Origin of the sequence: Acinetobacter sp. GD03645 (genome assembly GCF_029845285.1) — a bacterium.
GTDB lineage: Bacteria > Pseudomonadota > Gammaproteobacteria > Pseudomonadales > Moraxellaceae > Acinetobacter > Acinetobacter corruptisaponis.
On record NZ_JAOCLL010000010.1, the window covers coordinates 57,672 to 115,342 of the forward strand.

Genomic DNA, 57,671 nt, shown 5'->3' on the forward strand with positions numbered 1-57,671 from the left:
TACTGAAGTTCCTCTTATTGAGCGCTTCGCCTTGGCACATGCTCACGGTTTTGAACACGTTGAAATTCAGTTTCCTTATGAACTCGACATTTTCGATATTCGAACCCAACTGGAACAGCACAACCTCTCCCTATGTCTGATCAATGTTCCTGCTGGCGACCTGATGCAGGGTGGTAATGGGCTAGCGGGTATCCCAGGACGAGAGGTGGAGTTCCATCATGCACTTGAGCTGGCAATTCGCTATGCCACAGCATTGGATGTTCCACGTGTGAATATTTTAGCGGGCAAACAGCCTTTAGACGCTGACCTGCTCCCTTGTTTAAACACCCTATCAAGCAATCTCAAACTGGCCTGTCACATGCTGACAGAGCAAGGGATTGAACCCCTTTTCGAAATGATCAATGGCACCGACATGCCTCGCTTTTTGGTGCAGAATATTGCCCAGGCACAGGAAATGCTGGAGGCCATCAACCATCCCGCACTGAAAATGCAATATGACTGCTACCATATGGCCATGATGGGTGAGGATATTTTGACAGGCCTACAGGAAAACCTGCACCAGATTGGACATATCCAGTTCGCCGACTGCCCTAGCCGTCACGAACCCGACACGGGCAATATTGCATATAAGGCAATTTTTGACTGGCTATTACAAAGTGGCTATCAGGGCTTTATTGGGGCGGAATATAAACCAAAAACCCATTCAGATCAGTCCTTTGCATGGAAACAGAAATACTTTGCCAATGACGTTAACACCTAGAGTCAGACATAAACTGTTACCGCTAAATTTGAACTTTTTAGAAAGAAACGGTATATTTGACAATGAGTAATTGTCAGGAAAATATACCCTCTATGAATTTAGAACCATCGCCCAGCGCTTCTAATTCTCACGACCTAAAAATCAAAACATCGAATCAAGATGTACAGGCTTGCTTAAAAGTTGTACATGAAGCCCTCACAGATGTAAAAGCCAAAGATATTCTAGAACTTGATGTCAGTTCGATCAGCAATGTTGCCGATGCGATTGTCATTGCAAGTGGCACCTCAACCCGTCATGTTAAAGCCCTTGCGGATAATGTTGCTGATGAAGCACGTAAAGCAGGTTTTCGCCCAATTGGTGTCGAAGGTGAACGCGATGCTGAATGGATCCTCATTGACCTTGGTTTCGTTGTGGTACACGTGATGTTGCCAACAGCCCGTAAATTCTATGATCTTGAAAGTTTATGGCGCGCACCTGAATCCGTTGCCTAAAGCTTAAGAAAAGCGACCGATAAGGTCGCTTTTTTCATTGCTACAACAACTGGCTTAAGTCGACTGCTGGGTGATGCTGTTTTATTTCATGCTTAATCTGTGCATACAGTTGGTCCGCCTTGCCTGGACCATAAAAACTACAGTAGATCGCATATAGCGTTGTAATCATAACCGCATAAGCCTCTTTCGGCATTTGCATCAAGCACTGCTTCTCTGAACCTGCAATATACCAATATCCAGCAAGTAAACGATGTTTCTTCATTTTGCCCTGAATCTCTGCCACAAAATCCAGATAATCAGGTTGACTGACGCCTTTTAACACACCCATCACAAAGTCATGGAACGCCTGAAACAGGTCCAGTGTTTCGGGACTTGTCTCAGTGGGCATAACTTCTTTATCCGTTTTTACCTTGAGGCGTTCCTGTTTCTCAACCACCGAAATTTCATGCAATACCTGCCTCAACATCTCCTTGCGTTGCAAGCGCAGGTCATCACTGGTACAAATTTCACTGAGAAAACGATTTAATACAAAGGATGGCTGGTGACCATATTCACTTTCCCAGTACTGCAAAACCCGCTGTAATACCGAGTCTGGCAAGAACTGTGCAAGCCCCTTTTCCACTGCCAGCCTTTTTTGTTCAATGCTTAATTCAGCCATAACAATCACCTCCCTTAATGGCGATGAGTGATATTTTCGGTTTCAAAGGTGACATCCCTCTGGAACTCTGGGTATGACAATTCAGCATGTTCGGTATAATCCAGTCCCCGCTGTTCATGTTGCTGGGAAACCCTTAAACCACCGAGAACCTTGTCGAGCACCTTAAACATGATAAACGCAGCACCAAAGCCCCAGACAAATGCAGCCCCCACACCCAAAGCTTGAACTGAGATCACATCAAGGTTAAACGGTTTTTCCAGAAAGAAGACACCTGCGGCAATGGTTCCCCATGCTCCACACACCCCATGTACTGCAACAGCATCCACCACATCATCCAGCCGCATCTTTTCAATCAACAAAGGTACAAAAGTCATCAGCAAACCTGCTATAGCGCCTGTGATGACCGCAAATATGGGTGACATGGTGGCGCAACCCGCCGTGATTGAAACCAGACCACCCAGTGATGCATTTATGGTATTACGCATAAGTACCGCCTTGGATTGAAGCAAGGCCAGAACCATGTACGTTGCAGCCGCAGCACAGGCAGCCAAATGCGTGTTGAGGGCAATACGTCCAATGCTCACACTTGCAGCAACCGTGGATGCCGCATTAAACCCAAACCACGCAAACCATAGAACAAAGCCACCCAATGCCACCAAAGGCAGATTATGTCCTGCTAGAAAATGGCTTTGTCCCTTGCGACCAAACCGTCCCAAACGAGGGCCAAGCACCATAATGCCTGCAAGCGCAACCCATCCACCAATTGAATGCACCACAGTTGAACCAGCAAAATCAATAAATCCCAAAGCTTTCAGCCAGCCATCACCACCGAACAGTCCGCCCCATGCCCAGCTACCAAATACAGGGTAAATGATACCACTTACAAAAACCGCACTTACCACATAAGCCACAAAATGGATGCGTTCAGCCATGGCACCACTGGCAATCGTGGTGGCTGTCGCCGCAAACATCATTTGAAAGAACAACAGGTTCCAGTGCCAGTCATCCAGTTGATCTGGCATGAAATGACTGAGTCCGATCCACCCTGTTTGATTCAGGCCAAACATCAGGCCAAAGCCAAACAGCCAGAAAATAAGTCCTCCAATACAGGTATCCATATAGTTCTTCATAAGTACATTCACGGTATTTTTACTGCGCACCGAGCCGCTCTCGATGAGTGCAAAACCTGCCTGCATAAAGAAAACCAGAATACCGCCCACCACCACCCATACACTATCCAGAGAAATACGGATTTCCTGAATATTTGTGTTGGTTTCAGCAGATGCATGGGATGTGAGAGATAGTAAAAACAACAACATTAAAATTATACTTTTCATAAAATTCCCCTAGAAACACCAAGTAATCCGATGCAAAGACAATGCCAAAATGAATTCTTTTTTTCTTTTAATAATTCATTGGTTTATATTTATTCATCATAAAAAAATGATCTAAACTAAATACTTAATATCCAAACCTTTATACACCTTTTATCAACAACAATCTCCTCTTCCCTTTCAAATTTGACATGACAAGTTGTCAAAATTAACGCACTATAGGACCTGCTTTAAAATTCATCAAATAAAGAGCATTATTGGAGTACATGAAGTGAAAATTCTGATTACAGGTGCAAATACAGGTATTGGTTTTGCCACAGCGGAAGAGTTGGTAAAGCAGGGACAGCACGTCATTCTTGCCTGCCGTAATCCGCAAAAAGCGCAAGTTGCACAGGATAAATTGCGTGCATTGGGTCACGGGCAGGTTGATTTGGTTTCCCTCGATTTGAACAGTCTTGAATCAACCCGCAACACAGCCGATGAGATTGCAGACCGCTACGGTAGTCTTGATGTCCTGATTAACAACGCAGGACTATTTGCCAAAACCAAGCAGCTGACGCAGGATGGTTTTGAACAACAGTTTGGTGTGAATTATCTGGGCCACTTTCTACTGACACATAAGCTGATTCCTGTTTTGGAACAGGCACCTAAAGCTCGAATTGTACATCTCGCCTCAATTGCACATTGGGCTGGTTCAATCAAACCGAATAAGTTCCGTGCAGAGGGTTTTTATAATCCCCTGTTCTATTATGGTCAGTCCAAGCTCGCAAACCTACTGTTCAGCAATGCACTTGCTGAACGCATGGCTGGCAGCAGCATCACCAACAACTCACTGCATCCAGGAGGCGTTGCCTCTGACATTTATCGCGAACTGCCAAAACCTGTTTATGAAGTGATGAAAATTGGTTTAGTACCGACCTCGGTTCCTGCAAAGTTGATTACACAAATGGCGACTGGAGATGATTGGGCGAAGCGTAATGGAGAATATGTCAGTGCACACATGCCAGACTGGAAATCACCAGATGCTAAAAACCAGCAGCTCGCACGTGATCTTTATGCACAATCCATGAATCTGGTAGAAAAATACCTTTAACAAAAACATACTCTAACAAAAAAGCCACCTAACGGTGGCTTCTTCAATCCTGATAGGGTCAGATTAGTGACCACCACCATTGATTGCTTTTGTCATATCTTCAACAACTTTCTTCGCATCACCAAAGATCATCATGGTTTTTTCATTGTAGAACAAGTCATTGTCCAGACCAGCATAACCTGTTGCCATAGAACGCTTGATCACCATAATGGTACGTGCTTTATGCGCTTCAAGAATCGGCATACCATAGATTGGTGAGCTTGGATCATCTTTCGCCGCTGGGTTAACAACGTCATTCGCACCAATTACCAGTACCACGTCAGTTGCTGGGAAGTCAGAGTTGATCTCATCCATTTCAAGGATGTCTTCATAGGCAACATCCGCTTCAGCTAACAATACGTTCATGTGACCAGGCATACGACCCGCAACTGGGTGAATCGCAAAGCGAACTTTTACGCCCTGTTCTTTCAAGATTTCACACAATTCTTTAACCGCATTCTGTGCACGACCTTGCGCCATACCATAACCAGGTACAATCACAACGCTGTCTGCATTTGACATCAGGAAGCCTGCATCATCTGCTGAACCAGAACGGTAGTTACGCTGAACTTGCTCACCTTTGTCTGCTGAGGCAACTGCTGCACCACCCATTGCACCACCAAACAATACGTTGATGATTGAACGGTTCATCGCTTTACACATGATGTAAGACAGAATCGCACCAGAAGAACCAACCAGTGAACCAGCAACGATCAACATATTGTTTTCAAGTGTGAAACCAATACCGGCTGCTGCCCAACCAGAGAATGAGTTAAGAAGCGATACCACAACTGGCATATCACCGCCACCCACTGGTGCAATCCACACCCAGCCGAATACAAGTGCAAGTGCTGTCATCGCCCAGAATGCAGTCATGTTGCCTGTAGTGAAGAAGTAGAAACCACATGCAAGCATTGCAATAAAGATGATCGCCTGAACAGGTTTAACCCATGCACCAGAAATTGTTTTGGCCCATTTTTTCGCAGCCAATTTACCATAGGCAAATACAGATGCAGTAAAGGTAATCGCACCAACGAAACAGCCCACGAACAATTCAAACAGGTGAACTGCGCTCATGTGTGCATGCTGTACGCCAGCAGCTTCCAATGCATCTTTATTTTGCTCAAACAATGCAATTAGCTGGTTATTGTGCAGAATCGCAGCAATTGCAATCAATACCGCAGCCAAACCCACCAATGAGTGCATCAATGCAACCGTCTCAGGCATTTGTGTCATAGGTACTGTTTTCGCACGCGCGATACCTACAACCGCACCCAGCACCATCGCTCCGCCAATCATCCAAACCACTGGGTGTTCAGCAACGAAGAATGTGGTGATGACTGCAATAGTCATTGCGACCATGCCATAACGGTTACCCGCGATTGCAGTCTTAGGACCAGACAAGCCACGCAAGGTTAGGATAAAGAGAACTGCACCAATCAGGTAGAACCAGTTCGCAAATTCACGAATAAATTCCATCAATTAGCCCTCTTTTTTCTTTTGCTTTGGCTTGAACATCTCAAGCATACGAGCAGTTACTGCAAAGCCACCGAAAATGTTGATACTTGCCAGGAACACAGCAACTGCGCCAAGGATACTCACAACATTTACACTCTGGAATGCAACATTGGCATCAACACCAATCGCAGGCATACCAACAGTCTGAATCATTGCCCCTACGACAATGATTGAAGACAATGCGTTCGTTACCGCCATAAGTGGTGTATGTAACGCAGGTGTTACTCCCCAAACTACGTAGTAACCTACGAAGATGGCAAGGACGAAAATTGTAATCGTTTCAACCATGAGAACTCTCCTTAACCGCGCTTGAGCAGTACTTGACCGCCGTGAGTCACGAGTAACGCTTTTTGGATTTCATCTTCTTGATTGATCGCAAAGTTTTTGTCTTTGTCGAATAATGTTTCAAGGAAGTTGAAAACGTTACGTGCATACAATGCAGATGCTTCTGTTGCAACTGTGCCTGGAATATTTGGAATACCCAAAATTTTCACGCCATTTTCAGTTGTAACTGTTTCGCCCTCTTTAGAACCCTCAACGTTACCGCCAGTTTCAACCGCCATATCCAAGATGACAGAACCTGGTTTCATTTTGGCAACAGTCTCAGCCTTGATCAGACGTGGAGCATTACGACCTGGAATCAATGCGGTGGTGATTACGATGTCAGCATTTGATACAGCTTTATCTACAATCGCAGCTTGATCCTTGATGTATTGCTCACCAGGCTGCCAACCATATCCGCTTTTCGCAGCTTCAGCAGCACGTTGTTTTTCTTCATCGGACATTGGTACGTCTAACCATTTGCCGCCTAAAGACTCAACCTGCTCTTTTGCTGTTGGACGTAAGTCAGTTGCCTCAACAACCGCACCCAAACGTTTTGCAGTTGCAATTGCCTGTAGACCTGCAACACCAACACCCATGATCACGACACGTGCAGGTTTTACTGTACCCGCAGCGGTCATTAACATTGGGAACATACGCTGGTATTCAGCCGCAGCCAACAATACAGATTTATAACCTGCCAAGTTTGCCTGAGAAGAAAGTACGTCCATATTTTGTGCACGGGAAAGTGTACGTGGCAGTAATTCCAAGGCAAAAGCGTTGACCTGCTGAGCAGCAAACTGGTCCAGTTCTGGATTGCGGTAAGGGTCAAACATTGCAACCACAGTCGTATTCGCCGCAAGCTTTTGAATTTCGTCACCCTTAGGGGCACGTACCTTCAAAATAATTTGGCTGCCTGTATATGCATCGTCCGTAATAGTTGCGCCAACTTGTTCATAAGCACTGTCAATATACGCGGCTTTAACACCAGCACCACGTTGAATGACAACGCTATGACCTGCGTTAATCAACTTCTTTACTGTCTCAGGTGTAGCAGCTACACGACTTTCACTGGCGACAGTTTCGGTTGGGATTCCGATCTGCATGAGCGTTCCTCAAGCTAGTTTTTCTTAAGTAAACATCGCGGATAGCAATGTTTCCCCCAGGAGTATTCTTTGTAGAATTTTGGATTCTAATGGAACTTTTTTAAAATTCCACCCACTATTTATTTAATAAATACCCATATTTTGAACTGATGATTCATATTGATATTGAAACCTTGTATGCTCAGCATGTTTGGCTTTTGATAAATCATACTTGCTTAGCCATACACATCGAAGATAAAAATTTCATTCTCTTCTGTATCTATCTGTTCATTTATATGCCTTGTGCCTTATTTTCATTCAATGCCAAAGCGGTATAGATTAAATAACCCCATGTTTTATCTATCATCATAAATAGAACACATACCAGCTCTTTAAACATTGTTCATATTCAGGCTTGGCTAAAACGGGTCTATGGACTGAAACCGCATCATAATCGTGCAGCTATGTAGAAAAATTGGCTTACATGAACTTTTATTGGTTTTTTCGGCGACTATTTATCTCGCAAACTGCAAGGCCTATTTCAAGACAACAGAATAGGGGTTATCAATAAATCTGAATTGTATGGATGCCATCCCTCAGAAAAACTAAAAAGAAATGTAAAAACTTGAATCGGCATTTTTTCAAGTGATATTTATGTAATTTTGTCTGATCAAAATAGATTTAACGCACAATATTGGTGCAAAAATCACTCTATCTCATTCATCATTTTATTTTTCTGATTCAGCAACAATAAAATTTCCTGAAAATGCGCACCCATTGATCGTTCTGCCAGACAATCATCAGGATTTCTCAGTGGACATTGTTCCAGTGATAGGCAACCACAGCCAATACATTGATCAAGCTGTTGGCGCAACTGCAAGAGCATCATAATTTGCTGGTCAAGCTGTGACTGCCACTGCTGAGACATGGTTTGCCAATCTTTTCTGCTTGCAACCTGCTGCTTGGGCAAGCTTTCAAAGGTCTCTTTAATTTGTTGCAGGCTAATCCCGACTTGTTGGGCTGTTTTAATAATGGCAATTCGCCTGAGCATTGCCCTTTGGTAACGGCGTTGATTTCCTGTGGTTCGTGTGCCCCAGATCAATTCTTTTTCTTCATAGAAACGAATCGCAGCAACACTTACACCACCACGTTTTGCAAGCTCCCCGATGCTGAGCCAAGTCTGCAATGGTACTTTTTTCAAAATAAGCTTGACCTCTAGTTAACTTGAGCTTTGATACTAACACAACCCAAGTTTTAGGAAGTGGTCTGTCTTATGAATCAGGTCAACACACCCGCATTTAAAACCATTAACCCAGATCAACTGTATGATCCACGAAGCAATGGTTATAGCCATGTTGTCATTGTGGAACCCAATATGCGTATCATCCATATTGCAGGTCAGGGAGGAGAAAACAAAAATGGTGAACTTTCCAATTTTTTTGACCAACAGGTACAACAAGTCTTTTATAATATTCAGCATGCTTTAATCGCCGCTCAGGCACAACTTTCAGATATCGCCGTTTTGCGTGTGCTGATTGTTGACCATGATTCTGAAAAACTTCAGGTATTGGCAGGCATCATGCGAAGTTTATGGAAAGATCATGCTTTTCCTGTATGCACATTGATTCCTGTTTCCAGATTGGCATTAGCAGGAATGCTCGTTGAAATTGAAGCAACCGCATATACTGCATAAACCCGTGATAGAGAAAATTATGTCAGCCCCTCAAGATATTAGTCAAAACAAGGCCTTGCTCTGGTTTATGGCTGCGGCGTGCGGTCTATGTGCAGGTGCCAACTATTATAGCCAGCCACTGATTCATTCCATTCAGCAGTATTTTGCCGTAACAGAAAGCCAGGCTGCCCTGACCGTCACTTTTGCACAGGTTTCCTATGCCTTGGGTTTGCTATTTATTGTGCCAATGGGTGATGTGGTCAATAAGACCAAGTTTATTCCCCTACTCATGACTTTATGCGCTCTAGGTTTATTTCTGAGCGCTTTCTCAGTGAACCTGCCAATGTTATGGGTTGGAACAGTACTGGTTGGGTTATTTTCCGTTGCGGCCCAAGTGCTGATTCCCCTCGCCACCATGACGGTACAGCCTGAAAAAACAGGCGAAGTTGTTGGCTTTCTCATGAGCGGTTTATTGGTGGGTATCTTGCTTTCGACCAGTCTGGCAGGATTGTTCTCCAACCTGTTTCACTGGAAAGTCATTTATGTGGTCAGTGGGGTCTTGATGCTGATATTGGCTTATGCGCTTAAAAGCCGCTTGCCCTACGTCATGCGCATGAAAATGAATTATGGGCAAATCTTTGTTTCAATGGCCCAACTCTTGAAGCAGGAAAAGCGTCTATTGTTACGCGCACTTGCAGGTGGGTTTGCCTTTGCGGCGGTCAGTATCCTGTATTCCACCATCGCGCTTCTGCTAAGCTCGGCCCATCATTTACCTGACCTAGTGATTGGAATGGTGAGTCTGGTGGGTATTTTTGGTGCCTTATCCACCCAGTATATTGGCCGATATGCTGATCAGGGCTATACCAGGCAACTAACATGGATGGGCTGTGCCTTATTCATTATCAGCTGGGTCTGCTTCTATTACGGGCAAACAGTCCTCATCAGCTATATTGTTGGCTTTGCCCTGATCCAGTTGGCTTTGGCATTGGTACACACCAGCAACCAGAGCATTATTTTCCGCTTACGACCTGATGCAAAGTCACGTATCAATGCGATTTATATGACCGCTTATTTTACTGGAGGTGCCTGTGGTTCCGCACTGGGTATTTTTGCATGGAATCATGGCGGCTGGACCATGACCTGTTTGGTAGGCGTATGTCTGGTTCTTGCCTGTATGCTGTTTAGTTTACTGGATAACCTTTTAATGCAGAAAAGCTCAGCTACCATCGATTAAACCAGTTTACTCTGTATAAACTGACCAATTTCATCCAGTGCATCATCTGCCTTTTGGATCAATAGATTAAACATTTGAAAGTTATGCCACATATTTTCATAGACATTCAAGGTCGTTTCTACACCAGAAGCCTCAGCACGACTGGCTAAATTTCTTGCATCGCCTAGCAATATTTCCTCACTACCCGCCTGAATCAATAAGGGTGGCAAGCCTTTGAGGTCAGCAAAAAGTGGCGAAATGCGTGGATCATCTGCGTTTAGTTTTCCTCGATAACCATCGCCACCCCGTTTCAATGCCAAACTTTTCAGCATCGGGTCACGTTTGACATTGGCACGCACAGAAACTGAACTCAGCGTCATATCAACGTAGGGTGAGATCATCACCATTCCCGCAGGCAGGGGTTGCCGTGTGTCTCTCAATTGAACAGCCAAAGCAAGTGCCAGTGCACATCCTCCAGAATCACCGCCTAAAAAAATTTGATCAGGTCGCCAGCCATCACTTAATAAATGTTGATAAACCGTTTTGACATCATCCAAAGCGGCAGGATAAGGATGTTCAGGCACACGACGATAATCCAGCATATACACAATGACCTGCCCCCTCACTGCCATCTCAGTCGAAAGTGCCCGATGCGTTCTGGATGAACCTGCAAAGAAAGCACCGCCATGACAATGCAATAACACACCTTGTGGTCGGGTTGGCGGAGTAGCCACCTCAGCCTTTACAATATTCTGGGTAGCAGCGTCTTTTAATTTGATCTTTTTGATCAAGACATCAGTTCTGGGTCTGAAAATTGTTGCGCCAATTTCCATTGCACCACGCAATACAGGAAAAGGTAAAGGCAAGCCACTGGCTGTTTTAAAGCTGAATCTCAAGCCTTGTTTCAGTAAACTTTCTTTTATTTTTTCCATATTTATGTTCAGACCCATATTTTTTTCACCTCAGTTCACCTACCAAATAACACCATTAACTGGCTTTTTTTGCTGTTTTAATCGCAGCCTGATTCTGAAAGCTCAATTGATAATCATTTAGGTTGCAGCTTGCCAAACGTGAACGCATTTCAAACGTTGTCCACGGCCATAACGTGCTGTTACGGCCATTGGCATCAATAAAATAACTGCTACAACCGCCTGTATTCCAGACCGTATCTTTTAAGGCAGTTTGAACTTCGTCATTATAATTTGCCAAAATGTCAGAACGGATTTCAATGGTTGAAATATCTTGTGCTTTGGCTTTCTGCAAGGCATCCAAAATATAAGCCAACTGGGCTTCAATAATGATGAGGGCAGATGAACTGACCGCAATATTTGGTCCAAACATCACAAAGGCATTTGGACAGCCCTCAACCACAGTACCTAGATAGCCTTTGGCACTACCCTGCCAAACCTCATCCATGGTTTTGCCATCTTTATTACGAATCTGCTTGGCAACAGGTGGATTACTGATCTCAAAACCTGTTCCAAAAATAATCGCATCCACCTCATGTTGCGAACCATCACTGGCAATCAGGGTATTGCCACGAGCTTCCTGAACGCCACAACGTAATACATCAACATTGGATTGTGCCAAAGCTGGATACCAGTTGTTGGATTGCAGCACCCGTTTACAACCAATGGTAAAGTTGGGAATTAACTTTTCACGCAATGCCGCATCTTTCACACCCAAACGGATATTGAGTTTAGCCACACGTTCAATCTGCTTAATCAGTTTGGGATGGTGCATACTGGAATTTAGCGATTCAAAAATGCCATACACGCTATAACGAGTCAAACGCTGGGTAATTGGCAAGGCTTTAAATAACAGTTGTGCCGCTTTTGGCAAACTCTGATCCATCTTCGGCAATACCCATTGCGGGGTACGCTGAATCAGGGTGAGTTTTTGCACTTTCGGCTGAATGGCTGGGACAAACTGAATCGCTGATGCACCTGCCCCAATCACTGCCACTTTTTTATCGGTCAAATCAACATTATGCTGCCATTCGGCTGAGTGGAAACATGCACCTTTAAATGTATCCAGCCCCTTGATTTTAGGAATCACAGGTTCATGCATCGGACCGCCAGCCATAATCACAAAACGAGCATGCAAATCACCCTGACTGGTTTTAACCACCCAATGCTTTGCCTGATCATCCCATGCACTTTCAATCATTTCATAGCCAAAACGGACGTACTTCTCCACATCAAATTTTTTGGCAACATCCTGAATATAATCTTTAATTTCTGCCTGTGGAGCAAATACCCGACTCCAGTTTGGATTGGGTGCAAATGAAAATGAATACAATGCTGATGGTACATCACAGGCACAGCCAGGATAGGTATTGGCACGCCAAACGCCACCAATTTCATTGGCTTTTTCCAAAACGACAATATCGCTAAAGCCTGCTTGCTGTAACTTAATCGCTGCGCCAATCCCTGCAAAACCAGCCCCAATCACAACGACATGAAATTTCTCAATCTGAGACATAAATTTTTCCCTTATTGTGTTTTGGTCAAACGGTCTAAACGCTGGGTATAGGCTTGACGATCATTTTGATCCAAACCTTTTAAAATACGGTCATCGCCGAAAAAACGACGTGCTTTGGTATTGAGCCAGTGTGGGACAAAGCCATAAGCTTTCGGGGTATGGGTTAAATAGTTCGGTACAGCGATTTCAGTCAGGTTATGTTTTACAGCCGTGATAATCGCCTGAGCCACATCTTCAGGTTCAACGGTTGGAATCGGTAGATTATCGCCTGTACCCGATGACAGTTCAGTACGCACTTTGGACGGCAATACCGCAGACAAACCAATCGGCGTATCCCGTAACTCCTGTTGCATAGAAGCGGTTAAACCCACCACCGCAAACTTGGTTGCACAATAAATACTTGCACCAGGAATCGGATATTTACCTGCCAAAGAAGCGACGTTGACAATATGTCCTGACTGACGTTGCTGCATTTTTGGCAATATGGCTTTCATACCATGAATCACACCACGCAGATTGATATCAATCTGGGCATCAGTAATGGCCTGGCTTTCATCGACCATCGCGCCCATTGGCATGATGCCTGCGTTATTGACCAAGATATCAATTGCCCCCAACGCCTGTTCAGCCTGAGCAATAAAATCATGGAAAGATTGCTGGGAACGTACATCCAGATATCCGCCAAAACCCTGTACCTTGCTTGCAGCTTGCTGGGCAAGTTCAGCATCAATATCGCCAATGGCAATTTTCGCACCTAGTTTTTTAAATGCCAGTGCTGTGGCAAAGCCAATCCCTCGCCCACCACCAGTAATCAACACCATCTTGTCGGTAAATACATAACCCTTTGCCATCACCCTATTTCCTCTTAAATTAATTATCCACAATTTCGGAATACAATGTCATATTAGGAATTTAATGTCAATTACTCAGCTATACTATCGTAATCCTGACTGGGTTCTGCTAGACTTTTGCCATGAATGAACACACTCCATTGACTCGGGCTGAACGCCAACGTCTGCAATTACAAGCTGAAATTATTGAAGCGGCTTTTCTTGAATTTTCTGAACGTGGTTATCATCAGACTGCGATTTCTGACATTGCCAAGCGTTTAGGGATTGGGCATGGTACTTTTTATCGCCATTTTCAAAATAAGCGGGACATTTTAGATAAGGTGATTCTGGATACCCTATATAAAATTACGGCACTGTTAGCGGAAGAAAATGCACCTGATGCGGTGTCAACTCTTGAAGACTACATCATTCAATGTGAAAGGATTGCGGATAGATTTCAACAATTTGCCAAAGATAATCCTAAAACTGTTCGCCTGATTCTGCTGGAAGCCACCTCTATTGATAAAGAAATGACAGCGCATATCAATAACTTATTGCATATGGGTGGGTTGTTTGTGGCAAATTATCTAAGCAACGGTATCCAGAAAGGTTTTCTAAAGGCAAATCTGGATACCGAAATGACGGGACATGCAGTGGTTGGAATCATCATTGCTGGAGCATTACGCTTCCTTTCAGATGTCGAAAATCCCAAGATGCTTGAACAATATGCGCATGCTGCTGTTCAATTGTTGATTTCAGGTGTGGCAGCCTGATCTCCCTATTATAAAAGGCAAAAGGCTATATATAGAGTTTGGAAGTGATGATTGGTGAATTGATCACAAAACTCGTATAATGCTGCCCTTTCCTTGCCTGTCCAGATCCGAGAGCCTTTTTATGCAATCACTAGAGTCATTAAAGCCACGTATTTCCGTTGCCCCGATGATGGATTGGACAAGTGAAATTTTCTTTATAAAATAAATCAAAAACTTATCAAAAAAATTTAAATTTTTAGGCGTAAAATAGGCGCAAATAACGTCCATATTTTGTCCAATTTTAAGTACCTATTATTTTTATTTCAATTGATTATTTTTCACCCAACCCAGTGACTTACGTGGAATTTGAGTCACCCAGCCTTATAAACTCAATCTATATCTTTGCTTTGGACTTTTTGGTTTGTCTGAAATTGTACGTTCAACCAGTCCTGCCCCTATTGCTGGATTAAGGTAATCCTGTTGGATAGTGGGATAAGCCCAGTAAAGACATTAATTCTATCAAACTATACTCTTCTTGCCCCATAACTGAAACAAAGCATTGAACATGATCGCCATCTTGTACGGTAGCTTGATCGGTATCATGTACGGTGACTTGATCGGTTGCTGATGAATTCTAAAATGACATCAAAAATCATTTTTCAATCCAAGCCCTTAATAAGGAGCAGAACAACCTACTCCTTAACCTTATATCAACTTGTCCAAGCATTCGATAACATTTCAGCCTGCTTCATAACTAACTCAATCGCCTCTGCCGCTTTGTCAGGTGGATACTTCCAACGCTGTAAAGTACGACGCACCAAGATTTTAAGCTGAGCACGTACACTATCTCGAACTTGCCAATCCACAGTTGTCGATTTACGCAATTTCTCAGTGATTTCACGAGCAATCTGCTTCAGTGTATCGTCTCCAAGCTCACGTACCGCACTTTCATTATTTGCCAAGGCATCATAAAAAGCGATTTCGTCAGGATTCAGACCCAGTGAGGCTTCACGTTCCATATCTGCCTGAAACTCTTTCGCCATCTGGATTAACTCCTCAATCACTTGAGAGGTCTCAATCGCACGGTTGTTATATTTCCTTAAAGTTTCCTGCAAACGATCAGAGAAACGCTTTTCTTGTACAAGGTTATTACGAGTTTTTGCCTTTATACCATCATTCAATAATTTTTCTAATAATTCGACCGCCAAGTTACGATATGGCATTTGTCGAACATCTTCTAAAAATTCATCTGACAGTAAACCAATATTTGGTTTATCTAAACCACATAGCGCAAATACATCTGCCACACCATCAGCAACAACAGCATTATCCAGAATTTGTTTAAGCGTACTATCCTTTTCTGCTTGTGATAATTTACGATCCACAGAAGTATGCTTACTAATGACTGCTTTAATGGCTGAATAAAACGCAATTTCCTTATGCAATGTCTTGGCTTCATCCAACGTACCACACAATGAAAAGGCTTTATTGACTGCAAGTACTAAATCCAAGAAGCGTTTTTTGCCATCTTTTAGACTCAGCACATAGTTGGCTGCTGGAATTATCAAGCGATGTGCTTGCGTTTCATAACCACTTAAGTCTAATCCAGTTTGGTCATTGGTCTTGGCAAACATCCCACGAATGGCATCCATTTTTTCAGCAAGCACAGCATAAGCTTCTTCCGCACGTAAAGTTGGCTCGCCTTTTCCTTTGGCATCTGTATAGGTTTTTAATGCCTGCTTTAACTCATTGGCAATCCCAATATAATCAACAACCAAACCACCTTGCTTGTCTTTAAAGACACGGTTCACACGAGCAATCGCCTGCATCAGGTTATGCCCTTTCATTGGTTTGTCGATATACATGGTATGGGTACACGGTGCATCAAAACCTGTCAGCCACATATCACGCACAATCACTAACTGCAAAGGGTCATTCACATCTTTAAAACGTTTCTCTAAGCTTTTCTTCACTTGCTTATTGTAAATATGAGGCTGTAGCAATGGCTTATCCGATGCTGAACCCGTCATCACAATTTTGATTTTTCCTTTTTTCGGGTCATCATCATGCCAATCTGGGCGCAGAGCAATAATTTCATTATACAAATGCACGCAGATTTCACGGCTCATGGTCACAATCATACCTTTGCCTGCCGTGGCTTCAGTACGGTCTTCAAAGTGCGTCACCAAATCCGCAGCAATCTGTTTCAGGCGTGGGGTCGCACCCACTAATTTTTCTAAGCGACTCCATTCCCCTTTGGTCTTTTCACGACTACCGACATCTTCCTCATCTTCTACCACTTCATCAACTTGATCAGATAGTTCTTCGATTTCAGCCTTATTGATGTCCAATTTTGCCAAACGGGATTCATAATAGATCGGCACGGTTGCGCCGTCCTCTACTGCATCTTGAATATCGTAAATTGAAACATAATCGCCAAAAACAGCTCGGGTATCTTTGTCTTCACTGGAAATAGGCGTACCTGTAAAGCCAATGAATGCTGCATTCTTTAAGGCATCACGCATGTGCTTGGCATAGCCAAATTTATAAGTACCATCATTAGACAGTTTGGCTTTGAGCCCATATTGGCTACGGTGTGCTTCATCGGACATGACCACAATATTGTGCCGACCATTCAATAATGGATGCTCAGCTTCTCCATCGAGTAAAGCAAACTTTTGTACTGTGGTAAAAATAATACCGCCCGACTCACGTTCTGCAAGGAGTTGTCTCAGCTCATCACGATTATTGGCTTGTACTGGCGTTTGTTTTAATAATTCTTGTGCCTGACTAAAGGTTTCAAATAGTTGTCCATCTAAGTCATTACGGTCAGTTACTATCAATAATGTAGGATTCTGCATTGCAGGTTGTTGTAAAAGTTTACCTGCATAGCAACACATCGAAATACTTTTACCTGAACCTTGAGTATGCCAAACCACGCCTGCTTTTTTATTACCAGTCGGATTAGCTGCGGCAATGGTTGCTTGCACCGCTTCACGCACAGCATGAAACTGATGATAGCCTGCTATTTTCTTAATGGTCTTTTCGCCATCGGTTTCAAACAACACAAAGAAACGGATGTAATCTAAAAATAATTCACGGTCAAAAAAGCCTCGAATAAGTGTTTCAAGCTCCCATTCTAACAGAGGCTTATCATTTTCATTTTTAATGGTACGCCACGGCAAGAAACGTTCTTGGCTTGCTGTTAATGAACCAACCCGAGCTGTAATGCCATCACTCACTACCAAAGCTTCATTAAAAACAAACAGATCAGAAACTTCTTCTTTGTAGGTTTGTAGTTGATTAAAGGCATCCCAAATATCAGCATTTTCATCAGTTGGGCTTTTTAGCTCAAGTACAGCAAAAGGAATACCATTAATAAAGCAGATAATGTCAGGTCGTCTTGGTTGCTTTGTACCTTGGATGGTAAATTGATTAATTGCGACAAAACGATTTTGATACACATGATTAAAATCGACCAAAAACGCATGGTCATTCACCCAGTCATCTTCTTTTTTATAGTTGACGGGTACACCTTCCAGTAACATTTGATGAAAAGCACGGTTATTGGTAATTAAGTCCAGACTTTCGGGTTTGCTGAGTTTCTGTAAAACCTGCTCAAAACAGCTCACTGGCAAATGTGGATTTAAGCGTTCAAAGGCGGTTTGTAAGTCTGCTTCAATCAGAACCTGCTTATAATCTTTACGTAAAGGATTGCTACTGTCAGGTGCAATATCCACCCCATGAACGACTTCCCAGCCATTTTCAGCGAACCAGTCTAAGCAGAGGTTTTCGAGTTGGGTTTCGTTCATGCCCATATCTACCTATTTAAAATTATAAATGGATTTGCAATGAAATAAAAAATACATATTAATCAAAGTTTTAAAATTAAAATTTAAACCACTTCGATTTGCGATGAAATAAAAATAAATTATAGAGCAGTTGATATCGCATAGTTCGCCCTTAATCTTAGACAGAGATTTTTTAAATTAGGGCTCGTTTATGATTTATCCTAATGCTCTAATTTTATCCATCCAAGATTTAAAATGGGCACACTCTTGTTCCATTCGCTCTAGCCCAACATGCTGAGCAATCCTTGGTCCATGAGTAGTTTTCTTATACTTAGGATGCAGATTATCTTCTAATCTTTTGGATGGTTTAGTTTCATAACCATTATTAATATGTTCTGGTGAATCTACTTCATCTCTCATTCTTTGCAATGTTGCGTGAGATCTTTGCCAAGTAGGTTCAATTGAACAAAGTTGATCAACATCTGAAAATAGTAAACCTTCAAATTCATAAGGTTGTATATGAGTAATAATTCTTTCAGGTCTACACTCAACAAATGCAATAAGCTCTCTATGTAGAGCCTGTTCTAAATGTTCTACACGTAAATAAACATCTTGTATTGACTGTGCTTGATTAAAATCAGGAAAACTCGTATCCAATCCATATAAGTCTAAAAATGTTGTCAGTTTTATATTTTGATTTCGTCTAATTTCATTTCTAATATTTAGTTTTAAACGGTCAAAAGTAACTGCCCCACCTTTAGCTGTAGCAGAAGTCTTCATCAACACTGGCTTTAAAAAAATCTGTTGCGAATGGAATATGGGAGCAACCACTCGTTTAATAAATACCTCTTCCGTTTGACCCTCAGCAATTACAATTACTTCTTGCATATCAGGGTCTCCCACCTAAAACATTACGCTTCCATAGCTCACCCAAGCTATAATCATTTAACCACTCCGATAACTCCTCTTGCCCAAACCGCTTAAACGTTGATTTTCCTTGTTCTTGATCCACGACAATAATATTTTCTGCTTCCATTTCATTAATGAGTTCAACAGATTGAGTTGATATAATTAATTGTTTATCTTCTGCCACTTGTTTAAAAATATCCGCAAGTACGCTGATCGCATACGGATGCAAACCTAGTTCTGGCTCATCGATGATAATGGTATCGGGCAATAATTCTTTAGGTTGCAACAATAACGTGGTTAAACAAATAAAGCGCAAACTACCATCAGATAATAGATGTGCTCTTAAGGGCGTATCTGGACGATCAACCTGAAACCATTCTAGTTCAATAAAAATATCGTTATCTTCACGCTGCACAAAGTCCTTAAAGAATGGCAAAACAATTTGTATTGTTTCTACAATTCTTCGATATTCATCAGGATATTTTATTGAAAGCATTCTTAAATATGCTGCTAAATTTTCTGCATCAGGTTTTAGTCTTAAATTATCATTCACAGCTTGGCGACGCTTTACCTTAGCTGTATCACTGGTATCGTGGAAATGGTAGACTCGCCACCCCTTAATTGCAGATCGGACATAAGGAGCATAACTATCATTAGAATATTGCAATTCTGACTCATCTTTACCATAACCTATCAAGTGACTACTTGCTGGATGATACACTCCTTCAAACCATAGATATTCACTCTCAAAAATTAATCTGTTGTCCACTGTTGGAACTAAATCAAATTTATAGCCATTCATATAAAAATAAAATTCTGCATGAATTTTATCGGTTATATCTCTACCAAAATGCAATAGGCTATCTGGTCCACCTTGTTTTTGTACAAAACTTTGCAGACGTTGCTCATACATTTCATTTAATAGCTTAAAAATACTGATAAAATTACTTTTACCTGCGCCATTTGCACCAATCAATACATTGAGACTATCTAATTCAAACTTCTCTAATCTTTCGATTGATTTATAGCCATGAATAGTGATTCGACGTAATGACATGATTATGCTCCTTCCTGCCGTAACAGTAACACATCCACCTCACCCGACAGCAACTTTGGTAATAAAGAATCTCTAATATTCTCCAATACTTTTATCTCTCTCAAATTTTTTATTTGCTGTATAACCATAGATTTTATTATCTTATCAAAACTAACAATAAGTTCTATAGTTGGCAAAATCACAGGCATAGACGCTAATAGTTTTGTAGTTAAGCTACCTCTACTACTATGTGAATCTGATAAAGAACGCATTTCATCATAACGAGGCTCTAAACAATAATATAACCAATAGCCTGAAATCCTATCATTTGCTCTTAATGCCACAATAGACTGATTAATATAACAACTCATTCCATTAAAAGATGTCTGCCCACGCGTATGCCCTTGTCCAGCACTAGCAATTAAAATATCACCATAAATAGCTTGCTTTGTTGATGACTTATTAACAGCTAGTTCTGTTATAGATTTTTCAGTAGATACGATAATTTTATTTCTAGTTTCCCCTGAAGATAGCCAAGGGATTTCGCCATTCCAATATGCTGTTTCTTTTGTTGAGGGTGTACCACCGCTAAATATTGACTTTGTTACAGCATTAATATTGGTAACCTCCCACCCCCTCGGCACCTCTCCCAACTCACTCTCTATCAACTCATCTGGAAATAATGCGGCAGTGGCTTGTAACTCAGCAAAATCTTCCTTTGCCATTTGCTCAAGCTCAGCTTCACTTTTACCACTAATCGCACACATCGCAGCACGTTCAGGGTCTTGTCCTGTTTGTTTTGCAGTAATTTTGGCACGCACAGGTTCAAAGTCGATAAACCAACTTTTAAATATGGCTTGAGCAATAGATTCTAGGGTTTGATTGATTTGGTTATTAAGATTAATTTTTTCATCGAGAGTTCGTAACACTTTAGAAATTTTCTTACTAGTAGAATAATCTATTCGAGGAAACGGAAGTGCTTCAATAATCGCACCATTGATATTAGCTTGATTAGCGCTGCCACTAGAATTAGCAACTAAATAATTTTGAGATTCTTTAGTACCTAAAAAATAAAAAATAAAATCTTTATGTACAGTTTTGTCTTTTTTTAGAACAACTCTTCCGACTCGTTGGTTTATCCAAGCTCTTTTTCCCTTATCCCAAAATCGGGCAACCCTACCAACAAGTGATTGTGGTGCATTTGGTCCAGAACCAGTCAATGATATTAATACATCTCCCTCACTGACTATATAACGTTCTGTCTCATCAGCTGAATTTTTATCAATGTAAGCACAATCATTAATATCTACATAACCTGTCCGAATATTTTTTATTTTTAATACAGGATAAGTGGAGTTTTCAATAAACTGCTGGCTTTTATAAGCATAACCACCTTGTATTGAAATATATTCACCTAGAGTTGTTAATTCAAAACTCACACCTCACCTCCAAATTCTTTTTTAATCGCCCAATACCCACGTGTTCCACCTATACGCTCAAGCCAACCTGCATCTTTTAAATGATTCAGATGCTTTTGTAAGGCAGACTGATTAATGCCAAGTTGTTCAGCCAAAGAACGATAAGAAACTTTCGGATTAGCCCGAATTAAAACTAAAATTTCTTGTTGGCGTTCGGTTAATTGATTTGCTTCGATTGCACCACCTAAGTCTTCGATTACACCACTTGAATGATCAATTGCACCACTTATTGCACCACCCTCATACTCAATCACAGGACGGTATAACTTAACATCAAAAAAATCATTTATTTCTAAAAATTCAGGGGTTGCCAGTTTTTCCGCTTCACACATCTGCTTGATCCGTTGCAGACCACTGCCCCAATGCTCAATATAACCTAGCTCTCGAAACACACGAGCCAATACTCGATTCCGAATTTCCGAACGCCCCTGCAACAAATCCGCTTCGGTTAAACCATTCGGTAATCCACCTGGGGAGACGATATTGACCAAATCATCATACACAGCCACTTTAATATTGCGTCCAAAGTTGCTGTAATCCCGATGAACATAAGCATTGACTAAAGCTTCACGGATGGCATTTTCTGGAATTTCTAAATAGTCATAACGCTTTAAGCCACGAATTTCGGCACGTAGTGACAAATGATTTTTAATAAAAATTTCGGTTTGTTCAATTTGTGAAAACAAGTCACCTGTGTATTCTTTACGGTCTAAAAACACGCTCATATTCGTGCCTTTAAATCGGGCGCATTGGGTCATCACATGCTCATATTGACCGAGCAAGATCAATAAACCATGACTGGCATAACGCTGTCCCTGCTCTTCAATCACCAGTTTCAGATTCAACATCTTTTCTAAAGTCAGTGTTTTATTAGCAGCTTTGAACGCTTCTTCCAAGACCGTTAAATCGAGCTTTTCTAAAGGATATTGATAATTGGCTAAGGTATCAAAACTCATATTCAGCCTTTGCAATTCCAGTTGTTGAATATGCTCAGGCGATGCCACACGGTTACTTGCACCTAGACGGATATATGTGCCTTGCTCACGTCCTACAGATTTAAGGTAATACGGAAATAAACTACCTCGTGCGACTTCCACAACCAATAGCTCAACACCATCTATGTTCTCAATATAGATTTGTGCTGCAAGTTGTGGGGCACATAACTCATAAATCATGGACGTGATTTTATCTTGCAACTCGAAAATATCATCTTGAATCCCAACCAACTGCCGATCATCAGTGACACCAACAATCAGCTTACCGCCACTACCGTTCGCAAAAGCAATTAATGTTTTAGCGATCTGCTGTCCTTTCGGTAACTGCTGTTTAAACTCTAGCGTTTTGCTTTCACCTTTTTGAATCTCAAGCAGCAACGGTTGATCAGAACTCATAACCTAAGCCTTTTAAATTCTTTTTGATTTCACTTTCCAGTACAGCACTTTCAGCAAATTGCTGTTTCAGTTGCCCTGTTAAGCGTCTCATCTTCTCAGCAAAAGGTTCTCCATCCTCTTCCTGCTCGACTGCACCCACATAACGCCCAGGGGTCAATACATAATCATGCTTCTGAATGTCTTTCAATTCAGCCGAGAAACAAAAGCCTTTTTCATCCTGATAAGCTTCACCCTCAAAATTTCCACCTTGCTGCCAAGCATGTAAAGTATGGGTAATTTTGGCAATGTCTGTATCAGTAAAGTCACGCAGTACTCGATCTTTCATATAGCCCAAGTTGCGAGCATCAATAAATAAAGTCTTGCCCTCACGGTTGGCTTTCTTTTTATCTAAGGACAAACCATTCTTTTTGTCTTTAGTCAAAAACCAAATACAGGCAGGAATTTGCGTATTGGTAAACAGTTGCCCTGGCAATGCCACGATACATTCAACCAAATCTGCTTCAATCAGGTTTTTACGGATTTCACCCTCATTGTTGGTATTGGAACTCATCGAACCATTGGCAAGTAAAAGTGCCATACTGCCTGTTGGCGATAGATGGTGCAGCATGTGCTGCATCCAAGCAAAGTTAGCATTGCCTTGAGGAGGCGTACCATACTTCCAGCGTACATCATTTTCCAGTGAAGCGTGCCACCAATCCTTAATATTAAATGGTGGATTTGCCATGACAAAATCGGCACGTAAGTCTGGATGTTGGTCATCTAAAAATGTATCAGCATTCTTTTTACCAAAGTTAAAATCAATGCCACGAATTGCCATATTCATCGCAGCAAGTTTCCAAGTGGTTGGATTGCTTTCTTGTCCGTAAATCGAAATATGCTTTTTCTGTTCAGATGCTTTGTAGTGCTTTTCCTGTGCATGTTGTTCAATGAACTTTTCACTGGAAACAAAGAAACCACCTGAACCCATCGCAGGGTCATAGACTCGACCTTTATATGGTTGCAGCATTTCTACAATCAAAGTTACGATACTTTTAGGTGTGTAATATTGCCCACCTTGCTTGCCTTCCGCTAACGCAAACTGCCCTAAAAAATATTCATAAACATGACCGAGAATGTCTTTACTGTGCAAACTCAGTTTTTCACCGTTGTATTCTGGATTACTAAAACTGGTATCTGATAATAAGTTAATAAGCTCTAACAACTTATCACTTTGAACATCATACCGCGTAATCCTATCTAGAATTCCTTTGAGTTTAAGATTGGCTTGTTCAATTTCATCAAACGCATTGTCAATCAACCATGACACAGAACGTAATTTGACATCATTGCCATTGTCATCTTGCCAAATAATCGAACCCATTGCTAAAGCTGCTGTATTTTGTAATGTCGTCCAACGAGCTGCTTTAGGCACCCAAAACACATTTTTTTCTTGATAATAATCAATAATTTCCAATTCATCAGCGATTGCTTGTTGGTATTCCTCTTCTGTGTCATATTGATCACGAGGCATGTAATAGATGTTGTGATCATCCGCTTGAGCAAATAAGTCCTTGAGTTCAGACTGACGTTCATCAAAGGCATCAGATACATATTTTAAGAAAATCAGTCCAAGTACAATATGTTTGTAGTTGGCAGCATCCAAGCTGCTTCTAAGTTTATCTGCGGCTTTCCAGAGCTTATCATCTAAGTCATTTAGAAACTTTTGTTCCAATGAATTCATTCTTTATCCTCGATCAATGATCAACCGCTGTGGTTTTATACTTAATGTTCAATAGTTTATTACGTTAGCACATCTAAGACGAATGAAAAGTCATGTACTACACAAAAAATAAAGATATATACTATTTTATATTTTAATCGCCTACCAAAGCACAAGGTTAGACACCCCTAGATAAAGCCTGTGGTTCTAAAGATGAATGTGCCGAACTCATCCAATTCATCCAGATTGACATACAGCCGTCCGTAGGATTTGCAGAGTCCACCTTGTGCCAGTGGACAAAGATTAGGTGATGGGTAGGGATGTTGTTCAATGTCATTTTGCCCCAGTCGCTGACAGGTTTCCCCATTGCCTGAGCAGATCAACCGTCCAGTCTGGCGGTCAAATAGACTGTACTCCGCCCGCAGGTTCAGTTCAGGATCATTGAAGAGCATCCGTATAGGGATTGTTCTAAGTTTCTGGTTTTGTGTCCTAGCACGTAGCATTCATCGAGTGGATGTTTCACCCATCCGTCCTTTCCCTTGGATTTGACTGGTAATGGTAAACTGGTCATCCTTTTCGGGGATGCGTTTGCCGTTCTTTCCCCTCTCTCTTACCTCATGGCAGAAACCAATGTCTGAGAATACAATTAATCAGGCTTTATGTCGCTTAGGTTATACATCAGAGGAAGCATGTGGGCATGAGGTTTCCGAGCATCTGCTAGGACTATTTTAGAAGAGGTACTTGAATACCCTGTTGAACGGATTGAGTAACAATTAGCTCATCAAGTCCGATGATATACATGGAACGACTTACAATCATACCTAGCACTTAGACAAGCCTACTGAAATGATGCAGTCTTGGTCTGACTATTGCTATAAAAAATTAATATTAATCAATATGGTACATAAGTTATTTTTTTTAAACATTACATCTTTCTTAAAAATAGTTTATGTAATTATGTATAATACAAAGCTATATATGACTAAAGTTTATCAAATATGCAAATATTAAATGATGCTGAGATAAGAACTTGTTTAGTAAACTGGCTAAATCAAAAGAAAGTCTCTCCACAACATATCTTAAATGAACTTTCAATCTCAGATGGCTTAGCTAGACCAGATTTGATTGCTATCTATTCCTATTCACATTGTTATGAAATTAAAGGAGATAATGATCAAATAGAACGTATCGCGAAACAATATGACCACTATCAATCTTCGTTTAAGAAAAATACACTTGTAACGACTGCTAAAAATCTTGAAAAAGCCTTAAACATACTTCCATCTACATGGGGTATAGTAATTGCCTCAATAAAAAATAATACCGTAAAATTCAAATATGTTAGAAAAGCGACTTATAATCCCAACTATAAGAAAGAGATTGCAAGTAAAATCCTTTGGAAAAATGAAATGCAAGCATTGCTCAAGCAAAAAAATATTTCATATTACTCTAAAGCTACACGATTTGATCTTATTGATTTGATAACTGAAAGTTATACCTCCTTAGATTTAGATAAAAACATATGTAATATTTTATTAAATAGAGAAGTCTCTCAACATATAGGTCATATGTAAGTTTATATTTGGCTTAAGAATAGAAGTGACATTTACTTTTTCTCCAGTTGGTTGTTTTTCTAGGATGTATTTATCTCCTTTTGAATAGTGTCCCATTCGAAAAAAAGTTTTACTTACTATAATATCTAACAATGGTTTAAATGGTGTTCTCTTTCCTCGTAAACGACCACTCCTTGTGATAAATAAATTATTCTTATATGGATAAAATATCTTACCAGTCATATAGCTTTGTATTTCCTCAATATAAATATCTAAGAAGCTAGTATCTGGGCTAACACAAGTATAATCGCCAAAATCAAACTTAATTTTTTTATCCTTTAATGCTTTAAAAACAAGAACCTCAAGTCGACATAAGTCTAAGCTAGTATTAGTGCTTAGTAGCTCACTAATGACCTTTGGTATAGAAGAACCAGTTACAATTATTTTATAGAAATCCCTTAACTCTAAATTATTTAAAAAATTTAAAATATTAGCTGTTATTTTATTATGGTCTGCAATACATCTCAAATCAAACAATAAAATTATCTTTTTGAAATAATTCGACAATGACTTAATCAACGTATCAAAATCATCTTGTATGTATTCGTAATCTTCAAAAGTAGTATCTGTCAATCTAATAACGATCTTATCCGTTTTGAATTTTTTATCTTTTGCACTCTCAATAATACAATTTAAGTGTTCCTCAACTCTATCATCAACTCCACATACAGGTATCATATTGTAACTAGAAAATTCATCAATAATTGTTTGATAGTTGTATGTTTTCCCGTCAACAGAAACTAAAGGATCAATATCATAATTATCAATAAATAACTCATCAATCCAATTAAGTTTTTTAGAAAGATATACTTTTTGTTCACTGATTTTCTTTCTAAAAAATTCATTCTTAAAGTCAAGTAATTCTTTATGTGAAAATGAATTAGCCCCATTATGGGATTTAGATGGTAATTCATTTGGCATATCAAAAAAAACACTTAAGCTTTCTTTTAGACCAGTATCTAAATCATCAAGTGCATAAACTTCATTTCTCTTAAATTTCAAGAATGGAATATATTTAGAATTGATATTCAACTTTATATTTACCTCTTATAGATGCATATTTTGCCCACTCACCTTTTTCAAAGGCTATTCTTCCCGCAATAATACTAGGATGAATTTTAAACAGCTTAGAATAGTTTCTTAAATCCTCTTCATTCCTTGTTGTCTCAATTGTTCTCCATATAGCTCTTGGTATCATTATATCTTTAGCCAACCTATTCGCCTGACTTTCTATTTTGTCCACATTAATCGTAAGTGAATCATTTTCAATATCAAAAAAATCAACAATTGGATCATCTAATAAGTCATAGTGTAATACGATATGAGATAACTCATGAAGTAATGTAAACCAAAAACCATCTAGACTTTTCAATCTTAAAGACATACCAATTACAGGTTTACCATTCAACTTTAGAGTAACCCCATCTACTCTAGTACCTGAAATAGCATCCTCATATAACAAATATATTCCTCTTTCTAATAAAGAATCTTGAATAGAATTTAAGTTAGTTTCTTTTATATGTTTTTCATAAATTTCTGTAAGAAATAATTTATTAATTCTATGATAAGCCTTATCTAAAAACCCATCTAAAAATTTTGCTTTCCCACTGACGGATGAAACCCAATAATCTACCAAATATTGATCTGCTGACTCTGTTTTTTTAAATAAACTTTTATTAGGATTGTTAATATATATATTAAAAAAATCTTGATAATTTTCATCATCTATACCTATTTTTTTCTTAATACTATTAGGCATATTTTGAATATATAAATAAAACTGGCTAAACTCATCATATAAATTAAAGTGTGGTTCACTTAGATTTCCCGAGGTAATTTCAAGATCCAAACTCATGCTACTTCTCCAAGGATACTTGCAATTGCATGTTCAGGTAATTCAAAATATTTCAATTGAGGTTTATCATTTAAACCTATATGTTCCATTTTCAATCTATTAACATAAAACAATTCAGCCTGTGCTAAAGAATGTAATGAAAATCTACCTGAATGCTTATACTTTTTAGCCAAATATCCTATTGATTTTAATAAAATTAAACTACCCAAACCTACATAGCGCTTTACTTCTAAAGGAGTATATCTATTCCAAGGAGCAATAGAAATAAACTCTATATAAAAGATATGTTCAGAGGGGTTCAAAAAACTGTTTTTAGGAAAGTAAATCAAACAAGCTGCTTCTATAGATCCATCTATATCCAAGAAGAACCACTCATAATTATTATCAGTTTTTGTGATATATGTCTTAGACATCCAATCCCAATGCCAATCTTGATGATCAATTTTCGAATATATTGATTGTGCCTCAACATCAGGTAAAGTCTTCAGATAAGCTAGAATTTTTAAATGATATGCTTTCCAATTTTGGTCACATTCAATCGCTTTAGTAAAATCATAGCCGTGAGTGATTGTAAGCTTTTTACCTAGATAATCATCTGAATAAATTATTTTAGCCGATGAAGATGTTAGTGTAATCCCAAACTTACTTAAACTCTGCAACATCATTTATATCCAAGAACAATTCAAGCCCATTAATCAATTTTATTACTATAAAGAAAGCACGATTTAAATTCAAACAAATAAATCATTATGAACATTTTATTTTTATAAAATTTTTATTACTTTTACTAGCTAGCTATCACTTATTCATAATACTAGCATTCCTTATATAAAACCCAATCGAAACCTATTAAGTTTTTTTACAAAAAAATAAGGAGGCTTATGCCTCCTATCTATTTCCGACTAGCTAGCTTAGACTCAATCGATTGATTGATTTCCCCAACTTATCAAGCTACATAATTAATAGATAGCTTTATTGGTTTTACCGTTATCCAATCAGTTCAAAGCTTGAACCGACTGCTGCAACCCTTTCTGAATATCCTGAACATGGGTCAAATCATGAGGTTCATATTGCTGTGGCTTAGACTCATCATTGTAAAACTCCTCAACAATATCCAGCCCCTCTTCACCACCTACCTCAAAGCTGGCATTGCCATAGCCTTGCCGTGCCACATGATCGAGAGCCTCTTGATAAAATCCTGCTGCCTTGCTCTGTTCATCGATCTGCTTGGCTGAGCTAATTGCCTCCTGCAAATTGATCCCATCACGTAAAGTTAAATCCACGTAATAGATCGGCGTGCGGTAACTTTGCGTGGTGCTTTTGCCTCTTAGCGTTAGTTGCAATGGCAGACATGAAAGTAAATCACCTGATGCTGCATGGTAGTAACTGAGTCGTGCCGCCAAGGTGCGGATGCTGTTAAAGCCTGTGGTTCTAAAGATGAATGTACCAAACTCATCCGATTCATCCAGATTGACATACAGTCTACCGTAAGGTTTACAGAGTCCGCCTTGTGCCAGTGGGCATAAATCAGGTGATGGACATGGATGCTGTTCAATGCCATTTTGCCCCAGTCGCTGACAGCTTTCCCCATTGCCCGAGCAGATCAAGCGTCCAGTCTGACGGTCAAACAGGCTGTACTCTGCCCTCAGGTTCAGTTCAGGATCGTTAAAGATCATCCGTACTGGTATAGTTCTGAGTTTTTGATTTTGCGATTTGGCACGTAACTGTTCATCTAATGGGTGTTTGACCCAGCCATCCTTGTTTTGGATTTGGCTGGTAATGGTGAACTGGTCATCCTTTTCAGGGAGCCGTTTACCATTCTTTTCCACGATCTTACCAATGCTGATACGACCTAAAACGGGTGGTGTGATTGCTAAACCTTTAATCATGTTAAATTCCTCTTCGGTAATTTTTGACTGATGCCCCTTTGATATGAGTAACAAGCAGTCATTTTTTGAAATGCATATAAATCTCGCAAGGCAGTCCATTTGCTCTCTATAGGTACGTTTCCTCAACGTGCTTATGGGGAGCGGGGGCTGTTTTGCGCTTTTTTGATGAATTGGGGTTTGAGTGGGTTAGGTAAATAAAGTCGAATGGGTTGAAAATGTTTGGGCAGTTTAGTTTGTCTGCTTAGGCTAATTTATTTGGACTGGTCATCATCCGTATAAATCTGAAAACGCCGTGTACCCTGCTTGCTTTGTGGAAATTGTTGTAAAAACTCAGGATGCTGTTGCAACAAGGCTTTACTGTCCAGACCGACTGAATCCTTGGATTTCTTCCAAGTGACCGACCCTGTTTTAAAAGTCGCTCGTTCACTGTCCTGCATTTTGGCTTGGATTTGATGTTTAAGCTGATCAAAGCTGGCCTGATGCTGTTCGATCAAATGACGTTGCTTTAGCAATTGCTCAAAATCTTGATTGGCTGCCACATCTTCAGATAAATCCATCGTGCTAAGCGGTACATGCGCTGGATATAAAAGTTGCAGGGCTTTGGCTGCCGATTCAGAGGCATCCACATCAGGCGGTATATCCTTTTCTACACATTCCCAGAAATAGCGTTCGGCATTGATGAGATATTTGATTACCGTTTCATTTCTGGTTACCTTAAAGATTCTAGTTTCATGTCCACAGATCAGGGCACAGATATGTGCTGCCTGTTTGCCTGTCACCGCCAATTGATGCTGTACCTGACACAGCACATATAAAGGCACACCATCCCGCCACAGCTTTGATCCATATTCCCCTACAGTTTTACACTCGAGAATCTGCACTTCGTCATTGCCGACCACGGCATAATCCAGATTGGCGAGCATAAAATGTTTGTCTTCATCGGGATGCTGTAGCACCGCATTGACTCGACGTACCTTATTATTGGTGTGCATGCTGTAGTATTCAGCGACCAAGGGTTCAAGTTGCTTGCCCCAATATAACGGTGCATAGCCAGCACTTTCATCCTCGATATTTTGTTGCATCCGTCCTGTTTTGATCATCCATAGTTCCAACATCGACATATACGGATTCAGTCCACAGGCAGTAGCGGCATCACTGCTGCCAATGCCCTGTTTCCGAACTTCCAGCCATTGCTGGTAATTCATCTGCTTGGTGTTGGCGAGGCGTTTGGCTATGGGTGCTTTGGTTTTTCGGGGTATACGTTTGCTTCGAGTTCCTACCTCAACCTGTTGACTCGACTGGTTCAGGTTCGGTGAATAGGGTTGTAACGGTGGATTGTTTAGGGTGTTTTGAATCTGGGTATTGATATTCATTGGACTGTCCTCGGTTTTTATAAAATCATAAAGGCTGAATTTTGGGCATAAAAAAAGCCACATCGGGGGAGACGTGGCGAAAGGGTTCTACGGTTCAGGTTTTACCTGATGGTTAAAATAAGATAGTTTTCTTAAATAAAACTGAATAATGAATGGATTTATTAAGTCACCATTCTTAATGCCTGTTCCAGACCACGCTGTTTAATGGCGGCCCCTGCACCAAACCAAGCTGAATCAAGTCGATGGTCGGTACTCATAGCTCGACGTTCATGGTCACAGAACTCTGTGATGCTGCACAGCAAACCATAGGCGGTATCTTTAGCGGAACTCAGTTCTGCCCCACGTCCATGTCCGTTGAACATGGTCATGACTTTTGACATGGCTCGTCCATTCGGTTCAGTTTTATTGTCTGGTCTAGCTGGGTTTGATTGATTTGGCATGGCTGCATTGCGGTAGTATTGGATAATGCTTTCATCCTGTTCGACCATACTCAGGCTGGTATTATTAAACACTGCATCGAAGTAGGCTGCCGCTTCCTGCTGAGTGACTTTACGCTGACTAAGCTGCTTCATTTCATACATGTGTTCATCCCATGCACGGACTGAAATCCCCAGTTGCCGTTTGACCCGTTCCGCATCAAATCGGGTACTGTGTGGAACTTTGACCACACCCGTATTGGCCTGCTGTCCACGTAAAGCGATTGCCAAGGTGTTGTTACACACCACCCGAATACTGGTAAATTGTGCAGTGGTTGCCAGTGTGCCATCACAGGCGGTTGCCAATAAAATGTAGCCGTTGCTGACATCGTTGCCTTTCAAGGCTGCGCTTTGCCCTGTGCGTGCCAATGCCCAGAATTTCTTACCGCCTTTGAGTACGCCTGCGGTCTCCAGTTCAAAGCCTGATTGTTCAGTCAGGTCACGGTAGAAATGTAATATTTCCATCGGCTGGACTTCCTGAAAGCGCTGGCTGACCACCGACAACGGTGCATGGGTATCAGAGCGGTAAAGTACCCGTTGTTCCTCAAAGGGCATAATAATACTCTGCCCCCGATGGTTCTGTGCCATGTAGCTGACATCGGAGGATTCAATCCGCCAGTCCATGCCTGCCTGCTCTGCCCAGACCTCCAACGGCTGGTTTGGCGTGAGTTGGTTGCCGAGTCCATGCCAAGGGGTTTGTCCAGTAAATGCCATTGTTTCAACTAAATGTGCCATAGGATGTGTCCTTTAATTCTGCTGTAAATTGTGTCTTGTTCAGTATTTATGCATGCTGATGCTGGAACGGGTTTGATCCGCCAGTACCAGAATCACGCCACCCAGAGCTGCGCCTGCCACGCCACCAAGCATCGGTGAGAAGCCCATTGACTTGGCGAGGTTCATGCCCAGCATTGCCAAAGTTGTCGGTGCGCTAGCAAGGCTGAGTTGCAGGGGCTGGGGTTCCCGAAAGCGTGGGTTATACGGTTCTTCTTCTGTATCCAGATACGACATGGAGTTTCTCCAATATTTAAGAAATGAGTGTTTAAAAACGCTGCCGTAGACATCATTTCGATGTCTGTTGGTGTTGCTTCATTTCAGTAATATGTATCTGAAAACAATTGGAATCGTATGCCTGTTCATTTTTTACTGGGTTGTACAAAACATCGGGACAAATCGAATTGACCTGTGAAACCGTTGTGATTATCATGGGCTTGCTGACCCTCATGGTCAGGCGGTTTTGACAGACCGTACCTAAGAGCACTAAAAGATTCATTCTTTTGGTGTACGCCCTCGTGCTCCCTCTGCGGTAGAACGGGAGGGGGACACCTTCGGGTGTGCTGATTCTTAGGTTCAGTCTGTCAACCCTCTTTCGTTCTGCCACCATTATTTGACAGTGATGCGGTAGAACTTCTTAAATACCTAAGGAGTCAATCATGACTGTTTTCTTTATTTCCAAGCATTCCCCACCCCTACCTCACTTTTATAACAATAGCGTCCTGCCTCATCACATCTGTGCCTTTCCACGCACGGACTAATCCCGTTTTGCCACAGCATTGTGGTTAATCAGGAGTTTCAGGCATGAAACTGATTGCTCAATTGATTCTGGTCATTGGCTTTATTGTCATGGTCGGGCCGAGCTTTGTCCTGATGCTGCTCGCCATTATGTTCCTGATGGCTCTGGCAGGCTGGGACAACAAGTCTGACGATAAATAGCACCAGAACAATATCTTTCTAAAAGTTATAACAATATCAAGGTGAAAGAAGATGTTTACAACCAATCGCACAATGATCATGGGTGGGGTTTTAATGGGTCTGCTGGCACTGGCAGGCTGTGAAAGCAAGTCCAAACGTGACTTTAACGCTGGCTGCCAGTCGGGCGGTCAAAGCCACTCCACCTGTTCCTGTGTCTATGACCAGCTGGAAAAGCAGTATTCCCCCGCACTCATGGAGAAACTGGGCCAGGCCAACATGTACAACATGGAGCTGCCAAGGGGCTTTGACCTCGCCATGATCCGTGCCGTACAGCATTGCCAGTCACGCTAGGGGGATGCCATGAAAGCCAAGCATTACCTGATCGGTGTCTACCTTGTGATCGCCCTGCTGTTCTCATTCTACCTGAAAGGTTGCAGTGACACGGCTGACCGCAGCTATTCCTACAATTTCGGCAAGGCGCTTGCCTGGCCGATCTCAATGTTTAAATAAAACCTGAAAAAAAGTCCTGCGCGTAGTCAATACCCCCGTTCGGGCAGGCAAACCCATAGGCAATCCAACAACAATAATCAGGACCTTTTTTATGAACAAACATGTTAAACCGTTTTTACAGGGCAGTGTCCTCATGGCCTGCCTGTTCAGTGCCACCCATGTCCATGCCGACCTGAATCGGGTGATGGCCCTGATCAATGATCCCTCACAGGCACCTGAAATCAGGCGCTGCCAGGGTAAGGCGAACTGCAACGCCTTTGTGGCAATCAGCAAGGAATGGCAGGTCATCCCCAAAGGTGACCCGCTACGCTACTTTATATACAGCAACGACATGCAGGGACTTATCCATGAGGGACAGGGCAAGAACCTGAAAAACCAAAGACTCAGAGAGATTGACGAGCTGCCCTTTTACCTCTTCGACCAGAGTGCGGAGAACCCGAATGACTACTGGCTATACCTCAAGGGACTGGTTGTTCTGCAATACATTGAACGCACCCAGCCTGATTTTAAGTAAGCCACTGGATCATCCGCCATTTCAGGAAGAAAACCCCTTATGAACAGATTAATATTTACAGCCACCCTGCTGCTCACCCTAACCGCCTGTCACAAGTCCCCCGTTGAGGAGTCCCACACACCGCCAGCCGATGCCGCCGATACAGGTGTGGCTGACCCTGAACCACAGGACAACACAGGCAGTCAGGTGGACTGGCCCCTTGATGAGGCAAGGGAACGCAAGGCGGAAGCCGCGGCAATCGCCCACGATGCCTATGACCCCGACAGTATCTATACGGGATCGGACAATGTCGCCATTCCACCACCCCAGCTCAAAAGGAGGCTGTTGCCAGGCGAGTCCCTTGACACGGAATACAGGCCTGTGGGCTTTACCCGAACATTTCAGGTCAGGGCAAGCACGATTTACGACATCACCCGCCTAAGGGTAATGTCCGAAAGCAACGATGTGGTTGACCGAATTGAAATCAATGGCGGGGCCTGCCAGATATCGGGCTTTGAACCCTATACGATACGCTTCCCAGTAAAGGTCATCTATGCAACCACGTTCAACCTGATTGTCAGGAACTGTAGGGCTGACCAGATCAGGGAGGTTGACCTCTATACCACCTATGGAAAACTACCCTATACGTTAATTGAGGAATAAAGCCATTTCACGCAGGTACAGCCTCCCAATTAAACATTCTGCCTCCCCCTTTCCCTGTTAGACTTTCAGCGTAAGAAAGCCAGATACATGGATGGGCTTGGGGTAGAAATGTTTCTTAGGGGAACATCCCGTTCAGGATGAAACGTCTATCTACTTTGCAAAGCTAATTATATTCGTAAAAGGAGATCAGCACTTTCCATCGCACATCCACTTATCACTCATATTAATTAATAAACCTATAGGATGTGTAGTCTTGTTTTTAATTACACATTACAAGAGGAAAACTAACTGTTTCCGAGAGCAGAGTTCAGTTGAAAATATAACTCCGAAGCTTAGAACTGTACGAAAGCTTCAACTTCTGGAATTCGTTTTTTCAAAAATTCTCGTATCGTCTTTTTTAAACTATTCACATGCAAATTTAAGGTTTGAGGTTGCCTCTTTTTCGAAGAGTTAAGAGAGTTGCTGACTTCCTCTTTGAGCGTAATTTGAATACTTTGGATCTTGCGCTTCCCTCTACTGGGAGGTGAAACTGCTATATGAAATTTTTCTGATTGCAAAAGAATTTTTTCTAAGTTATTAACGAAAGACTCATAAACTGTACTAAATTTCAGGGATATGCCACAAGGAAATTCATCCACCTCTTTATCATCTTTCAGCATGTTATTTATCTTGTCATTTCCAGAATGATCAGTATCTTTTTTAAGGTCAATAACATTCAAATTATGGTCTTTAAAAATGAGTTTACAATGATATTCAATAAAAAAAAGAGCAAGTATGGCATTTAGAACAGCATCGTATCCGAGAGAGTGGATTTCTTTTCGATTGCCAATTCGTTGATTCGAAAATTTGTCTAAAACAGACAAAATTTCTTTCGCCACAGCGCTTAAGTTGTTAATTTCATCAATCTGGGCAGAATGATATTCATTATTATTCCCTTTTCTCATAAAGTCTAAGCGCCTTGACTGATAATTGATCAAGAAGTCTCGAAGTAAATAGGGTAAATTTTCAGGGGGCTCATCCAAGTCCATTTGAAGTACAAAGTGGGTTAAAGTAAGCTTTGAATTAACTTCAGTGCTGTAGTCAAGATAAGATGAAGAGTCAAAATAAAGGGGAGATGCATGAGAATATAGAGGAGCAAGAATTTCATAGCATTCGTTACTAGTTGGTAATTTAGCAAGACTTTTCTGATCCTTACTGCTATTAAACTTACCGTAAGACAAATGAATTGGTAAAAAATTTAAAAATAGATCTTCAATGCCAAGCAATGGAAATAGGTTCGGCAGGTATAAACCATTCTCATTTAGGTATGATAAAATCTCGTCTTTTCCATAATTTTCTCTATTGGAGTGAAGTATCTTGGAGGCTTCTTCCCAAAAAGAGATAGAAACTTGGGAAAATAACTCTCGAATTTCATCAAGAGTCATAATTTCATTCGAAATGAGAAAAAGATCTGGTAACAAAAGTCTGCCAGTTTGGATAAAGCCAATCGCATTATCCAGAAACCGTCTATCTTCCAGAATAATACCTATATTTTCTTCAAGCTTATCATCCATAACTTCATTGTTATATTTTAAATATGCCTCTATCAATTTAAAACTTAGCTGTTTATCGATATTTGATCGGCTATTAACCATGAGCATATAAAAAGTAGGAAATTTCAACCTAAATTTACAAGAGTAAATCGCTTGTTCGATATGGTTTTTAACTAATGGATCAGCAATGGAAAAAATTGCATGTGTGTAAGTTTTCTCAGTAGCCAATTTTAATCCTATATAAATCAAAAACTAAAACAAAAAAATCAGGGTGGATAGATATTCAATTCTCAAAGCAGCAAACTAACTTATACCAACTAGCCTACTCCTAGCTTTGAGGAACAATGCGATGTGCCAATTTGAAAACTTAATGCAACTGCTACAAGTGATACGCCACGATTTCGGTAACATCATTTCATTTCAGTTTAAGAATCAACCATCTATCTTCACGATCATACTTGCCTATACGATCACTGAAAACTGGCTGATGCTGGCTTTTCTTACCCGTGGTACTTATATGATTAATAATAAATATTAATCAACAGGTTACACTTAAACAGAATCATTAACCATAAATTGTATCCAAATAACAAATTTGGTATATGAGGGAGACTCTCTATGACTACATTAATTCAGCCAATTAATCGATTAATAGTTAAACCAATTACCACATGGAAAAGACCCAATATTGTGTCTTTAGATGAAGATCTTGACATATTTGAAGCAAACTACGGCAATGCATCAAATGTCTTGGATCAACACCATACATTGAGACTACAGGATAGCCTTTTTACTCATAATCAAGAAAAAGGTAGTCCACAAATTCTACCTGAAGATGCGTACCTCCTCAGACACTTTTATTGTTATTGGATCACAGAAAGAGTTAGCAACAGAGATGAGTGTTTTCTGTACTATGAGCGAAATTCGATAACCTCATCCCATAAACTGCTTGTAAGTGATTCAATTCTTGCTAGTTACTACAAACGGCTTTTCATGTTTGAGGATATTAGTGAGGGTGACTACAAAAGCGAACATTACAATTGCGTCATGGGTGCTGTAAGCAAATTCTGGTCTTACCGCTTTGATCTACTCAATCTATGGAATGCACCTAGGGCAAAGATCACAATCCAAGAGGAGAATGGATGTTTCCAACAAGTTGCTGTCGCTGATATTCTGAATCAAATAAATTTAGAAGTGTATAAGAATATTCATGGTCCTATCTTTAAAGAGGCTATTCGAGTACGAGTTAGGCGTGCCGCCAGCCACTTTAAAAGTGCAAAAAAATACCTCTCTGAGCTACGTAATGACTTCGGACGGCTGCTAGTTATTCGATTGGACTTATGCGTACCAACGGAACTAAAGAATATTAGTGTTTCCGAGTTGAAAGTTAATTTTGATCGTTTCACACAGAAATTGAGAAGAAGTAGATTACTGAAGCTAAATGGCTATATCTGGAAGCTTGAATATGGTTTTGCAAAATCGTTTCATTATCATCTGATTATATTTCTATGTGGTAGAAAACACAGCCATGACATCAAACTTGCCCAAATGATTGGTGAGATGTGGGATAAAACGATTGGAGGTAAAAATTGCTATTTTAATTGTCATTCTACCAAGCATTTAAAACATTACAAAGATATTGTAGTAGGTCGATTAGAGCGAAATGATCATTCAAAATTTGAGCGGTTACTGAATGTGGTCATTAGATATTTCTGTAAAAAAGATCAGTTCATTATACATAAAAGTATTTTGAACAAAAAAACTTTTGATACTGGTCGTACATACAGCACTCGTAAAAATCTTGGGCGTCCAGCAAAAATTTAATTTATAGGAAAGGAATACAAGATGAATCAAATTCTTCCCCCAATATCTAATAATTGGTCAAGTTTTTCTCAAATGACTCAAAACATTTGTATCCATCCAAATGATCAGCAACAAGTTGCGATTTTAGCCCAAACTCAAAAAGCTCTTGTAAGAATGGAACGAGATTCTTTTAAGATTTTTGCCGACAAAAAACGAACAAAATTTAGTCCAGAATGTATAGCATTTTTCAGGTTAATACCGTCTATTGCTCAATTACGTTTTTGCCTTGATCAAACAATTGAAATAAATAGTTACATTCGAGTAATTTTTGAAGAATTATCTCATCCTATGCATGAACAGTTTCTAACTGGCTTTCATACATATTTAGATACGGAATATTACCTTAATACTATAGATCGCATTAAATCTGCGGTTATACAAAACAAGTGCGCATTAAAGTCACTCAAGAAAGTAGCTTTAATCAAAGATCAGGTAAGCAAGCAGAAAAAGAACTTCAGCCAACTTTTGATTAAACACCAAGAATTGAACTGTTTTCTAATTGAGTTACCATTCGAGCAAAACTCTGCGGCACTATGGGGAGAGTCGTTAGACTCTTCAGAAAAAAATACTATCTTGTTTTTGAAAAAATATCTAAAAAATATTCATGCAGCCACTATCTTTGATCAAAAGCTATGTGACATACAGTGGCGCATAATAAAAAACTTTAACGGGAAATTAACTGGTCAAATTTTAATTTACCTAGTTAATATTAATGTGGACTGTCAACCAGCTTTCCAAGAGATTTGGACTAATACGACTAAAGAGGGACTAGCGAGTTATAGTCCTATCTCATTGTTCTATATCACTCCATTAACCTGTTATATGGGTAATGGTGTAGCTTTAAAAGAGTGGAAAGAAAAGCTGGATTTACTACAAATCCCATTAGAATTTTATAGCTATAAAGCCAATGGTATAAGTTTCGAATGGAAAAGTTACACAGGTAATTTATATGCATTAAAGTCAAAGGACTAGTAAATATGGGAGCAGCAATTCAACTATCTACTTCAGACTATTTATTCATGAAATACCGCTCAATGACAGTTCTGCTGGATGAAGTAGTACGAGAATACTATCCTCATCTCAGCAAGGTAAAAGTCCTTGAAAAAGCACGTAATCAGGAATTTCCTTTTTCTTGTTTTAAATTGGATAAAAGTCAAAAAGCACCATACTTTGTTCATGTCCAAGACCTAGCAAAGGTCTTGGATCAACAGTATACATTGGCTCATCAGGATCATGTTACCTTTCATCGATGAGGGGTAACACTTCTGCCAACGCTATAGTCTTTTTCCTTTTCTTCACAGAAACATACCTTTCCAAACTTCCCCATGAATCATGCAGGCTTACCTGCTGAATCTGGGGAATCGTAAACCCTTGTTCTGCAAGACGTGTACACCCCTCATGTCTTAGATCATGAAATCGTAAATCTTCAATACCTAGTAATTTACAAGCATTTCTAAATTCACCACCTATGGTTCTAGGGCTAAGCGGTATCAGTAAATCCTTATCATACCCTCTTTTAAGCATACGTTTCCTGACATCTTTACGCTGCAATAGCTCAATCATCTTTTGACACGGTTCAAGTACATTAAACTCTTTATGATTTCCTTTGGAGCCCTTGGGGTTCTTTAGGTCTCTGACTTTCCAAACTTCATTATCCACATCATGATCAGCCAACAGCATCTCCGTAATTTCTGCCTCACGTCGGCATGAAAATATAGCGAACCACATGATCAAGTGCATGGGATAACTATATACAGGGTTCTGCCATTTTCGATAAAAGTACTCGGTCAGTTTTTTTAACTCCGCCGTCGTTGGCAATCTGTCACGCTTGCCACTGGAGGAAATTTGCCTTGTTTTTCTTAATTGAGCTGTAGCCTTATCAAAACCAGCCAAATCCACATTCACATCCCACAGGACTGAGGCATGGGACAACACACCACGGATATGTAATAGCTCATGTTGCAAGGTGCTGGTTGCAATTGGCTTTAAATCTAGTTTGTCATAGCCATTCTTGCGTAAAGCCACATGATCTGAAATGTCTGCTGGTTTTATTTTTGTGATAATATGCTGCGCAATTGGAAATTTCTGAATTAGGCGAAGACAGTAGGTTTTAGTACGACCATATTCATTGCCAACTTCATCAAGATATTTCTCTATGGCATTGGCTAAAGTGATGTTGGTCACATCCGATCTGCCTAATAAAATCTCTGGATTTTCTTCGATTTCCTCTTCACGCATTGCTAACCATTTTTGGGCAAGTCGCATTGAACTAAACGTTTTACTCTCTTTGAAATTTGCAAGGCCTTTACGGCTTATTCTAATTTCAGCACGAAAGCGTATAGTTCCATCCGCCAATTTGCGTTGTGAAATTGTTCCCATAGTTTACGCCTTATCTCTTTCTCAAGACCATAATGGCGTAATTTGGTGTAAATTTCAAAAATAATGGTTCGAAATGAGGCGTAAAAAATCGAAATAGTCCAAAATATGCAACACTGTAAAGGTATGTTTTTTAATATGAATATTAACAAAACCATTGAAAGCACGAAAGAACCTCGCATCAGTGTTGCGCCCATGATGGATTGGACAACCAAAGACTACCGTTTTTTCGGCCGCCTATTTAATCCAAATGTGGTGCTTTATACCGAAATGGTGACTACAGGCGCGATCATTTATGGTGGTGCCAACCGCCATTTGGACTTCAACAAGGAAGAACATCCGATTGTGTTACAGCTTGGTGGTTCCAATCCGCAGGAACTGGCAACCTGTACCAAAATGGCTGAGGATTGGGGCTACAACGAAGTCAACTTAAATGTCGGCTGCCCAAGTGACCGTGTCCAGAACAATAAGATTGGTGCATGTTTAATGGCTGAACCAGACTTGGTGGCTGAATGTATTCATAGCATGCAAAAAGCAGTGTCGATTCCTGTTACCGTGAAACATAGGATCGGGATTGATGACATGCAGTCTTATGAAGAAATGCTGCATTTTGTTGACACTGTTGCGGCAACGGGCTGTACCCATTTTATTGTACATGCACGAATTGCCATTTTGCAGGGCCTGTCTCCAAAAGAGAACCGTGAAGTACCGCCCTTACGTTATGAAGATGTCTATCGTCTCAAGCAGGAACGCCCTCACCTCACCATTGAAATTAACGGCGGCATCAAAACCTTTGAGGAAACACAGCTGCACTTACAGCATGTTGATGGGGTCATGATTGGCCGCGAAGCCTACCACAATCCCTATTTATTAGCTGAAATGGGTCAATTGTGGAATTTGGAGGTACCGAATCGTTTTGACATTATGCAGCAGATGATGCCGTATATTCACCAGCGAGTAGCTGAGGGCGCACCACTTTCAATTATCACACGTCATATTCTGGGATTATTCCAGAACTTGCCAGGCGCACGTAAATGGCGTCAGGCACTGAGTGGCGGCAATGCAAAAACCATCGCCGACATTGAAAATGCCATTCAAAATATTCAGGCAGCCATGCAACGTACTGAAGACTATATAAAAGAACATCAACACTAGGCTAATGCTCTAAAGATAAATTTTCTGCATGGGAACATAGCGTAATCCGCCATTTTCCATAACAGGAGAGGTTGAACTAAATCCAAATTTCTTGTAGATCGGCTGAGCATAGCAACTTGAGTTAACTGTAATACTGGAGTTTTCCTTACGGATTTTATCTTCAATAAACGTCCACAACTGACGACCAATCCCCTGTTGCTGAAAATCTTGATTCACAAAAAAATGAAGCAAATGCGCAGGCTGCCTGTAGGCAATCACACCAATAAGCTGTGTATTTTGCTCAAAAACAAAATATTCCACATTTGGCATTTCCAACAATTTCTCAATCATTGCACGATCAAATTTGTGTTCACCCTCAGCACTGATAACAAAATCTTTTATATATGGCTGAATTAACTCTACTATTCCTCCAATATCAGACAATTTGGCAGTACGAATCATTTTATTCTTTCTCTCTTTTTATGGCATTGATAAACAATAATTTATTATCATAAAATATCACAAAACCATTTACATCTAACCTTTAAATTTTGACTATTTTTCACCAAAAAAAGAAATATAATCTTACAAATCATTTTATTTAAATTAAATAAATCTCAAACACATGATAATAAAAGAATTATTTATATGAACTTTTCGCTAAGTGATTTATATAGTCATTAAAAAGTTATGTTATTACATTGCAAATAAGTTTTTTTAAGATTTATCGCTTACTATGTGCCGCGTACGGATTCTGGCACACGTTCAGTTGTTTTGAAAATGCGGTAGAGATTTACAATGATTTATGATGTACTTTCAGTTGACCACAGCATGATATATCCACCAGCACAACAGCTGGTTATTCCTTATCGGGAGATGCCAAGGCTGCCATCAACGCCAACCATTGATGTAAGCAAGTTTTCTCAAAAGCTAACCACGCGGGCGTCCTATCGTAGCTCATCTCAATGTGCCAAATTCGTTAGGATCGCCTTGCAATCTGCGGGCGCCAATATTGTTCAGCACCCTATCGCCGCATCAGACTGGGGCCGTACCTTACAACAGATTGGCTATCAAAAAATCACGCCTGACTTTAACAATCCACAACCAGGTGACATTTACATTATACATCGCACCAAGAAGCATCGTTATGGACATATTGCAGGTTTTACAGGTTCGCAATGGGTCTCTGACTTTAAGCAAACTAGCTATGACGTGTACAAAGACCCAAATGTGACCTACAGCTATTACCGCCTAGCACCACAATATCCACAGGCTTAATTTATTGGGCTGTTTAAGCCCTGATTTTATCCAGCTTCTTTAAGACTTCAGCCACCGCAACCATTGCGAAGCTTGAAGTCACCACCACCGCCGATCCATAACCACCACAGCGCAGTCCAGCAGTTGCACAGACATCAGCGCTTGAAAATGGATTGTCGATGGAATAAACGCAAGTAATTCCAAACTTGTCTTTCGGCTTTTTACAAATGCCTTTGGAACGTAGTTGTGTGCGTAGTTTGGCAAGCATCGGGTCCTGTTCTGTTTTGGACAAGTCTGCCACCCGAATCTTGAGCGGGTCAAGCTTACCACCTGCTCCACCTGAAACTATCAGGGGAATTTTGTTAAAACGGCAGTGCAGCATCAAAGCCAACTTGGCTTTGACATCATCAATACAGTCTAAAACGATGCTTGGAACAGGATTCAGAATCTCTTTGACATTCTCAGGTGTGAGATAGTCATCAATCACATTGACTTTCATTCGAGGATTGATTTGACGGCAACGTTCCGCCATCACCTCAATTTTTTCCTGTCCCAGTGTTGAACTCATTGCAGGCAGTTGACGGTTGATGTTGGATGCGGCAACCACATCCATATCCACCAGCGTCAGCTCACCAATCCCTGTACGTGCCAGTGCCTCAACCGCCCAGCTTCCCACACCGCCAATACCAATCACCATGACATGGCTTTGCTCATAGTGTGCAAATGCATTTTCTCCATAAATTTTGGCTACGCCAGCGAAACGGCGCTCATATTCATCATTTTGGAGATCGGTCATAGCAGTCGTGGTCTATCTTTTCAGTCAAAGCAGTATTTTAGCGTGTTTAGCTTCTTTTAGGTTAGTCCGATGAAACTTTACTTGGCGATTGACCTTGGCGGCTTAAAACCAGCAACAGAATAAAAACCATGAAGCTCATGGATAAGGCTAAAAGGTTTGCATTGATCCAACCTAGACTACTTAAAATTGGGGCAGGTAAAAATGCCCCTAAAGTTGCAAACAAGGCAATTCCTGTCTCATTGATACCTTGTACTCGATGTTTTTGCTGCTCATTTAAACCAGCCAATAAAGTGGATGCACCTGAATAAGCGAAATTCCAGCCCACACCAAGGACAATCAGCGCAACATTCATATAAATTCCAACCTGTTCAATCATTGGAATCAATGACGATAACATCAGCAAAGCAAAGCCCACATAAATCGTGGTGTGTGTGCCCCATCGTTGAATCAGTTTCGATACAAAGAATGACGGAATAAACATTGCCAATACATGCAACTGAATGGAGATTGAGGCATAGTGAAATGAATGATGTTCCTTTAAATGCAAAGAAGACATAATCATCATCACATTCATAATATAGTAGGCAAATGCACCGCTTATCACGGCGGCGATAATCAAGCTGCTCGGCAATTTGGCGCGCTGAATTGGTTCAACCATTATCTGCTGTGTCTGTTGATGTTGGAATTTTTTATTCCATAGATACAGGATTGGAGAGAGTAACAAGGCCAAGACACTAAAAATGAAATAGATCGCAGTAAAATCGGGTAAACCCTGCACCTGCTGAAACTGAATCGCCAATATGGGGGCAATCATTGCAGCAATCACACCACCTGAGATCACCATGGCTGTTGCTTTCGGAATGAGTTCTGTTGCAAGACGATCAGAGGCCGCAAAGCGATAAAAATTCGCAGTCGAGATAAATAAACCCAGTGAAAAATGGCTAAGACACAATAGATAGAACTGTTGCTGCTGTAATGCCAGATAGCCTAGAACACCCGCCAGGAATAGGCAGATGCAGCCAAATTGAAACACCAGATGACGTCCCAACTTTTTCATTAGAAAAGAAAAAATAAAGGTGGTCAGTAGCATCGCTAAAAACTGCAAACCATAAGGAACTGTGGCTAGGGCCTGAGTCGGCGCAAGCTTTAAGCCGACAATCGCCGCCACGGTCACCGATAAGACCGCCGCAATCAAGTTCAGTGCCTGTGCAGCCAAGAGATAATAAACATAGCGAGGTAATTGATTCAAAGCCTTTATCCAGTTTTATCGGGCCTGACTACCTTAACGCTGAATGCTTGAAATTCAAATAAAAAAGATGAAAGACCAGCTTTCATCTTTTTTGAGGAGGTATCCTAACACCTTATGCAGCAATCAGATTGCGCAGTACATAATGCAAAATGCCACCTGCCTTAAAGTATTCCACCTCATTCAGGGTATCAATTCGGCACAACACCTTAAACTGCTCCTGACTGCCATCCTCACGTACCACCTCAACATCAAGGATTTGATGCGGCTGGATATTATCTGACAATCCATAAATGGATAACACTTCGCGACCTGTCAGGTTCAGGGACTGACGGGTTTGCCCATCAATAAACTGCAAGGGCAATACGCCCATTCCCACCAGATTGGAACGGTGAATCCGCTCAAAGCTTTCCGCAATCACCGCCTTGACACCCAGTAGGTTGGTGCCCTTTGCGGCCCAGTCCCGTGATGAACCCGTTCCATATTCCTTGCCCGCCACGATTAACAAAGGAACTTTTTGCTGTTGATAACGCATGGCAGCATCATAAATTGCCAGTTTCTCACCTGTCGGGATGTAAATGGTGTTGCCACCCTCCTCTCCATCCAGCATTTCATTTTTAATGCGAATATTGGCAAAAGTGCCACGCATCATCACTTCATGGTTACCGCGCCGTGAACCATAAGAATTGAAATCTTTAGGTTCCACTCCTTGATCCTGCAAATAGCGCCCTGCTGGACTGTCCTGTTTAATGTTGCCTGCTGGAGAAATATGGTCTGTGGTGACTGAATCTCCCAACACGGCCAGGATACGCGCCTGCTCAATATTGGTGATGGCTTTAGGTGGATGGTTGATCTCCTCAAAAAATGGTGGATGGCGAATATAGGTCGAGTTGTTTTGCCATGCATAGGTTTGGCTTTGTGGAATCTGGATGGCCTGCCATGTTGCATCACCATCAAACACAGCCGCATATTCCTTATGGAACATCTCAGTATTGACTTTCTGCAACACTTGATCAATTTCGGTTTGGCTTGGCCATATATCTTTCAGATAGACCTCCTGCCCACCCTTGCCCACACCAATCGGCTGGGTGGTTAAATCGGTACGGATATTACCCGCCAGACCATACGCAACCACCAACGGCGGCGAGGCAAGCCAATTGGTTTTGACTAGCGGATGGACACGGCCTTCAAAATTTCGGTTTCCTGAAAGCACAGAGGCAACATTTAAATCATGGCACTGAATGGCGGCTTCAATTGCTTCTGGCAATGGCCCAGAGTTACCAATACAGGTGGTGCATCCATAACCCACAAGGTTATAACCAAGTTGATCCAGATAAGGGGTTAACCCTGCGGCGGCAAGATAGTCTGTCACCACTTTGGAACCAGGGGCGAGGGAACTTTTCACCCACGGCTTACGCTGCAAACCTTTTTCAATGGCTTTCTTGGCAAGCAGGCCCGCAGCCAGCATCACACTCGGGTTAGATGTATTGGTACATGAAGTAATGGCTGAAATGACCACATCACCATGATTGAGAGGATAACTTTGTCCATCCAGCGTACAGGATGGATTTTCATGGGGCAGGTTTGCAGCTTTGGCTTCCACGGCAGTGCCACCGCCACCCTCATTTTCCAAACGTTCCTTTGCTTCTTTGGCAGGTTTTAGGGTCAGTTCCATCAAGGCATTAAAGGTTTTGGGTACATCTGAAAGCAGGACCCGATCCTGTGGACGTTTTGGTCCAGCCAGACTGGCCTCAACCGTTCCCATATCCAGACTCAGCACATCAGTAAAAACTGGTTCATCACCCGTATTGCGCCATAAACCCTGTGCTTTACTATAAGCCTCCACCAGATCAATACGGCCCTGTTGACGGCCTGTTAGGGCCAAATAGCCCAAAGTCACTTCATCAATCGGGAAGAAACCACAGGTTGCGCCATATTCAGGTGCCATATTGGCAATGGTGGCACGGTCAGCCAGTGGCAGATCAGCCAAGCCATCTCCATAAAATTCAACAAATTTACCCACAACACCCTTTTGGCGCAGCATCTGGGTAATGGTCAGCACCAGATCGGTCGCGGTGATTCCCTCACTTAACTTTCCAGTCAGCTTAAAGCCAATCACTTCAGGAATCAGCATGGATACAGGCTGTCCCAGCATGGCCGCTTCTGCCTCAATACCACCAACACCCCAACCCAACACACCCAATCCATTGATCATGGTGGTATGTGAGTCAGTTCCCACCAAGGTATCAGGAAAAGCAAAGGTTTGTCCCTCATCTTCCCCAAGCCAGACCGCTTGGGCCAGATATTCCAGATTGACCTGATGGCAAATTCCTGTTCCTGGTGGCACTACACTAAAGTTATCAAAGGCAGACTGGCCCCAGCGTAGAAACTGGTAACGCTCACCATTGCGCTGCATTTCAATTTCAACATTTTCGGCAAAGGCATTCTGGTTGGCAAAATGGTCCACCATGACGGAATGGTCGATCACCAAATCCACAGGAGACAGTGGATTGATACGGTTTGGGTCACCACCTGCCTGAGCCATCGCAGCACGCATGGCCGCAAGGTCAACCACTGCGGGCACCCCTGTAAAGTCCTGCATCAACACTCGGGCTGGGCGGTATTGAATTTCCTGATCCGAACTTCTGGTTTTTTGCCAGTCCACCAAGGCCTGAATATGCTCAACTTTTACACTTTTTTGATCTTCAAAGCGCAGTAAATTTTCCAGTAAAACTTTTAATGATTTTGGGAGCTGATCAATATTACCCAGACGCTGTGCTGCCTGAGCCAAGCTAAAAATTTGATATTGCCTTGAACCGACACTGAGTGTTTGTAATGAATTAAAGCTATTGATTTTGCTATATCTAGCCATCGGGTTACCCTCCCAGTTTGGCGATTTCACTTGTTTGTTATGAAGTGCTTTATTCACTCTAAGCCAGTTTAGGAAATGATGTGTTTCCTTTTAGTTATCTTATTTTTAATGGGCTTATTGTTATTATCCTAAACGCAAGGCTGCCAATGAGTTTTGCCATAATTGCTCGGCAAGCTGGTCTTGTGGTTGCCCAAGGGTTTGCGCCAAACTATCTAAAACATAAGGCAGATTCACAGGCGTATTTCTCGTACGGTGTTCGATTGAGGTCTGGCAACACAACGGGGTCATATCAGGGCAATCAGTTTCAATCACCAGATGTTCAGCTCCAATCGCCTGTACCACCTGATGCAGTTTTTTGGCATTGGGATTGGTGATCTGCCCTGTCACACCAATTTTAAAACCCATTTTAATCAATGCTTTTGCTTCTTCAATACCGCCACTAAAAGCATGCGCGATACCACCAAGCTTGAATTTCTGTGCTTTTAATATCGCAAAGGTTTCGGCATGGGCCTTACGAATATGCAGTAGTACAGGTTTTTGATAATGCATTGCCAATTCAAGTTGAGCATTAAAATAATGCTGCTGTTTGGCAACAAGCTCAGGCTGTTTATGTTGCTTTAAAAAGGTGTCCAGACCAATCTCACCAATGGCGACACAATCATGTTGCTTTAACACCTGCTCCAGTTGTTGTAGATGGGCCTGTTGATGTTGTTCAATATAAAAAGGATGCAGACCAGGTGCGAGATAGGATTGAGGGACATTTTCCCAGCACTGCAACTGTTGGTGGGTCTGAATGAGTTCATCAAAGCGGGATTCAACAAAACCGATGAGAACCAAAGCCTCCACGCCCACCTGTTTCGCCTGTACAGCCAAATGTTGCCGATCATGGTCGAAATCGGCAACATCGAAATGGGTATGGGTATCAAACAGTTGCATCATTTTATTAAAAGTCCCGCTTTATAAAAGGGGGATTTAAGGAGATTTATTTGCCACAGGCGTAGATGCTGCTGGCGCATCCACCTTTGGCAAATATTCAGGTTTTAATACACCCTGTAATTTGTCAAATGGAATCACCAGACGTGGCAGACCGACCACATAAGGACCAATTTCATATTCAGCATATTGCAGAATTAAGCCCTGCTCACCCAACAGGAAGTTGTCAGTGACCTTAAACGGCCAGGCCTGCTCATATTCCTCAGGGTTATTGGCAAGTTTGCTGTCTACAATCCAGACCTTGAATGCATCATGCGCCAGCTTTTCCAAAGTTGCCTTTTGTTTTGGCAATAGCAGATCGTTCAATTGCACCTGTTTTTGATTGGTCAGGTCAAAGTTGTAGTAGCGTTGCGAGGTTGAGCCATGTGCGCCACCCAAATAACTGCTGCTATTCAGGACAACCGTTGCCAGTGTGCCCTTAGGCTGTAAAATCTTTGGTTTAATCATCAAACTGATTTGATGGCTGCTGCTCAATGCTTTCAGTTCTTCATCAATCTTGATAAATGAATTGGCATACAGTTGCGCTTGTGCATCCAGATTTTGCTTTTGCTCAGTGGCCTGTACGCTAGAGGCAGCGGTATCTTTATCAACAATTTCAAGCATCTTGCCGAGTTGACCCAGTATTTCCTGATCAAGCAACTGGTCAATAAACGGGAAGTTACTCTGCAAACGTTCAACGCTAAAATCTGGACAGGTATTGCCCTTACACTCGGGCAAACTCACCTGCACCTTGACCGTTTCACCACGTAAGATCGGCTCAGCCTGTGTCTGCACAATTGGCTGCTCTTGTGGCTTGTCCTCTGGCTGCTTAGGTTCTGATTTTGGCTGGCATGCGGCAAGCAGAATTGCACATGCCAGAACGCTAGATTTATAAAATGTTTTCATCGGAAACCTGCAAGCATTGTGATGACACAAGATTTTTAAATGCTAGCGGACTTCACCGCAAATCGCTAGTGATACATGCAATTCCTATACGCTCGTTACAAAGATTAGAACATTTGTTGATAAATATCAGGCTGTAGCATCTGTTTACTTTGTTCAGTGGTTAAATAAATATCCAGTTGTGGTGCATCCTTACTGATTTCATTGGCACGGTAATGCAGGCCAATACCCTCGCCATCAAAGAACCAGTCAGCCTGTCCCCAATACAGCTTTTTCGGCACCTGTTTTTTAACTTCTGTAGATTGTTTCTCAATCCATTGTTGATAATGTGCCTGAATAATGTCATTCAGTGCATTTTGCTGATTCTTCTGAATCACATCCAGAATACTAAGACTTTTTTGTAGTTTACGGTCTGCAACAAAGAAATAAAAACGGTCCTTGACCGCAATATCTTCCTGCTGGGCATTTACTCCCACTTGCAGCAACACATACTGATTCCGCTGTGATGCAATACGGGTATTCAAATGCAGCTCATAGGCCTTGTTTTTTGAATATTTATCCTGCCATTCATCTGACTTTTTTACATAGGCGTTGATGGCCTGTTGCAGGGTCAGGTTTTTATTCTGTTCAATCTGTTGCTGGATCACGTTGGCCTGATTTTTTGCAATCCACGTATTCAGCCATTCATCCTGAGTTTTAACGGTTTGAATATCGACATCAATACAGTTTTTCTTTTCACAAAATGGCAAGGCATAATCTGCCTTGGCCTCCTGCATATTGAGATAGGGTAAAACCTCAGCTTTTTCAACTGGCGCAGTATGCTGTTCAGTTTCCTGTGCTGAATCAGTTTCATTTTTCTTTGGATGATCACATGCCGTTAAAGCCATCATTCCAATCATTAAACTGACAGCAAAAATTGGTTTTAAAGTGTTCATCTCATCATCCCTTATTTTTAGTTTGTTCAATTAAAAACAGCCTCTAATTAGAAGCTGTTTTTATATATTTTAGTGTTCCCGTGTGTTACGGAACTGAATATCTGGCCAGCGTTCCTGCATCAACTGCAAGTTGACACGGCTTGGCGCCAAATAAGTAAGGTGTCCACCACCATCAACCGAGAGTTGATCGTGGGCCTTTTTCTTAAACTCATTCAGAATCTTTTCATCATCACAATGAATCCAGCGCACGGTATGCACACTTACAGGCTCATAAATACAGTCCACCTTATATTCTTCTTTTAGGCGGTACGCAACCACATCAAACTGTAACACACCCACTGCACCAACAATCAGGTCATTGTTGATTTGTGGCATAAACACCTGTGTTGCGCCCTCTTCCGACAGCTCTTTCAGGCCTTTCTGCAATTGCTTGGACTTTAACGGATCACGTAAACGCACACGGCGGAACATTTCAGGCGCAAAGTGTGGAATTCCCGTAAAATGCAGGTTTTCACCACTGGTAAAGGTATCGCCAATCTGGATGGTGCCGTGGTTATGTAGACCAATAATGTCCCCAGGCCAAGCCTCTTCCAGATGCTCACGCTCACCAGCAAGGAATGTCAGCGCATCACTGATACGCACGTCCTTACCGATACGCACATGATTCATTTTCAAGCCTTTTTCATATTTACCTGAGCAAATCCGCATAAAGGCAATACGGTCACGGTGTTTCGGGTCCATGTTGGCCTGAATTTTAAACACGAAGCCTGTGAAGCCCTCTTCATTGGCATCGACAGTACGTTCCTGAGTTGGATGCGCCTTAGGTTCTGGTGCCCAGTTGATAAAGGCATCCAACACATGGTCAACCGCAAAGTTACCCAATGCCGTACCAAACAGCACAGGGGTTTGCTTGCCTTGCAGAAACAACTCACGGTCTAATGGCTCATTTGCCATCTGTACCAATTCAAGTGATTCTTCAAACGATGCCCATGCTAGCTCACCCACTTTGTCACGGATATCCGCATGGTCATAACCATCACGCACTTCAATATCAGTAATGGTTGAGCCAAAACCCGCTTTATAGACATACAGTTTATTTTCAAGCAGGTTGTACACGCCCGCAAAGTCACGCCCCATGCCCAATGGCCAGGTGATTGGCACACAACGAATTTTGAGGACATTCTCAATTTCATCAAGCAATTCCAATGGCTCGCGAATTTCACGGTCCATTTTGTTGACGAATGAAATGATCGGTGTGTCACGCATACGACACACCTCCATCAATTTAATGGTACGCTCCTCAACACCTTTTGCACCATCAATCACCATTAAGGCAGAATCCACGGCAGTTAAGGTACGGTAGGTATCTTCCGAGAAGTCTTCGTGTCCTGGGGTATCGAGAAGGTTGATGGTGTGCTTTTTATAGGGAAACTGCATCACCGAGGTGGTAATCGAAATACCACGTTCCTTTTCCATTTCCATCCAGTCGGATGTGGCGGAACGGTCAGACTTACGGCTTTTCACCATTCCCGCAACCTGAATGGCCTTACCCCATAACAGCAGTTTTTCAGTCATGGTGGTCTTACCCGCATCGGGGTGGGAAATGATCGCAAAGGTGCGTCGCTGGGCAACCTGTGCCGCTAGTTCGTCTTTAAAACTCATGAGAAAAATCTTCAATATGTACACAGTTATGTACACAATTCCAAATATGTACTTAACCGAAAAAAGTGGGAATTCAAAATTGGCGCAATTGTAGCAGATTTAGAGAGTATGTTTTATGCATTGTTGATATGTCTTAAGTTATCCACATGATCATCTCAGGTAAATGCTGAATAAACGTTATATACCGATATAATCAGTGATGGAGAATAAATTTCTCTTTTATTTCAGTGTTTTTAGAACAGATGAGCAAAAGGCAATAAGATGAAAATAATAAATCCCGAAGACATATCCCAGCCAAAGGTGGCAGCAGCGATAAACTGGTGATTTTTAACCATGCCTTGCCCATGTGCCGTGCAGGTTATCCAGGTCATCTGGGTGAGCCTTGGAGTAATTTTGTTGAACCTGTAGAAATTGATTTTGTGATTCAATACAAGCATCTCACCGATGCAGGCTATAACGTACTGACATACGATTTCCGTAATCATGGTCAAAGTGGCGCAGCCAATGGTGGTATATCTGGCATTGGTCAATGGGAATGGCGTGATTGTGTGGGGGTGAAAAAGTTTGTTGATGCCCATCCTGAGTTCAGTAAAATGAAAGTGGCTTTATACAGTCAGTGTCTCGGTGGTATTTCACAATATGCAGCCATCAGCAAACATCCTGAACTTTTTGAAAATGTGCTGTGTATGTGCAGCCCACTCGTACCGAACATGACGGTTATTTTAGAGAGATTCGCAGCATTACAAGGTGTTGATCAATACCTTGAATTAGTCGACCTTGAATTGCTGAAACTAGGTGGTTTTCCAGCAGCAGATATGTCAGGGTCATTGTGGGCACCCCATGTCAAACTTCCAGTGTTGATGTGGCAAGTGCGTAAAGACATATTGACCACTGCTGAAGATTCTCAAAGAACATTTGATCTGTTGGCCAGTACCCATAAAGAGTTGTACTGGATTGAAGATACAACCAAACGCTTTGAGGATGGCTACAACTGGTTTGGCCGCCATCCTGAAAAAGTATTGTCTTATCTCGCCAAATATATGAGCTAATCTTTTTGGATACTACAGCAGTCATTGCCAATTCGCAGACTGCTGTAACCCACACTCAGGTGGCAACGCTATAAAAAATAAGTAATACCAGTCCCTACCTTTTAATCTAGACAGCAACAGCCTTGGCACGTGCGGCATGCAACTTTTTATAACTGTCAATCAGGCGCAAGTGTCGATCCAGCCCCTCCAGTTTCATACTGGTTGGGGTGAGACCATAGAAACGGACACTGCCATCTACCGATCCAAGTACCGCATCCATCCGTTCATCACCAAACATACGGCGGAAGTTAATTAGATAATCATCCAGTTCCAGCTCATCATCCAAAATCACCTCCAGCACCACATTCATGCACTGGTAGAACAGGCCACGCTCAACCGTGTTGGTGTTGTATTGCAGGAACTGCTCGACCAAATCTTTTGCTTCTTCAAATTGTTCTAAGGCAATATAAATCAACAACTTTAATTCAAGAATGGTCAGTTGCCCCCACACGGTATTGTCATCAAATTCAATCCCGATCAAGGTGCTGATTTCGGTGTAATCATCCAGCTCACATTCTTCTAAACGCTCGACCAAAGCTTCAAGGCTGTCATTATCCAGACGATGCAGGTTTAAGATATTTTCACGGAATGACAGCGCCTTGTTGGTGTTGTCCCAGATCAGGTCTTCCACCAGATAAATTTCTGAATAGTCAGGCACCAAGATACGGCAAGCCGTTGCACCTAAATGCTGATACACTGCCATGTAGACTTCTTTACCCATTTCCTCAAGAATGGCAAACAGTTCTTCCGCTTCTTCCACATTGCTGTTTTGACCTTGGTTGGTAAAGTCCCACTCCACAAACTCGAAATCAGCTTTGGAACTAAAAAAGCGCCATGACACCAAACCACTGGAATCAATAAAGTGTTCCACAAAGTTGTTTGGCTCAGTCACCGCATTACTTTGGAACGTTGGCTGCGGTAAATCATTGAGACCCTCAAAACTACGTCCCTGCAACAACTCAGTCAGGCTACGTTCCAACGCAATTTCAAAACTTGGATGCGCACCAAATGAGGCAAAGACTCCGCCTGTACGTGGATTCATCAGCGTCACACACATCACGGGGAACTGACCACCCAGCGAAGCATCTTTGACTAATACAGGAAAACCTTGTTCCTCCAAACCTTTGATGCCTGCTAAAATACCTGGGTATTTCTCCAAGACCTGTTGCGGCACATCTGGCAGCGTCATTTCACCCTCCAGAATCTCACGTTTCACCGCACGTTCAAAAATTTCAGACAGACACTGTACCTGCGCCTCCGCCAAAGTATTGCCTGCGCTCATCCCGTTACTGAGATAGAGATTTTCAATCAGATTGGATGGGAAATACACCACCTCGCCATCCGACTGACGGACAAATGGCAATGAACAGATACCTCGCTCGGTATTACCTGAGTTGGTGTCATATAAATGCGTGCCCAGCAATTCATCATCAGGGTTATAAATCTCAAGGCAGTATTCATCCAGAATTTCTACTGGCAATTCACCATTCGGGCCTGGCTGGAACCACTTTTCATCAGGATAATGCACAAACTCAGCGTTAGCGATCTCTTCCCCCCAAAACTGGTCGTTATAGAAGAAGTTACAGTTTAAACGCTCAATAAATTCGCCCAGTGCCGATGCCAAAGCACTTTCCTTGGTTGAACCCTTGCCATTGGTAAAACACATCGGCGATTGTGCATCACGAATATGCAGTGACCAGACATTCGGGACAATATTGCGCCATGACGCAATTTCAATCTTCATGCCCAACCCTGCCAAAATACTGGACATATTGGCAATGGTCTGTTCTAAAGGTAAATCTTTACCCTGAATATAGGTGCTGCTTTCCGAAGTCAGGCTTGGCATCAACAATGCCTGTGCATCAGCATCAATACTTTCAACTTCTTCAATAATAAATTCAGGGCCTGTCTGAATCACTTTCTTCACGGTACAACGGTCTATCGAGCGTAGAATTCCTTGACGGTCCTTTTCAGAAATATCAGCAGGCAACTCGACCTGAATCTTAAAAATCTGTTTGTAGCGGTTTTCAGGGTCAACAATATTGTTTTGTGACAGGCGGATATTGTCGGTTGGAATATCCCGCGCCGCACAGTACACTTTTACAAAGTAAGCCGCACATAACGCCGATGAAGCCAAAAAGTAGTCGAATGGTCCTGGCGCTGAGCCATCGCCTTTATAACGGATCGGTTGATCCGCGATCACTGTAAAATCATCGAACTTGGCTTCTTGGCGAAGATTGTCGAGATAATTAACCTTGATTTCCATGCTGGTACCTAATGCATCTTATGTACCAGCATAGGCACATAAGCTTGTAAATATGAATAAAATAGAATGACGATCTGAAATTGACTTAAACAGAATAATAAATGAGGCTTATCACGATCAATGAGCACTCATGATAAGCCAAGATAATATATGCCGCATTATAGAGGGATTTGCCTGAATTGATAACGTTTGTCTGTGTTTCCAATCGATATACAACCAGCCCAACCAAACTAGTCGTAATAATGATTTCGCTTTTTAGAGAACTTATCCAGTTGATTTAAAAAGCCCTCAAAATAGCTCTTGTCTTTATCCTCGGTACGATAACCCGCATAGAGTGTACGTCGTAGACCTTTGGGTGAGACGCAATCCAGACGGCGCGAAGTGACCCAGCCTTTATGCTCATATTCATTCACCACCCAATCAGGTAATGCCGAAATCCCGCGCCCACTAGCAACCAGCTGGATCAACATCTGTGTTAGCTCAGTGGTACGGATTTCTTTGGGATGCAGATTGGCTGGAATAAATAGCTTCGCCATGATGTCCAAACGGTGTTTATCCACGGGATAAGTCACCAAGGTTTGTTCTGCCAACTCCTGCACCGTAATCTTTTCCACCCGAACCAATGGATGAGTGTTGGACAAAACCAGTCTGGATTCATATTCAAAAATTGGAAAATACTCAATGCCTTTTAGAGCAATTGGGTCTGCGGTAATCAACAAGTCAAATTCCGCATTTTGTAATAACTCGTGTGGATTGGACTCAAAACCTGACACAAAATCCAGATCAACATCTGGATATTGCTGGCGGTATTGATTCAGCAACGGCATCAGCCAGTCAAAGCAACTATGACATTCCGAAGAGAAGATAATTCTGCCTGTTTGCCCATGCACAATACGGGCAATATCGGTATGTGCGATCTGGATCTGCGGTAACACATCATCCGCCAGCTTTAACAGGCGCAAACCAACATGGGAAAATGAAACAGGTCGGCTACGGCGATTCACCACCTCAACCCCAAACCATTGATCCAGCTCTTTCAATTGATGAGAAATCGCAGACGGCGTTAAATATAGGTCGGTTGCCGCTGCAACCAAGGAACCGTGTTCGCGCAAGGCGGTTAATGTCTTTAAATGACGAAGTTCTAACATACTAATAAACCAGTAAAACATGCCTTAGCTTGTTTCAATACAATTGAGCAGACAATATTTATATAGATAAAATTGAATTAAATTCATCTTATCATAAAACTAATGAATTATTATAAAAATTAATTTTATTTGATTTTTTTACACATTAGATGAATATTATTAATTTTAAAATAAAAAATGCCCCTTAACTTGGGGCGCTGTTTATCAATACATTTCTTATATTTACTGTCTTAGACTCTTTTAAAGCTCATCTCCTAATCCAAAATTACCAAAAATTGGCGTGTCAGATTCTTCCCCACCTAAATCAAAACCTCCAAAAATAGGCGTGGTATCAGGTTGAGGTTGAGGTTGAGGTTGAGGTTGAGGTTGAGGTTGAGGTTGAGGTTGAGGTTGAGGTTGAGGTTGAGGTTGAGGTAAGTTTTGATTATCAACCTGAGTATTAGAACCTGTATTTGTATGATCTGGGTAAGTAGTTTTTGTACCACCATTATTATTGTCTGTATCAG

53 protein-coding genes and 4 pseudogenes (2 of these 57 cut by a window edge) are annotated in these 57,671 nt (G+C 41.5%); 20 read left to right on the top strand and 37 right to left on the bottom strand.

The features are described 5' to 3' along the window. Both N5J47_RS09730 and rsfS read left to right on the top strand, forming a co-directional pair. A protein-coding gene (locus N5J47_RS09730) for a TIM barrel protein (protein WP_279960067.1) crosses the window boundary here: on the top strand, window positions 1-760 show its 3' portion. Its footprint begins 35 nt before the window's first position; the window shows 760 of its 795 coding nt (coding positions 36-795); its start codon lies off the left edge, out of view; it ends in the stop codon at window positions 758-760. A 92-nt stretch (window positions 761-852) separates the two neighbouring features. Then, window positions 853-1,251 (top strand): ribosome silencing factor, encoded by a 399-nt coding sequence (gene rsfS / locus N5J47_RS09735; RefSeq protein WP_004678353.1) that lies wholly within the window; start codon window positions 853-855, stop codon window positions 1,249-1,251. A 40-nt stretch (window positions 1,252-1,291) separates the two neighbouring features. Here the strand turns inward: rsfS and N5J47_RS09740 are convergent, their stop codons facing one another. Both N5J47_RS09740 and N5J47_RS09745 read right to left on the bottom strand, forming a co-directional pair. Continuing rightward, window positions 1,292-1,909 carry a hypothetical protein gene (locus N5J47_RS09740; protein ID WP_279960068.1) on the bottom strand — a complete coding sequence of 206 codons (618 nt, stop codon included), beginning with the start codon at window positions 1,907-1,909 and terminating at the stop codon, window positions 1,292-1,294. A gap of 14 nt (window positions 1,910-1,923) precedes the next feature. Beyond that, on the bottom strand, window positions 1,924-3,246 hold the full coding sequence (locus N5J47_RS09745) for an ammonium transporter (RefSeq protein WP_279960069.1): 1,323 nt from the start codon (window positions 3,244-3,246) through the stop codon (window positions 1,924-1,926). 268 nt (window positions 3,247-3,514) lie between these two features. Here N5J47_RS09745 and N5J47_RS09750 point away from each other — a divergent pair, with 268 nt between their 5' ends. After that, window positions 3,515-4,336: an SDR family NAD(P)-dependent oxidoreductase gene (locus tag N5J47_RS09750; protein WP_279960070.1), complete on the top strand. Its 822-nt coding sequence runs from the start codon at window positions 3,515-3,517 to the stop codon at window positions 4,334-4,336. Window positions 4,337-4,399: 63 nt separating this feature from the next. Here the strand turns inward: N5J47_RS09750 and N5J47_RS09755 are convergent, their stop codons facing one another. The 4 genes from N5J47_RS09755 to soxR all read right to left on the bottom strand — a co-directional run bounded on the left by N5J47_RS09755 (window position 4,400) and on the right by soxR (window position 8,500). Further along, on the bottom strand, window positions 4,400-5,854 hold the full coding sequence (locus N5J47_RS09755) for an NAD(P)(+) transhydrogenase (Re/Si-specific) subunit beta (protein WP_267981720.1): 1,455 nt from the start codon (window positions 5,852-5,854) through the stop codon (window positions 4,400-4,402). Window positions 5,855-5,857: 3 nt separating this feature from the next. Next, window positions 5,858-6,181: a proton-translocating transhydrogenase family protein gene (locus tag N5J47_RS09760; protein WP_004664154.1), complete on the bottom strand. Its 324-nt coding sequence runs from the start codon at window positions 6,179-6,181 to the stop codon at window positions 5,858-5,860. An 11-nt stretch (window positions 6,182-6,192) separates the two neighbouring features. Further along, window positions 6,193-7,320: a Re/Si-specific NAD(P)(+) transhydrogenase subunit alpha gene (locus N5J47_RS09765; protein WP_279960071.1), complete on the bottom strand. Its 1,128-nt coding sequence runs from the start codon at window positions 7,318-7,320 to the stop codon at window positions 6,193-6,195. Between the two features lie 685 nt (window positions 7,321-8,005). Further along, entirely contained in the window at window positions 8,006-8,500 is a 495-nt protein-coding gene (gene soxR / locus N5J47_RS09770; protein WP_279960072.1) for a redox-sensitive transcriptional activator SoxR, read from the bottom strand. 72 nt (window positions 8,501-8,572) lie between these two features. Here soxR and N5J47_RS09775 point away from each other — a divergent pair, with 72 nt between their 5' ends. Together N5J47_RS09775 and N5J47_RS09780 are read left to right on the top strand one after the other, a co-directional pair. Continuing rightward, window positions 8,573-8,992 carry a RidA family protein gene (locus tag N5J47_RS09775; RefSeq protein ID WP_279960073.1) on the top strand — a complete coding sequence of 140 codons (420 nt, stop codon included), beginning with the start codon at window positions 8,573-8,575 and terminating at the stop codon, window positions 8,990-8,992. A gap of 19 nt (window positions 8,993-9,011) precedes the next feature. Next, on the top strand, window positions 9,012-10,205 hold the full coding sequence (locus tag N5J47_RS09780) for an MFS transporter (protein ID WP_279960074.1): 1,194 nt from the start codon (window positions 9,012-9,014) through the stop codon (window positions 10,203-10,205). Here N5J47_RS09780 and N5J47_RS09785 read toward each other — a convergent pair. The 3 genes from N5J47_RS09785 to N5J47_RS09795 are packed head-to-tail and all read right to left on the bottom strand — an operon-like array spanning window position 10,202 to window position 13,519. Further along, a complete protein-coding gene (locus tag N5J47_RS09785) occupies window positions 10,202-11,134 on the bottom strand; it encodes an alpha/beta hydrolase (protein ID WP_279962413.1) in 933 nt (310 codons plus the stop codon). The two genes, N5J47_RS09780 and N5J47_RS09785, sit on opposite strands and share 4 nt — an antisense overlap. Before the next feature lie 37 nt (window positions 11,135-11,171). Next, window positions 11,172-12,668 carry an NAD(P)/FAD-dependent oxidoreductase gene (locus tag N5J47_RS09790; RefSeq protein WP_279960076.1) on the bottom strand — a complete coding sequence of 499 codons (1,497 nt, stop codon included), beginning with the start codon at window positions 12,666-12,668 and terminating at the stop codon, window positions 11,172-11,174. Between the two features lie 11 nt (window positions 12,669-12,679). Continuing rightward, entirely contained in the window at window positions 12,680-13,519 is an 840-nt protein-coding gene (locus N5J47_RS09795) for an SDR family oxidoreductase (RefSeq protein ID WP_279960077.1), read from the bottom strand. Window positions 13,520-13,641: 122 nt separating this feature from the next. On the opposite strand from N5J47_RS09795, the gene N5J47_RS09800 reads away from it, so the two are divergent. Further along, window positions 13,642-14,271 (top strand): TetR/AcrR family transcriptional regulator, encoded by a 630-nt coding sequence (locus tag N5J47_RS09800; protein ID WP_279960078.1) that lies wholly within the window; start codon window positions 13,642-13,644, stop codon window positions 14,269-14,271. A 360-nt stretch (window positions 14,272-14,631) separates the two neighbouring features. Here the strand turns inward: N5J47_RS09800 and N5J47_RS09805 are convergent. The 8 genes and pseudogenes from N5J47_RS09805 to N5J47_RS09840 all read right to left on the bottom strand — a co-directional run. Further along, window positions 14,632-14,884: pseudogene (locus N5J47_RS09805) on the bottom strand (Fic family protein); the annotation flags it as partial. Between the two features lie 76 nt (window positions 14,885-14,960). Further along, window positions 14,961-18,062, bottom strand: coding sequence for a type I restriction endonuclease subunit R (locus tag N5J47_RS09810; protein ID WP_279960079.1), 3,102 nt, complete (start codon window positions 18,060-18,062; stop codon window positions 14,961-14,963). 195 nt (window positions 18,063-18,257) lie between these two features. Next, the gene (locus tag N5J47_RS09815) at window positions 18,258-18,929 is read right to left on the bottom strand and encodes a DUF4276 family protein (protein WP_034681908.1); all 672 of its coding nucleotides are present in this window, start codon (window positions 18,927-18,929) and stop codon (window positions 18,258-18,260) included. 1 nt (window position 18,930) lies between these two features. After that, window positions 18,931-20,007, bottom strand: coding sequence for an AAA family ATPase (locus N5J47_RS09820; RefSeq protein WP_279960080.1), 1,077 nt, complete (start codon window positions 20,005-20,007; stop codon window positions 18,931-18,933). 2 nt (window positions 20,008-20,009) lie between these two features. Further along, window positions 20,010-21,425 carry a restriction endonuclease subunit S gene (locus N5J47_RS09825; protein WP_279960081.1) on the bottom strand — a complete coding sequence of 472 codons (1,416 nt, stop codon included), beginning with the start codon at window positions 21,423-21,425 and terminating at the stop codon, window positions 20,010-20,012. After that, window positions 21,422-22,855, bottom strand: a complete 1,434-nt coding sequence (locus tag N5J47_RS09830; protein WP_279960082.1) for a helix-turn-helix domain-containing protein — start codon at window positions 22,853-22,855, stop codon at window positions 21,422-21,424. Before N5J47_RS09830 ends, N5J47_RS09825 begins: the two co-directional genes overlap by 4 nt. Next, window positions 22,845-24,575, bottom strand: coding sequence for a class I SAM-dependent DNA methyltransferase (locus N5J47_RS09835; RefSeq protein WP_279960083.1), 1,731 nt, complete (start codon window positions 24,573-24,575; stop codon window positions 22,845-22,847). Before N5J47_RS09835 ends, N5J47_RS09830 begins: the two co-directional genes overlap by 11 nt. Window positions 24,576-24,748: 173 nt before the next feature. Next, window positions 24,749-25,153 (bottom strand): annotated as a pseudogene (locus N5J47_RS09840) (hydrolase or metal-binding protein); the annotation flags it as partial. Between N5J47_RS09840 and N5J47_RS09845 the strand changes: the two are divergent. Both N5J47_RS09845 and N5J47_RS09850 read left to right on the top strand, forming a co-directional pair. Next, window positions 25,152-25,376 (top strand): annotated as a pseudogene (locus N5J47_RS09845) (integrase); the annotation flags it as partial. The pseudogenes N5J47_RS09840 and N5J47_RS09845 overlap by 2 nt on opposite strands. 176 nt (window positions 25,377-25,552) lie before the next feature. Beyond that, window positions 25,553-26,128 carry a sce7726 family protein gene (locus N5J47_RS09850; RefSeq protein WP_279960084.1) on the top strand — a complete coding sequence of 192 codons (576 nt, stop codon included), beginning with the start codon at window positions 25,553-25,555 and terminating at the stop codon, window positions 26,126-26,128. On the opposite strand, the gene N5J47_RS09855 is transcribed toward N5J47_RS09850, so the two are convergent. From N5J47_RS09855 to N5J47_RS09885, 7 genes are all read right to left on the bottom strand, one after another. Beyond that, on the bottom strand, window positions 26,090-27,199 hold the full coding sequence (locus tag N5J47_RS09855) for a hypothetical protein (RefSeq protein WP_279960085.1): 1,110 nt from the start codon (window positions 27,197-27,199) through the stop codon (window positions 26,090-26,092). The two genes, N5J47_RS09850 and N5J47_RS09855, sit on opposite strands and share 39 nt — an antisense overlap. Next, window positions 27,183-28,022 carry an ImmA/IrrE family metallo-endopeptidase gene (locus N5J47_RS09860; RefSeq protein ID WP_279960086.1) on the bottom strand — a complete coding sequence of 280 codons (840 nt, stop codon included), beginning with the start codon at window positions 28,020-28,022 and terminating at the stop codon, window positions 27,183-27,185. Before N5J47_RS09860 ends, N5J47_RS09855 begins: the two co-directional genes overlap by 17 nt. Then, window positions 28,019-28,684, bottom strand: a complete 666-nt coding sequence (locus N5J47_RS09865; RefSeq protein ID WP_279960087.1) for a hypothetical protein — start codon at window positions 28,682-28,684, stop codon at window positions 28,019-28,021. The genes N5J47_RS09860 and N5J47_RS09865 overlap by 4 nt, the downstream gene beginning before the upstream one ends. Before the next feature lie 333 nt (window positions 28,685-29,017). Then, window positions 29,018-29,911, bottom strand: a complete 894-nt coding sequence (locus N5J47_RS09870) for a hydrolase or metal-binding protein (protein WP_279960088.1) — start codon at window positions 29,909-29,911, stop codon at window positions 29,018-29,020. Between the two features lie 251 nt (window positions 29,912-30,162). Continuing rightward, window positions 30,163-31,284, bottom strand: a complete 1,122-nt coding sequence (locus tag N5J47_RS09875; RefSeq protein ID WP_279960089.1) for a lambda-exonuclease family protein — start codon at window positions 31,282-31,284, stop codon at window positions 30,163-30,165. A gap of 161 nt (window positions 31,285-31,445) precedes the next feature. Then, on the bottom strand, window positions 31,446-32,495 hold the full coding sequence (locus N5J47_RS09880) for a DUF932 domain-containing protein (RefSeq protein ID WP_279960090.1): 1,050 nt from the start codon (window positions 32,493-32,495) through the stop codon (window positions 31,446-31,448). Between the two features lie 39 nt (window positions 32,496-32,534). Next, entirely contained in the window at window positions 32,535-32,768 is a 234-nt protein-coding gene (locus tag N5J47_RS09885) for a hypothetical protein (protein WP_279960091.1), read from the bottom strand. Between the two features lie 567 nt (window positions 32,769-33,335). Between N5J47_RS09885 and N5J47_RS09895 the strand changes: the two genes are divergently transcribed. The 5 genes from N5J47_RS09895 to N5J47_RS09915 all read left to right on the top strand — a co-directional run bounded on the left by N5J47_RS09895 (window position 33,336) and on the right by N5J47_RS09915 (window position 35,115). Then, window positions 33,336-33,470 (top strand): hypothetical protein, encoded by a 135-nt coding sequence (locus N5J47_RS09895; protein ID WP_267981703.1) that lies wholly within the window; start codon window positions 33,336-33,338, stop codon window positions 33,468-33,470. A gap of 51 nt (window positions 33,471-33,521) precedes the next feature. Further along, window positions 33,522-33,800, top strand: coding sequence for a hypothetical protein (locus tag N5J47_RS09900; RefSeq protein ID WP_279960092.1), 279 nt, complete (start codon window positions 33,522-33,524; stop codon window positions 33,798-33,800). Window positions 33,801-33,809: 9 nt separating this feature from the next. Continuing rightward, on the top strand, window positions 33,810-33,959 hold the full coding sequence (locus N5J47_RS09905; protein WP_267981701.1) for a hypothetical protein: 150 nt from the start codon (window positions 33,810-33,812) through the stop codon (window positions 33,957-33,959). Window positions 33,960-34,050: 91 nt separating this feature from the next. Next, the gene (locus tag N5J47_RS09910) at window positions 34,051-34,473 is read left to right on the top strand and encodes a hypothetical protein (RefSeq protein ID WP_279960093.1); all 423 of its coding nucleotides are present in this window, start codon (window positions 34,051-34,053) and stop codon (window positions 34,471-34,473) included. A 39-nt stretch (window positions 34,474-34,512) separates the two neighbouring features. Next, window positions 34,513-35,115 (top strand): hypothetical protein, encoded by a 603-nt coding sequence (locus tag N5J47_RS09915; RefSeq protein WP_279960094.1) that lies wholly within the window; start codon window positions 34,513-34,515, stop codon window positions 35,113-35,115. Window positions 35,116-35,447: 332 nt separating this feature from the next. Here the strand turns inward: N5J47_RS09915 and N5J47_RS09920 are convergent, their stop codons facing one another. Further along, window positions 35,448-36,875, bottom strand: a complete 1,428-nt coding sequence (locus N5J47_RS09920; protein ID WP_279960095.1) for a hypothetical protein — start codon at window positions 36,873-36,875, stop codon at window positions 35,448-35,450. A 121-nt stretch (window positions 36,876-36,996) separates the two neighbouring features. Here N5J47_RS09920 and N5J47_RS09925 point away from each other — a divergent pair, with 121 nt between their 5' ends. The 4 genes from N5J47_RS09925 to N5J47_RS09940 all read left to right on the top strand — a co-directional run bounded on the left by N5J47_RS09925 (window position 36,997) and on the right by N5J47_RS09940 (window position 39,763). Continuing rightward, on the top strand, window positions 36,997-37,185 hold the full coding sequence (locus N5J47_RS09925) for a hypothetical protein (RefSeq protein ID WP_267981697.1): 189 nt from the start codon (window positions 36,997-36,999) through the stop codon (window positions 37,183-37,185). 80 nt (window positions 37,186-37,265) lie between these two features. Then, a complete protein-coding gene (locus N5J47_RS09930; protein WP_267981696.1) occupies window positions 37,266-38,471 on the top strand; it encodes an inovirus-type Gp2 protein in 1,206 nt (401 codons plus the stop codon). 21 nt (window positions 38,472-38,492) lie between these two features. Further along, on the top strand, window positions 38,493-39,482 hold the full coding sequence (locus tag N5J47_RS09935) for a hypothetical protein (RefSeq protein ID WP_267981695.1): 990 nt from the start codon (window positions 38,493-38,495) through the stop codon (window positions 39,480-39,482). Window positions 39,483-39,487: 5 nt separating this feature from the next. Further along, on the top strand, window positions 39,488-39,763 hold the full coding sequence (locus N5J47_RS09940; protein WP_267981694.1) for a pyocin activator PrtN family protein: 276 nt from the start codon (window positions 39,488-39,490) through the stop codon (window positions 39,761-39,763). Here the strand turns inward: N5J47_RS09940 and N5J47_RS09945 are convergent. After that, a complete protein-coding gene (locus tag N5J47_RS09945) occupies window positions 39,747-40,889 on the bottom strand; it encodes a tyrosine-type recombinase/integrase (protein WP_267981693.1) in 1,143 nt (380 codons plus the stop codon). The two genes, N5J47_RS09940 and N5J47_RS09945, sit on opposite strands and share 17 nt — an antisense overlap. A 135-nt stretch (window positions 40,890-41,024) precedes the next feature. Between N5J47_RS09945 and dusA the strand changes: the two genes are divergently transcribed. Continuing rightward, window positions 41,025-42,041 carry a tRNA dihydrouridine(20/20a) synthase DusA gene (gene dusA / locus N5J47_RS09950; protein WP_279960096.1) on the top strand — a complete coding sequence of 339 codons (1,017 nt, stop codon included), beginning with the start codon at window positions 41,025-41,027 and terminating at the stop codon, window positions 42,039-42,041. A 9-nt stretch (window positions 42,042-42,050) separates the two neighbouring features. On the opposite strand, the gene N5J47_RS09955 is transcribed toward dusA, so the two are convergent. Then, window positions 42,051-42,482: a GNAT family N-acetyltransferase gene (locus N5J47_RS09955; protein ID WP_279960097.1), complete on the bottom strand. Its 432-nt coding sequence runs from the start codon at window positions 42,480-42,482 to the stop codon at window positions 42,051-42,053. 336 nt (window positions 42,483-42,818) lie between these two features. Here N5J47_RS09955 and N5J47_RS09960 point away from each other — a divergent pair, with 336 nt between their 5' ends. After that, window positions 42,819-43,298: a CHAP domain-containing protein gene (locus tag N5J47_RS09960; protein WP_279960098.1), complete on the top strand. Its 480-nt coding sequence runs from the start codon at window positions 42,819-42,821 to the stop codon at window positions 43,296-43,298. 13 nt (window positions 43,299-43,311) lie between these two features. On the opposite strand, the gene N5J47_RS09965 is transcribed toward N5J47_RS09960, so the two are convergent. The 7 genes from N5J47_RS09965 to N5J47_RS09995 form a co-directional block, all read right to left on the bottom strand. Then, complete coding sequence (locus N5J47_RS09965) at window positions 43,312-44,073, bottom strand: tRNA threonylcarbamoyladenosine dehydratase (RefSeq protein WP_279960099.1); 762 nt, start codon at window positions 44,071-44,073, stop codon at window positions 43,312-43,314. Between the two features lie 61 nt (window positions 44,074-44,134). After that, complete coding sequence (locus N5J47_RS09970; protein WP_279960100.1) at window positions 44,135-45,322, bottom strand: MFS transporter; 1,188 nt, start codon at window positions 45,320-45,322, stop codon at window positions 44,135-44,137. A gap of 112 nt (window positions 45,323-45,434) precedes the next feature. Next, window positions 45,435-48,191, bottom strand: a complete 2,757-nt coding sequence (acnA, locus tag N5J47_RS09975) for an aconitate hydratase AcnA (RefSeq protein WP_279960101.1) — start codon at window positions 48,189-48,191, stop codon at window positions 45,435-45,437. A 123-nt stretch (window positions 48,192-48,314) separates the two neighbouring features. Beyond that, complete coding sequence (locus tag N5J47_RS09980) at window positions 48,315-49,127, bottom strand: TatD family hydrolase (RefSeq protein ID WP_279960109.1); 813 nt, start codon at window positions 49,125-49,127, stop codon at window positions 48,315-48,317. 36 nt (window positions 49,128-49,163) lie between these two features. Then, window positions 49,164-50,069, bottom strand: coding sequence for an RsiV family protein (locus tag N5J47_RS09985; protein WP_279960102.1), 906 nt, complete (start codon window positions 50,067-50,069; stop codon window positions 49,164-49,166). A 104-nt stretch (window positions 50,070-50,173) separates the two neighbouring features. Beyond that, entirely contained in the window at window positions 50,174-51,001 is an 828-nt protein-coding gene (locus N5J47_RS09990) for a hypothetical protein (RefSeq protein WP_279960103.1), read from the bottom strand. A 69-nt stretch (window positions 51,002-51,070) separates the two neighbouring features. Beyond that, entirely contained in the window at window positions 51,071-52,663 is a 1,593-nt protein-coding gene (locus tag N5J47_RS09995) for a peptide chain release factor 3 (protein WP_267981686.1), read from the bottom strand. Between the two features lie 320 nt (window positions 52,664-52,983). On the opposite strand from N5J47_RS09995, the gene N5J47_RS10000 reads away from it, so the two are divergent. After that, entirely contained in the window at window positions 52,984-53,712 is a 729-nt protein-coding gene (locus N5J47_RS10000; RefSeq protein WP_279960104.1) for an alpha/beta hydrolase, read from the top strand. Window positions 53,713-53,818: 106 nt separating this feature from the next. Here N5J47_RS10000 and N5J47_RS10005 read toward each other — a convergent pair whose 3' ends face one another. The 3 genes and pseudogenes from N5J47_RS10005 to N5J47_RS10015 all read right to left on the bottom strand — a co-directional run. Then, entirely contained in the window at window positions 53,819-56,017 is a 2,199-nt protein-coding gene (locus N5J47_RS10005) for an OsmC domain/YcaO domain-containing protein (RefSeq protein WP_279960105.1), read from the bottom strand. Between the two features lie 230 nt (window positions 56,018-56,247). Next, window positions 56,248-57,165, bottom strand: a complete 918-nt coding sequence (locus N5J47_RS10010; protein WP_279960106.1) for a LysR family transcriptional regulator — start codon at window positions 57,163-57,165, stop codon at window positions 56,248-56,250. Between the two features lie 477 nt (window positions 57,166-57,642). Next, a pseudogene (locus N5J47_RS10015) lies at window positions 57,643-57,671 on the bottom strand (hypothetical protein); its annotated part runs 733 nt beyond the window's last position; the annotation flags it as partial.

Bases quoted from the DNA above. Each gene is read 5' to 3' on its own strand.
- rsfS (WP_004678353.1), top strand. From the start codon at position 853: ATGAATTTAGAACCATCGCCCAGCGCTTCTAATTCTCACGACCTAAAA.
- N5J47_RS09740 (WP_279960068.1), bottom strand. From the start codon at position 1,909: ATGGCTGAATTAAGCATTGAACAAAAAAGGCTGGCAGTGGAAAAGGGG.
- N5J47_RS09745 (WP_279960069.1), bottom strand. From the start codon at position 3,246: ATGAAAAGTATAATTTTAATGTTGTTGTTTTTACTATCTCTCACATCC.
- N5J47_RS09755 (WP_267981720.1), bottom strand. From the start codon at position 5,854: ATGGAATTTATTCGTGAATTTGCGAACTGGTTCTACCTGATTGGTGCA.
- N5J47_RS09760 (WP_004664154.1), bottom strand. From the start codon at position 6,181: ATGGTTGAAACGATTACAATTTTCGTCCTTGCCATCTTCGTAGGTTAC.
- N5J47_RS09765 (WP_279960071.1), bottom strand. From the start codon at position 7,320: ATGCAGATCGGAATCCCAACCGAAACTGTCGCCAGTGAAAGTCGTGTA.
- N5J47_RS09775 (WP_279960073.1), top strand. From the start codon at position 8,573: ATGAATCAGGTCAACACACCCGCATTTAAAACCATTAACCCAGATCAA.
- N5J47_RS09780 (WP_279960074.1), top strand. From the start codon at position 9,012: ATGTCAGCCCCTCAAGATATTAGTCAAAACAAGGCCTTGCTCTGGTTT.
- N5J47_RS09785 (WP_279962413.1), bottom strand. From the start codon at position 11,134: ATGGGTCTGAACATAAATATGGAAAAAATAAAAGAAAGTTTACTGAAA.
- N5J47_RS09790 (WP_279960076.1), bottom strand. From the start codon at position 12,668: ATGTCTCAGATTGAGAAATTTCATGTCGTTGTGATTGGGGCTGGTTTT.
- N5J47_RS09795 (WP_279960077.1), bottom strand. From the start codon at position 13,519: ATGGCAAAGGGTTATGTATTTACCGACAAGATGGTGTTGATTACTGGT.
- N5J47_RS09800 (WP_279960078.1), top strand. From the start codon at position 13,642: ATGAATGAACACACTCCATTGACTCGGGCTGAACGCCAACGTCTGCAA.
- N5J47_RS09810 (WP_279960079.1), bottom strand. From the start codon at position 18,062: ATGAACGAAACCCAACTCGAAAACCTCTGCTTAGACTGGTTCGCTGAA.
- N5J47_RS09815 (WP_034681908.1), bottom strand. From the start codon at position 18,929: ATGCAAGAAGTAATTGTAATTGCTGAGGGTCAAACGGAAGAGGTATTT.
- N5J47_RS09820 (WP_279960080.1), bottom strand. From the start codon at position 20,007: ATGTCATTACGTCGAATCACTATTCATGGCTATAAATCAATCGAAAGA.
- N5J47_RS09830 (WP_279960082.1), bottom strand. From the start codon at position 22,855: ATGAGTTCTGATCAACCGTTGCTGCTTGAGATTCAAAAAGGTGAAAGC.
- N5J47_RS09835 (WP_279960083.1), bottom strand. From the start codon at position 24,575: ATGAATTCATTGGAACAAAAGTTTCTAAATGACTTAGATGATAAGCTC.
- N5J47_RS09850 (WP_279960084.1), top strand. From the start codon at position 25,553: ATGCAAATATTAAATGATGCTGAGATAAGAACTTGTTTAGTAAACTGG.
- N5J47_RS09860 (WP_279960086.1), bottom strand. From the start codon at position 28,022: ATGAGTTTGGATCTTGAAATTACCTCGGGAAATCTAAGTGAACCACAC.
- N5J47_RS09865 (WP_279960087.1), bottom strand. From the start codon at position 28,684: ATGTTGCAGAGTTTAAGTAAGTTTGGGATTACACTAACATCTTCATCG.
- N5J47_RS09870 (WP_279960088.1), bottom strand. From the start codon at position 29,911: ATGATTAAAGGTTTAGCAATCACACCACCCGTTTTAGGTCGTATCAGC.
- N5J47_RS09875 (WP_279960089.1), bottom strand. From the start codon at position 31,284: ATGAATATCAATACCCAGATTCAAAACACCCTAAACAATCCACCGTTA.
- N5J47_RS09880 (WP_279960090.1), bottom strand. From the start codon at position 32,495: ATGGCACATTTAGTTGAAACAATGGCATTTACTGGACAAACCCCTTGG.
- N5J47_RS09885 (WP_279960091.1), bottom strand. From the start codon at position 32,768: ATGTCGTATCTGGATACAGAAGAAGAACCGTATAACCCACGCTTTCGG.
- N5J47_RS09895 (WP_267981703.1), top strand. From the start codon at position 33,336: ATGAAACTGATTGCTCAATTGATTCTGGTCATTGGCTTTATTGTCATG.
- N5J47_RS09900 (WP_279960092.1), top strand. From the start codon at position 33,522: ATGTTTACAACCAATCGCACAATGATCATGGGTGGGGTTTTAATGGGT.
- N5J47_RS09905 (WP_267981701.1), top strand. From the start codon at position 33,810: ATGAAAGCCAAGCATTACCTGATCGGTGTCTACCTTGTGATCGCCCTG.
- N5J47_RS09910 (WP_279960093.1), top strand. From the start codon at position 34,051: ATGAACAAACATGTTAAACCGTTTTTACAGGGCAGTGTCCTCATGGCC.
- N5J47_RS09915 (WP_279960094.1), top strand. From the start codon at position 34,513: ATGAACAGATTAATATTTACAGCCACCCTGCTGCTCACCCTAACCGCC.
- N5J47_RS09925 (WP_267981697.1), top strand. From the start codon at position 36,997: ATGTGCCAATTTGAAAACTTAATGCAACTGCTACAAGTGATACGCCAC.
- N5J47_RS09930 (WP_267981696.1), top strand. From the start codon at position 37,266: ATGACTACATTAATTCAGCCAATTAATCGATTAATAGTTAAACCAATT.
- N5J47_RS09935 (WP_267981695.1), top strand. From the start codon at position 38,493: ATGAATCAAATTCTTCCCCCAATATCTAATAATTGGTCAAGTTTTTCT.
- N5J47_RS09940 (WP_267981694.1), top strand. From the start codon at position 39,488: ATGGGAGCAGCAATTCAACTATCTACTTCAGACTATTTATTCATGAAA.
- N5J47_RS09945 (WP_267981693.1), bottom strand. From the start codon at position 40,889: ATGGGAACAATTTCACAACGCAAATTGGCGGATGGAACTATACGCTTT.
- dusA (WP_279960096.1), top strand. From the start codon at position 41,025: ATGAATATTAACAAAACCATTGAAAGCACGAAAGAACCTCGCATCAGT.
- N5J47_RS09955 (WP_279960097.1), bottom strand. From the start codon at position 42,482: ATGATTCGTACTGCCAAATTGTCTGATATTGGAGGAATAGTAGAGTTA.
- N5J47_RS09960 (WP_279960098.1), top strand. From the start codon at position 42,819: ATGATTTATGATGTACTTTCAGTTGACCACAGCATGATATATCCACCA.
- N5J47_RS09965 (WP_279960099.1), bottom strand. From the start codon at position 44,073: ATGACCGATCTCCAAAATGATGAATATGAGCGCCGTTTCGCTGGCGTA.
- acnA (WP_279960101.1), bottom strand. From the start codon at position 48,191: ATGGCTAGATATAGCAAAATCAATAGCTTTAATTCATTACAAACACTC.
- N5J47_RS09980 (WP_279960109.1), bottom strand. From the start codon at position 49,127: ATGCAACTGTTTGATACCCATACCCATTTCGATGTTGCCGATTTCGAC.
- N5J47_RS09985 (WP_279960102.1), bottom strand. From the start codon at position 50,069: ATGAAAACATTTTATAAATCTAGCGTTCTGGCATGTGCAATTCTGCTT.
- N5J47_RS09990 (WP_279960103.1), bottom strand. From the start codon at position 51,001: ATGAACACTTTAAAACCAATTTTTGCTGTCAGTTTAATGATTGGAATG.
- N5J47_RS09995 (WP_267981686.1), bottom strand. From the start codon at position 52,663: ATGAGTTTTAAAGACGAACTAGCGGCACAGGTTGCCCAGCGACGCACC.
- N5J47_RS10005 (WP_279960105.1), bottom strand. From the start codon at position 56,017: ATGGAAATCAAGGTTAATTATCTCGACAATCTTCGCCAAGAAGCCAAG.
- N5J47_RS10010 (WP_279960106.1), bottom strand. From the start codon at position 57,165: ATGTTAGAACTTCGTCATTTAAAGACATTAACCGCCTTGCGCGAACAC.